The 57,671-nt window shown below is 29.6% G+C and carries 56 protein-coding genes (2 of these 56 only partly in view); 13 read left to right on the top strand and 43 right to left on the bottom strand.

Going from position 1 to position 57,671, the window contains the following annotated elements:
* The 25 genes from ABNT65_RS02655 to ABNT65_RS02535 form a co-directional block, all read right to left on the bottom strand.
* Window positions 1–136 carry the 5' portion of an aspartate aminotransferase family protein gene (locus tag ABNT65_RS02655; RefSeq protein WP_348747095.1) on the bottom strand. The gene continues 1,370 nt to the left of window position 1, outside the view, so 136 of the gene's 1,506 nt are visible here — the first part of the coding sequence; the start codon lies at window positions 134–136; its stop codon lies off the left edge, out of view.
* 205 nt (window positions 137–341) lie between these two features.
* Complete coding sequence (locus ABNT65_RS02650; protein ID WP_348747094.1) at window positions 342–1,631, bottom strand: deoxyribodipyrimidine photo-lyase; 1,290 nt, start codon at window positions 1,629–1,631, stop codon at window positions 342–344.
* Window positions 1,621–2,106 carry an SRPBCC family protein gene (locus tag ABNT65_RS02645; RefSeq protein ID WP_348736471.1) on the bottom strand — a complete coding sequence of 162 codons (486 nt, stop codon included), beginning with the start codon at window positions 2,104–2,106 and terminating at the stop codon, window positions 1,621–1,623. Before ABNT65_RS02645 ends, ABNT65_RS02650 begins: the two co-directional genes overlap by 11 nt.
* Before the next feature lie 3 nt (window positions 2,107–2,109).
* The gene (locus ABNT65_RS02640; protein ID WP_412766833.1) at window positions 2,110–2,652 is read right to left on the bottom strand and encodes a glutathione peroxidase; all 543 of its coding nucleotides are present in this window, start codon (window positions 2,650–2,652) and stop codon (window positions 2,110–2,112) included.
* A 21-nt stretch (window positions 2,653–2,673) separates the two neighbouring features.
* Entirely contained in the window at window positions 2,674–3,348 is a 675-nt protein-coding gene (locus tag ABNT65_RS02635) for an SDR family NAD(P)-dependent oxidoreductase (protein WP_348702028.1), read from the bottom strand.
* Between the two features lie 22 nt (window positions 3,349–3,370).
* A complete protein-coding gene (locus tag ABNT65_RS02630) occupies window positions 3,371–3,595 on the bottom strand; it encodes a hypothetical protein (RefSeq protein ID WP_348702030.1) in 225 nt (74 codons plus the stop codon).
* Window positions 3,592–4,293: a GTP cyclohydrolase I FolE gene (folE, locus tag ABNT65_RS02625; protein ID WP_348747093.1), complete on the bottom strand. Its 702-nt coding sequence runs from the start codon at window positions 4,291–4,293 to the stop codon at window positions 3,592–3,594. The genes ABNT65_RS02630 and folE overlap by 4 nt, the downstream gene beginning before the upstream one ends.
* Window positions 4,250–4,672 carry a 6-pyruvoyl trahydropterin synthase family protein gene (locus tag ABNT65_RS02620; protein ID WP_348702033.1) on the bottom strand — a complete coding sequence of 141 codons (423 nt, stop codon included), beginning with the start codon at window positions 4,670–4,672 and terminating at the stop codon, window positions 4,250–4,252. Before ABNT65_RS02620 ends, folE begins: the two co-directional genes overlap by 44 nt.
* On the bottom strand, window positions 4,673–4,957 hold the full coding sequence (locus tag ABNT65_RS02615; RefSeq protein WP_348702034.1) for a TIGR03643 family protein: 285 nt from the start codon (window positions 4,955–4,957) through the stop codon (window positions 4,673–4,675).
* Entirely contained in the window at window positions 4,935–5,360 is a 426-nt protein-coding gene (locus tag ABNT65_RS02610) for a hypothetical protein (RefSeq protein WP_348702036.1), read from the bottom strand. Before ABNT65_RS02610 ends, ABNT65_RS02615 begins: the two co-directional genes overlap by 23 nt.
* Window positions 5,357–6,820, bottom strand: a complete 1,464-nt coding sequence (locus ABNT65_RS02605; RefSeq protein ID WP_348736462.1) for a cryptochrome/deoxyribodipyrimidine photo-lyase family protein — start codon at window positions 6,818–6,820, stop codon at window positions 5,357–5,359. Before ABNT65_RS02605 ends, ABNT65_RS02610 begins: the two co-directional genes overlap by 4 nt.
* An 86-nt stretch (window positions 6,821–6,906) precedes the next feature.
* On the bottom strand, window positions 6,907–8,325 hold the full coding sequence (locus ABNT65_RS02600) for an SDR family oxidoreductase (protein WP_348747092.1): 1,419 nt from the start codon (window positions 8,323–8,325) through the stop codon (window positions 6,907–6,909).
* Window positions 8,326–8,426: 101 nt separating this feature from the next.
* Window positions 8,427–9,038 carry a flavin reductase family protein gene (locus ABNT65_RS02595; protein WP_348747091.1) on the bottom strand — a complete coding sequence of 204 codons (612 nt, stop codon included), beginning with the start codon at window positions 9,036–9,038 and terminating at the stop codon, window positions 8,427–8,429.
* On the bottom strand, window positions 9,039–10,349 hold the full coding sequence (locus tag ABNT65_RS02590; protein WP_348747090.1) for an ABC1 kinase family protein: 1,311 nt from the start codon (window positions 10,347–10,349) through the stop codon (window positions 9,039–9,041).
* A gap of 3 nt (window positions 10,350–10,352) precedes the next feature.
* Entirely contained in the window at window positions 10,353–11,003 is a 651-nt protein-coding gene (locus tag ABNT65_RS02585; protein WP_348747089.1) for a TetR family transcriptional regulator C-terminal domain-containing protein, read from the bottom strand.
* A gap of 11 nt (window positions 11,004–11,014) precedes the next feature.
* Window positions 11,015–11,488: a TspO/MBR family protein gene (locus tag ABNT65_RS02580; protein ID WP_348747088.1), complete on the bottom strand. Its 474-nt coding sequence runs from the start codon at window positions 11,486–11,488 to the stop codon at window positions 11,015–11,017.
* On the bottom strand, window positions 11,478–12,176 hold the full coding sequence (locus ABNT65_RS02575; RefSeq protein ID WP_348702045.1) for a lycopene cyclase domain-containing protein: 699 nt from the start codon (window positions 12,174–12,176) through the stop codon (window positions 11,478–11,480). Before ABNT65_RS02575 ends, ABNT65_RS02580 begins: the two co-directional genes overlap by 11 nt.
* The gene (locus tag ABNT65_RS02570; protein ID WP_348702046.1) at window positions 12,169–12,630 is read right to left on the bottom strand and encodes a beta-carotene hydroxylase; all 462 of its coding nucleotides are present in this window, start codon (window positions 12,628–12,630) and stop codon (window positions 12,169–12,171) included. The genes ABNT65_RS02575 and ABNT65_RS02570 overlap by 8 nt, the downstream gene beginning before the upstream one ends.
* Window positions 12,627–13,061, bottom strand: coding sequence for a hypothetical protein (locus tag ABNT65_RS02565; protein ID WP_348736448.1), 435 nt, complete (start codon window positions 13,059–13,061; stop codon window positions 12,627–12,629). Before ABNT65_RS02565 ends, ABNT65_RS02570 begins: the two co-directional genes overlap by 4 nt.
* Window positions 13,062–13,904, bottom strand: a complete 843-nt coding sequence (locus ABNT65_RS02560) for a phytoene/squalene synthase family protein (protein ID WP_348702048.1) — start codon at window positions 13,902–13,904, stop codon at window positions 13,062–13,064.
* A complete protein-coding gene (locus ABNT65_RS02555; RefSeq protein ID WP_348702049.1) occupies window positions 13,904–15,370 on the bottom strand; it encodes a phytoene desaturase family protein in 1,467 nt (488 codons plus the stop codon). Before ABNT65_RS02555 ends, ABNT65_RS02560 begins: the two co-directional genes overlap by 1 nt.
* A gap of 83 nt (window positions 15,371–15,453) precedes the next feature.
* The gene (locus tag ABNT65_RS02550; RefSeq protein ID WP_348702050.1) at window positions 15,454–16,347 is read right to left on the bottom strand and encodes a MerR family transcriptional regulator; all 894 of its coding nucleotides are present in this window, start codon (window positions 16,345–16,347) and stop codon (window positions 15,454–15,456) included.
* A gap of 34 nt (window positions 16,348–16,381) precedes the next feature.
* Window positions 16,382–18,964, bottom strand: a complete 2,583-nt coding sequence (locus ABNT65_RS02545; protein WP_348736444.1) for a TonB-dependent receptor domain-containing protein — start codon at window positions 18,962–18,964, stop codon at window positions 16,382–16,384.
* Window positions 18,965–19,879: a FecR family protein gene (locus ABNT65_RS02540; RefSeq protein ID WP_348747087.1), complete on the bottom strand. Its 915-nt coding sequence runs from the start codon at window positions 19,877–19,879 to the stop codon at window positions 18,965–18,967.
* A 50-nt stretch (window positions 19,880–19,929) separates the two neighbouring features.
* Entirely contained in the window at window positions 19,930–20,445 is a 516-nt protein-coding gene (locus tag ABNT65_RS02535) for an RNA polymerase sigma factor (protein ID WP_348702053.1), read from the bottom strand.
* 188 nt (window positions 20,446–20,633) lie between these two features.
* Between ABNT65_RS02535 and ABNT65_RS02530 the strand changes: the two genes are divergently transcribed.
* From ABNT65_RS02530 to ABNT65_RS02520, 3 genes are all read left to right on the top strand, one after another.
* A complete protein-coding gene (locus tag ABNT65_RS02530) occupies window positions 20,634–21,833 on the top strand; it encodes a multidrug effflux MFS transporter (protein WP_348747086.1) in 1,200 nt (399 codons plus the stop codon).
* Window positions 21,834–21,843: 10 nt separating this feature from the next.
* Window positions 21,844–22,542, top strand: a complete 699-nt coding sequence (locus ABNT65_RS02525) for a pseudouridine synthase (RefSeq protein WP_348747085.1) — start codon at window positions 21,844–21,846, stop codon at window positions 22,540–22,542.
* A gap of 255 nt (window positions 22,543–22,797) precedes the next feature.
* Complete coding sequence (locus tag ABNT65_RS02520; protein ID WP_348702056.1) at window positions 22,798–23,658, top strand: metalloprotease; 861 nt, start codon at window positions 22,798–22,800, stop codon at window positions 23,656–23,658.
* A gap of 88 nt (window positions 23,659–23,746) precedes the next feature.
* On the opposite strand, the gene ABNT65_RS02515 is transcribed toward ABNT65_RS02520, so the two are convergent.
* The 11 genes from ABNT65_RS02515 to ABNT65_RS02465 all read right to left on the bottom strand — a co-directional run bounded on the left by ABNT65_RS02515 (window position 23,747) and on the right by ABNT65_RS02465 (window position 35,735).
* Entirely contained in the window at window positions 23,747–24,226 is a 480-nt protein-coding gene (locus ABNT65_RS02515; protein WP_348702057.1) for an Lrp/AsnC family transcriptional regulator, read from the bottom strand.
* 80 nt (window positions 24,227–24,306) lie between these two features.
* Window positions 24,307–25,359, bottom strand: a complete 1,053-nt coding sequence (locus tag ABNT65_RS02510; RefSeq protein ID WP_348736437.1) for a M14 family zinc carboxypeptidase — start codon at window positions 25,357–25,359, stop codon at window positions 24,307–24,309.
* Window positions 25,360–25,368: 9 nt separating this feature from the next.
* Complete coding sequence (locus ABNT65_RS02505; RefSeq protein WP_348736435.1) at window positions 25,369–26,835, bottom strand: aminotransferase class V-fold PLP-dependent enzyme; 1,467 nt, start codon at window positions 26,833–26,835, stop codon at window positions 25,369–25,371.
* A gap of 89 nt (window positions 26,836–26,924) precedes the next feature.
* Complete coding sequence (glmM, locus tag ABNT65_RS02500; RefSeq protein WP_348747084.1) at window positions 26,925–28,316, bottom strand: phosphoglucosamine mutase; 1,392 nt, start codon at window positions 28,314–28,316, stop codon at window positions 26,925–26,927.
* 156 nt (window positions 28,317–28,472) lie between these two features.
* Window positions 28,473–29,876, bottom strand: a complete 1,404-nt coding sequence (locus ABNT65_RS02495; RefSeq protein WP_348736431.1) for a hypothetical protein — start codon at window positions 29,874–29,876, stop codon at window positions 28,473–28,475.
* Between the two features lie 323 nt (window positions 29,877–30,199).
* A complete protein-coding gene (gene rpsA, locus ABNT65_RS02490) occupies window positions 30,200–31,969 on the bottom strand; it encodes a 30S ribosomal protein S1 (RefSeq protein ID WP_348702063.1) in 1,770 nt (589 codons plus the stop codon).
* 180 nt (window positions 31,970–32,149) lie between these two features.
* Window positions 32,150–32,761, bottom strand: a complete 612-nt coding sequence (locus tag ABNT65_RS02485) for a YigZ family protein (RefSeq protein WP_348702064.1) — start codon at window positions 32,759–32,761, stop codon at window positions 32,150–32,152.
* Entirely contained in the window at window positions 32,761–33,621 is an 861-nt protein-coding gene (locus ABNT65_RS02480) for an EamA family transporter (RefSeq protein ID WP_348736429.1), read from the bottom strand. The genes ABNT65_RS02485 and ABNT65_RS02480 overlap by 1 nt, the downstream gene beginning before the upstream one ends.
* Window position 33,622: 1 nt before the next feature.
* Complete coding sequence (locus tag ABNT65_RS02475) at window positions 33,623–34,231, bottom strand: HAD-IA family hydrolase (protein WP_348736427.1); 609 nt, start codon at window positions 34,229–34,231, stop codon at window positions 33,623–33,625.
* Entirely contained in the window at window positions 34,224–35,270 is a 1,047-nt protein-coding gene (gene ribD, locus ABNT65_RS02470; RefSeq protein ID WP_348747083.1) for a bifunctional diaminohydroxyphosphoribosylaminopyrimidine deaminase/5-amino-6-(5-phosphoribosylamino)uracil reductase RibD, read from the bottom strand. The genes ABNT65_RS02475 and ribD overlap by 8 nt, the downstream gene beginning before the upstream one ends.
* Window positions 35,271–35,273: 3 nt before the next feature.
* The gene (locus tag ABNT65_RS02465; protein WP_348702068.1) at window positions 35,274–35,735 is read right to left on the bottom strand and encodes an LEA type 2 family protein; all 462 of its coding nucleotides are present in this window, start codon (window positions 35,733–35,735) and stop codon (window positions 35,274–35,276) included.
* A gap of 50 nt (window positions 35,736–35,785) precedes the next feature.
* On the opposite strand from ABNT65_RS02465, the gene ABNT65_RS02460 reads away from it, so the two are divergent.
* The 3 genes from ABNT65_RS02460 to lysA all read left to right on the top strand — a co-directional run bounded on the left by ABNT65_RS02460 (window position 35,786) and on the right by lysA (window position 38,471).
* Window positions 35,786–36,277, top strand: coding sequence for a GNAT family N-acetyltransferase (locus ABNT65_RS02460; protein WP_348702069.1), 492 nt, complete (start codon window positions 35,786–35,788; stop codon window positions 36,275–36,277).
* 28 nt (window positions 36,278–36,305) lie between these two features.
* The gene (gene prmC / locus ABNT65_RS02455) at window positions 36,306–37,148 is read left to right on the top strand and encodes a peptide chain release factor N(5)-glutamine methyltransferase (protein ID WP_348747082.1); all 843 of its coding nucleotides are present in this window, start codon (window positions 36,306–36,308) and stop codon (window positions 37,146–37,148) included.
* A gap of 117 nt (window positions 37,149–37,265) precedes the next feature.
* Window positions 37,266–38,471 (top strand): diaminopimelate decarboxylase, encoded by a 1,206-nt coding sequence (lysA, locus tag ABNT65_RS02450; protein WP_348747081.1) that lies wholly within the window; start codon window positions 37,266–37,268, stop codon window positions 38,469–38,471.
* A 462-nt stretch (window positions 38,472–38,933) separates the two neighbouring features.
* Here lysA and carB read toward each other — a convergent pair whose 3' ends face one another.
* On the bottom strand, window positions 38,934–41,786 hold the full coding sequence (gene carB / locus ABNT65_RS02445) for a carbamoyl-phosphate synthase large subunit (protein WP_348747080.1): 2,853 nt from the start codon (window positions 41,784–41,786) through the stop codon (window positions 38,934–38,936).
* 106 nt (window positions 41,787–41,892) lie between these two features.
* Window positions 41,893–42,054, bottom strand: a complete 162-nt coding sequence (rpmH, locus tag ABNT65_RS02440) for a 50S ribosomal protein L34 (RefSeq protein ID WP_348702075.1) — start codon at window positions 42,052–42,054, stop codon at window positions 41,893–41,895.
* Between the two features lie 220 nt (window positions 42,055–42,274).
* Here rpmH and ABNT65_RS02435 point away from each other — a divergent pair, with 220 nt between their 5' ends.
* Both ABNT65_RS02435 and yidC read left to right on the top strand, forming a co-directional pair.
* Window positions 42,275–43,888: a CTP synthase gene (locus tag ABNT65_RS02435; RefSeq protein ID WP_348702076.1), complete on the top strand. Its 1,614-nt coding sequence runs from the start codon at window positions 42,275–42,277 to the stop codon at window positions 43,886–43,888.
* A 188-nt stretch (window positions 43,889–44,076) separates the two neighbouring features.
* Entirely contained in the window at window positions 44,077–45,957 is a 1,881-nt protein-coding gene (gene yidC, locus ABNT65_RS02430; protein ID WP_348747079.1) for a membrane protein insertase YidC, read from the top strand.
* Window positions 45,958–46,063: 106 nt separating this feature from the next.
* Here the strand turns inward: yidC and ABNT65_RS02425 are convergent, their stop codons facing one another.
* The gene (locus ABNT65_RS02425; protein ID WP_348747078.1) at window positions 46,064–47,782 is read right to left on the bottom strand and encodes a T9SS type A sorting domain-containing protein; all 1,719 of its coding nucleotides are present in this window, start codon (window positions 47,780–47,782) and stop codon (window positions 46,064–46,066) included.
* Window positions 47,783–48,266: 484 nt separating this feature from the next.
* On the opposite strand from ABNT65_RS02425, the gene ABNT65_RS02420 reads away from it, so the two are divergent.
* The 3 genes from ABNT65_RS02420 (at window position 48,267) to ABNT65_RS02410 (ending at window position 51,732) form a co-directional block, all read left to right on the top strand.
* On the top strand, window positions 48,267–50,741 hold the full coding sequence (locus tag ABNT65_RS02420; protein ID WP_348747077.1) for an outer membrane beta-barrel family protein: 2,475 nt from the start codon (window positions 48,267–48,269) through the stop codon (window positions 50,739–50,741).
* Window positions 50,742–50,855: 114 nt separating this feature from the next.
* Window positions 50,856–51,308, top strand: coding sequence for a MarR family transcriptional regulator (locus ABNT65_RS02415; protein ID WP_348747076.1), 453 nt, complete (start codon window positions 50,856–50,858; stop codon window positions 51,306–51,308).
* A 64-nt stretch (window positions 51,309–51,372) separates the two neighbouring features.
* Window positions 51,373–51,732, top strand: a complete 360-nt coding sequence (locus ABNT65_RS02410) for a DoxX family protein (protein WP_348747075.1) — start codon at window positions 51,373–51,375, stop codon at window positions 51,730–51,732.
* 566 nt (window positions 51,733–52,298) lie between these two features.
* Here the strand turns inward: ABNT65_RS02410 and ABNT65_RS02405 are convergent.
* On the bottom strand, window positions 52,299–52,904 hold the full coding sequence (locus tag ABNT65_RS02405; RefSeq protein ID WP_348747074.1) for a DUF2306 domain-containing protein: 606 nt from the start codon (window positions 52,902–52,904) through the stop codon (window positions 52,299–52,301).
* 123 nt (window positions 52,905–53,027) lie between these two features.
* Window positions 53,028–53,201, bottom strand: a complete 174-nt coding sequence (locus tag ABNT65_RS02400) for a hypothetical protein (protein WP_348702082.1) — start codon at window positions 53,199–53,201, stop codon at window positions 53,028–53,030.
* Window positions 53,202–53,351: 150 nt separating this feature from the next.
* Here ABNT65_RS02400 and fumC point away from each other — a divergent pair, with 150 nt between their 5' ends.
* Entirely contained in the window at window positions 53,352–54,749 is a 1,398-nt protein-coding gene (gene fumC, locus ABNT65_RS02395) for a class II fumarate hydratase (protein WP_348702084.1), read from the top strand.
* An 84-nt stretch (window positions 54,750–54,833) separates the two neighbouring features.
* Here the strand turns inward: fumC and ABNT65_RS02390 are convergent, their stop codons facing one another.
* Window positions 54,834–55,901 (bottom strand): proline racemase family protein, encoded by a 1,068-nt coding sequence (locus ABNT65_RS02390; protein WP_348747073.1) that lies wholly within the window; start codon window positions 55,899–55,901, stop codon window positions 54,834–54,836.
* Window positions 55,894–56,853: an ornithine cyclodeaminase family protein gene (locus ABNT65_RS02385; RefSeq protein ID WP_348702087.1), complete on the bottom strand. Its 960-nt coding sequence runs from the start codon at window positions 56,851–56,853 to the stop codon at window positions 55,894–55,896. Before ABNT65_RS02385 ends, ABNT65_RS02390 begins: the two co-directional genes overlap by 8 nt.
* Window positions 56,854–56,995: 142 nt before the next feature.
* Here ABNT65_RS02385 and ABNT65_RS02380 point away from each other — a divergent pair, with 142 nt between their 5' ends.
* Window positions 56,996–57,671: the 5' portion of a S28 family serine protease gene (locus ABNT65_RS02380; RefSeq protein ID WP_348702089.1), read on the top strand. It continues 650 nt past the right edge of the window; 676 of the gene's 1,326 nt are visible here — the first part of the coding sequence; it begins with the start codon at window positions 56,996–56,998; the stop codon falls past the right edge of the window.

Genomic DNA, 57,671 nt, shown 5'->3' with positions numbered 1-57,671 from the left:
TTTTCGTTTGTAAAAATTCTTTTATAATAGTATTAGTAGCGGTTGTATATTCTTCTAGCTTTTCAAATGATTGTCCCAACAGTAGGTTTTCATGTATTGGGTTGCCAATCAGCGCTGGAATTTCGTCTAAAATCATTATTTTTATTTAGTCTTAATAGTTTTAGGTAACAAAACTAAGACCTAACTAATATCTAAAATGACGAATCTGTGATAAAAAATGACGTAATTATAAAACTTTAGAAAAACTTAAAATATACTTATCATAAGATTAACTTTCTTTAAGTATCTTAAGCTTGTTTTTTCTATAAAAAAAAGAGCTCTTTTTATTTATTTAACAATTATCAATCTATTTTTTTGAAGGTTTGCAAAGCTCTCTCTCTTGCATACTTATGCTCTACTATTGGTAATGGATAACTTAACTCCTCTAAATTTTTTACCCATTTTTTTGTGTAAAGTAAATTTTTATCAAACTTTCTTAACTGTTCCGTAGGGTTGAATATTCTAAAATAAGGTACTGCATCACAACCTGTACTTGCAGCCCATTGCCAATTTCCATTATTAGCAGCTAACTCATAATCTAATAATTTTCTTGCAAAATAAGCTTCTCCCCAACGCCAATCTATTAATAAGTGCTTACACAAAAAGCTAGCAGTAATCATTCTGACTCTATTGTGCATATATCCAGTTTCATTCAATTCTCGCATGCCGGCATCTACCAATGGATATCCAGTTTCTCCATTACACCATTTTTCAAATTCTATTTCATTATTTCTCCACTCTAGTGCATCGTACTTTTTTTTGAAATTCTGAGTAACTACCTGTGGAAAGTGATATAAAATTTGCATAAAAAACTCTCTCCAAATTAACTCACTTAAAAAAATAGCATTTGTTTTTAAAGCTATAGCTACCATTTGACGAATACTTACAGTGCCAAACCGTAAATGAGGAGATAAGTATGACGTTGTATTTTTACTTGGGTAATCTCTGGTTTCATCATAATTTGATAATAACGATAAATTGTAAGGCTTTACTTTAATAGCACTTTTAGTAAATCCTATTTCCTTCAAAGATGGATAATTACATCTATACTTGTAAAAATTGACAAACAAACGCTGATCATAATTCAATTTTGTATGAAGTTCTTTTTGAAATTTTAACAGCCATTTTTTCTTATACGGTGTATAAACTGTATAAGGGGTATCATCATTTTTTAAAATCTCTGACTCTTCAAAAATTACCTGATCTTTATAACTAAAAACTTCAATACCTCTTTCTTTTAATAAAGAGGTTATATCTTCATCTCTCTGTAACGCATAAGGTTCATAGTCTTTATTAAAAAATACTTTATTTATAGAAAACTCTGTCAATAAACTTTTCCATATTTCTTTTGGCTCCCCTATTTTTACTAATATACTAGTATTGTACGCTTGTAACTCTTCTTGAATGGATTGTAAGCAATCATAAATAAAATTAACTCTAGCATCATTTTTAGGTAGTTTGTCCAGAATATTTTCATCAAAAATAAAAACAGGTATTACTTTATTTCCTGAATTTAAAGCTTTAAATAAAGCCGTATTATCATACAAACGTAAATCTCTACGAAACCAAAATATAGATAATTTACTTTCCATTAAATAACTTTTCTAAGGTTTGATATCGATGTGTAAAAATAGCTTGTAGTTGTTTTTTAATAACTATTTTTTGTGCTAGATGTCCTAAAAACCCAAATGGAATTTTATACGATATTTTATCTTTCATTACTGTTTTTCCGACTTCTAATTCTTCAAACCAATGTTCATGATGCCACATAGCATAAGGTCCAAAACGCTGCTCATCAATAAAAAAAGCTTTTTCCTTTACTTGCGTAATTTCGGTTACCCAACTAGATTTTATGCCTGGTAAAATGCCAACTTTATAAGTAATTATCTGACCTGCATACGCTTTTTCATCAATTTTAGAGGTAATTTTAAACCCCATATGACTCGGAGTTATTTTCTCTAAGTTTTCTGGAGAGCTAAAAAAACTCCAAGCTTTTTCTAAAGATACCTCTAAAGTTTGCTTAGTTTCTAATGTATAGATTCCTGAATGTTTTTTAAAACTAATCAATGGTTATAAGAGTTTTGTAATTTTTGAACTTTGTGGTTTTGTTACTGAATAGAAATAATCTACAAATCTTCCTTTTTCATCTACTAAATACTTTTGAAAATTCCATTTTACTGTAGAGTTAGATTTACCATTCAAACTTTTTTCAGTTAACCATTTATATAATGGATGTTTATTCTTTCCTTTTACTTCTACTTTTTCTGTCATTAAAAAGCTAACACCATAGTTTACTTCACAAAATGACTGGATTTCTTCTAAAGTACCTGGTTCTTGTGCTCCAAACTGATTACAAGGCACACCAATGATCATTAGTTTATCTTGATTATTTTGATACAAAGCTTCTAAACCTTTATATTGTCCAGTAAAACCACATTTAGAAGCTACATTAACAACTAAAATTTTCTTTCCTCTAAATTCTTCTAAATTAATTTTCTTTCCTGAAATATCATTAATTTCAATATCATAAATAGGTGTTTTAGGTTCTAAAGTTTGTGCTTTTATTGATGTGGAAAAAATAGACATGATTACGATTAGTTTTAATAGTTTCATTCGTTTTTATTTATACTGCTTTTATAATTTTAAAGTTGTTATTCCTGCATCTATAGGAAATACTTGACCTGAAATAGCTTTTGAATCATCAGACAATAAATAGTTTGCTAAAGAAGCAACTTCTTCTGCTTCTAAATACATTTTTAATGGGTGACGTTCTGCCATACTTTCCTTTTGTTTTTCATTACGTAATAAACGAGATGCTAAAGATGTATTTGTAACTGTTGGTGCAATTGCATTGAATCTAATTTTAGTAGCATACTCTGCTGCTAAAGATTTTGTTAGTCCTTCAACTCCAGCTTTACTAACTGCTATACTTGCATGAAACGGCATTCCCATTTGGGTAGCTACTGTGCTAAACAAAACTACGCTTCCTTTTTTATTACTGAATGATTTTTGATATTTTTTTATGACTTTGACAGCTCCTAAAACATTTATTTCAAAATCTTTTTGAAAGTCTTCTAATGTTAAGCGAGTAAACGGTTTTAAGTTTATACTTCCTGGACAATAAACCAAACCATCTAAATTGTCTAGCACAGGTAATTCATCCTCTAATATATTTATTGGATAATGAATAATATCATCATTTTCAGAAGCAGAACGGCTAAACATAATTATATTATGAGAACTAATTAATTTATTAACTATAGCCTTACCAATACCTTTACTTCCACCAACTACCAATATTGTTTTCATTCATTCCCTGTTTTTATTAAAATTATAATCTTCCTTTTAATCTAATTTCTATTTTTCTTTTTATCACAGTAACTCTTTTCATAATATCCATTAATGCTTTATCTTTTGTTTTTTTATAAATGTTATTTAATGATAAAACTAATTCTTTTGCTTTTCTAGAAGCTAAAATTTTTTCATTCCTTGTTCTAAATTGCTTATGATTTCTTTCAAAATCAAGAGCTTCTTGTATTAAATCTACTGTACTCATTTTATATAATTTTGAAGTTCAACTATTTTTTCTGACTCATTAAACATACCTCCATAGAAGCAGGTTACTGTTGATGAAGAGTCATCTTTAACTCCTCTAGAAGAAACACATAAATGTTTTGCTTCTATAATAACAGCCACATCTTTTGTTTTTAAAATTTCTTGTAAATCAAAAGCTATTTGATTAGTCAGCCTTTCTTGAACCTGAGGTCTTTTTGCATAATACTGAACTATTCTATTAAGCTTTGATAAACCAATTACTCTTCCTGATGAAATATAAGCTACGTGAGCTTTTCCTATTATTGGAACAAAATGATGTTCACAATTAGAGTAAAATTGGATATCTTTTTCAATCAGCATTTGATTGTATTGATATTTATTTTCAAATAGTGCTATTTTGGGTTTATTTTTAGGGTCTAATCCTGAAAAAATTTCATCTATATACATTTTAGCAACTCTTTTGGGAGTTCCTTTTAGTGAATCATCCAATAAATCTAACCCCATTACATCCATTATTTGTGAAAATAATTCTGTAATTTTCTTTTTCTTTTCTTGATTAGACATTAAAAAAGCATCATCTTTTAACGGTGTTTCTATTCCAGTATATAAATGATCATCTCCTATTTCATCTACTGAAAAATCTTTTAAAGAATTTCTAGACATTGTAAGGGTATTCAACAAAGTTTCTTGGTGTTTCATATAACTTTACTTTTAATTCCAAATTATCCGGAATTTCATTGATTATTAAATGGTAAATTACCACTGCTATGTTCTCAACTGTTGGATTTAAATTTTTAAAGTGCTCAACCTCCAAATTCAAATTTTTATGATCAAAAGGTTCTAAAACTTTATTTTTAATGATGTTTGATAAAATTTTAGTATCAATAACATAACCTGTATCTTGATTTATCTCTCCTATAATTGTAACTTCTAATTCATAGTTATGTCCATGAAAATTAGGGTTATTACACTTCCCAAATATTTCTTTATTCTTTTTATCACTCCAATTTTTATTATGAAGCCTATGTGCTGCATTGAAATGTTCTTTTCTAGTTATTCCTATTTTATATTGATTCATTTACCTCTTAGATATACTATTATTGCTTATTGTTCTTTGCCTTGAACATTTAAATCTCTTTATTCCAGATACTCTCTTTAATTCATGTTTAGTTTTTCTTCCTTTTACTCTTTTTCTCCATAATTTAAAACTTGACAAGCTTATATTTTTTCTCATTAACCTTGTCACTTCTTTTTCGTTTAATTTGAATTGAATATTAATAGCTTCAAAAGTTGTTCTATCTTCCCAAGCCATTTCTATTATTCTATCTATCTCTCTTTGATTAAATGAATCTAAATTTCTCATATGAAATGCTTTTTAAACGCATCATTTTACTAATGAACTTTTTACTTATTTCATATCTATTATTTTTTACCATTTGAATAAAGTTTCCTTCAGAATGAATACTAAAATAGGTTACATTAAAAATTGATAATTTATAATACGGTATTACCCATGAATATCGCTTTAGTTGTTTAGTTATATGTACAATTATCCCTTTGGGTCTTAGTTCAATATTAGCATAATTAACATCAGATACTTTATTCAACAGCATTTGAAGATTTGTACTCACTCCATGTATTATAAGTCTTTTACTACCAATGCCTCCTAATTTTATTTTTTCTACTAATGAAAAAGGCTTTCCAACCAATGTTTCAATTTCTAATTGCTCTTCTCTATCTGTATAAGTTGTATTAAATAGAATCATTTTGTAACATGTTTTTTAAGTATTCGAATACTCTCCTCTATAACATCTTTATCTTTTCTCATTTGCCAAATAACATCTGATGCTTTTTTCCTTGTTTTAGGAACGTCTACTATTGGTTTAGGATAATCTATACCTAATGAAAAATTGTATAGTTTCTGTTCTAATTTTGTTAATTTATAAGGTTCATGTCTAAAAGCAACCGGTAATTTTTCCAATTCTGGGAGCCATTCAGTAATAAATTCTGCTTTTGGATCATGTTCTAGACCGTTTTTTACTGGACTATAAATTCTAATAGTATTAATTCCAGTTTCTCCTGCTTGCATCTGTAATTGTGGAAAATGAATTCCTGGTTCAAAGTCTAAAAATACTTTTGATAAATACTTAGATGCTTCTTGCCAAGGTTGCCAAAGATTATGTGTAAAAAATGATACAACCATGGCTCTCATTCTAAAGTTTAAGTAACCCGTGGCTTTTAAACATCGCATACATGCATCTACTATTGGAATTCCTGTATTACCTTCTTCCCATGCTTTTTTATATTTTTTGGAGACTTCTTTTTTTAACTTATGAAATCCTTTATTTATACTTTCAGTTTCCATAATACATTCCATTTCAAATTTTTGAATAAAATGTGCTTGCCATCTTAATCTTGAAGTAAATGCATCAATAGCTCTTGTATCAACCGTATTTTTCCTACATGCTTTTGCATATTGATATACTTCTCTTACAGACAAATTACCCCATGACAAATATGGAGACAACCTACTACAACTTTGTCTAGCTAATAATGGTTTAGAAATAAATTTAGCATAGTTTACATAACGTTCTTTAAAAAAAGATTCCATATACTTTAATGCAAAGCTCCTTCCTCCTTTTTGCATGAACTTATTATCTTCTACTTCTAACGATTCTAATGTTAAATGCTTTTCTATTTCAAAAATATTATCCCTGCTTAAGAATGTATTAGATTTGGGAGAAAATACTAATTGAGACTTATTCATATATGCTTCCCAATCTTCTTTCCAATGCTCTCTATCTTCTCTTCCTCTAAAAACTCCGTTGTTAATATTTTCTACCCAATCAATAGAATTATTTCTACAAAATCTTGTAAATTCTTTATCTCGTTTATATGTTTTTAAAATACCTGTCTCTTGATGTGAGAAAACTTTTACTACTCTTTTTTTAGATAATAAATAACTAAAAAATGGTTGAATTTCAGAGGTTATAGTTAATACTTTGGTTTGATACTTTATTAGGTTATAATTAATGGCTTTTATAGATTGCTTTATAAAAACCCAATGTCTTTCTGAATAATGTTCATCATTGTATAAACTGGGTTCAAAAACATAAAGCAATAATACTTTATAACCAGAACCTATAGCATTAAAAACTGCTTCATTATCATGTAAACGAAGATCTCTTTTCAACCAAACTACTGCTATTTTTTCTTTAGAATCCATTGATAAACCTACTCTTATTCAAAGATAATAATTTTGTTTAACCTTTCAAAGAAAAGAATAAACAAAACTATAACTAACAAAAAAAATTATTCCTTTATTAAAGCATTCAACATCCCTTTAAAAACAAAAGCATGAAATGGTAAAACGCTGTACCAATATAATCTTCCCAAAATACCTTTTGGCCTAAATACAGCTCTTTGATAAAGGGTTCCTTTTATAACTTTAAACTCTAACCACGCCTCACCTGGCAACTTCATTTCTGCAAATAACAATAATCTTTTTTCTTTTTTATCTGCTAATAAAACACGCCAAAAGTCTAATGCATCTCCAGCTATTAATTCTGTAGTATGTCTTCTTCCTCTTCTCAACCCCACTCCTCCAAATAGCTTATCGATATAGCCTCTAACTCTCCATAGTAAGTTAAAACGATACCAACCATTCTCACCTCCTATTTTCCATATTTTCTCTATCGTATAGGCTTCATCTATTATTTTTTCACTTCTTAAATCTTTAAAACATCCATAGTGAGGAATTTGAATGTGCATGGCTAATTGTTCATTAAAAACTCCACTTATCATAGCGTCTTTCCAGCTTGAGATAATAGAATTCTGCTCTATTTTTATAAAAGCTTTGCACACTGCTTCTTTATACGTTATAGGAACTACATTAATAATGGTATTTATTTCAGAATCTTTTCCTACTACTTCTACTTTCATACTATCTACCAAGGAAGTTGCTAACTTAAAAGACGTAGAGGTAACAAAAAACAACCAATAGGAAGATAATTTTGGCGTTAATACAGGTAACGTTATAATCAATCTTTTTAGGTTTCTTGCTTCTGCAAATTGTAACAACATTTGCTTGTAGGTTAACACTTCAGGTCCAAAGATATCAAATGACTTATTATATAATTCTTCTTTAAAAACTGCTTGAGTTAAATACGTTAAGACATCTCTTATAGCTATAGGTTGTGTTTTAGTATTTAACCATTTAGGTGCTACCATTACTGGTAGCTTCTCTACTAAATCTCTTATTATTTCAAATGAAGCACTTCCGCTTCCTACTATAATTCCTGCTCTAAAAGTGGTTAACGCATATTGTTTTGACTGTAGTGTTTGTTCAACCTTAAATCTAGATTGTAAGTGTTTTGACAATGAATTATCATTAACAATACCGCTTAAATAAATAACCTGTTTGCAATTGGTTTTTTCTACTAATGTTTTAAAGTTTTTAGCACATGTATATTCTAAGTTTTCAAAATTTGTACTGCTAGACGACATCGAATGAATTAGATAATAGGCTACTTCTATTTCTTTAGGAAATTGTTTTTCTTTAACATTTAAAAAATCAATTTCTAAAAAACCTATTGATTTATTCTCTTTTAAATCTTCAGGAATTCTAGACACATCTCGTACACAACATAATAACTCATGTCCTTCTTCCAAAAGTTTTGGTATTAACCTTTTTGCTATATATCCTGTTGTTCCTGTGATTACTATTTTCATCTAAAACATTTATATACTTTTACCATAGTGGTATCATTATTTTTATGGAAACCTTCCTACACTAGTGCAGGACAACCTTTGTATCATTAATTGTTTACTTATTATTTAGGTCTTTGGTATGAAAATCTTTTTCCTTTTTTAGGAATTAAATAAGCATCTAAACCATTAATAACTGCTGTTTTGGCTTCCGATAGATTAACAAAACCATCTTCTTTTACCAAACTATCTTCAATATACAAATCGACAATCTCACCTAAGATTAAAATAGTATCATTCGCTTTAATATGGTATTCTTCTGCATATTTTAAACCTATTTTCACCTTACATCCCTTTACAAAAGGCGCATAAAAATTATTTAAATGCTCTTCTTGCAAAGTTGTTTTATCAAACTCTGATATTTCAGCTGGATATTTTGCTGATGTGTGATGTGCTTCTTCAAGAATAGCATCATGTATATGGTTTATTGTAAAGTACCCTGTTTCTTTTATATTATCATAAGTATTTCGTCTAACCGTAGTAGGCCTAAGGACGAACCCTAGAATTGGCGGTGCTGAACCGTAATGCACTACAGAACTAAATACAGCAACATTAGATATACCTTCTTTGGATTGTGTAGCTATTAAGTTAGCAGATTTAAATCCTAAGATACTGTTTATTAAGTTTATTTTATAAAGGTGTTCTAAACTATCTATATGTTGTCTAGTAAAATACATTTACATATTTTTAAAATTATTAATCTTTACCTGTGTAGCTTTTAAATCGTGCATTAGGTTGTATAAACCAAAAAATGTTCTGTTAATGTAAATAAAGTGTTTAGAACCTCTATTTCCATTCATTTTTTTTAATTCAGTACTCTTGGCATATTTCTGGCCTAAGTCTGCTATTCTCCCAAAGAAAACAGCATCTGAAAAATCAAATTCTTCTTTATGAAAAGGTTGTGTAAACAATGAAAGCATTTCATGGAAAAGTGCTTTAAAAAATTGCTTTTCTTCAGCTGTATCATCCTTTCTTAAAATTTCAAGCTCATATAATTTTGCTTCAAAAAACTCAGGATTTTCTATATTTTCTTTTTTAGCTAACTCAAAATAAGGAATATAAAAACTGTTAGGAACTTCTTTCATACAACCAAAGTCAATAACAATTAACTCGTCTTTTTCTGATACTAAAAAATTACCTGGATGCGGATCTGCATGTACTTTTTTTAACACATGCATTTGATACATATAAAAATCCCATAAAGCTTGCCCTATCTTATTTAAACTTTCTTGTGAGTTTTCTTTGGCTACATATTCAGAAAGATGTACACCCATCATCCAATCCATCGTTAAAATTCGTTCAGAGGAATATTCTGGATAATAGTTTGGAAATTTTAAATTAGGAATTATACTACATTTTTCAGCTATTTCTTGACTTTGTTTTAGTTCAAGTGTATAATTAGTTTCTTCTAACAACTTATTTTCTACTTCTTTAAAATATTCATCTGAGCCTTCTCCCTTAATATTGAACATTTTAATAGCTATAGGTTTTACCATAGCTAAATCTGAAGATATACTATCTGCAACTCCTGGATACTGGATTTTAACAGCCAAGTTTTTATCAGCTAATGTTGCTTTATGCACTTGACCTATACTAGCAGCATTTACAGATTCTGAAGTAAAGGTATCAAACACCTCTGTTGGTGCTTTTTTAAAATATTTTTTAAATGTCTTAACAACTAATGGCGCAGATAAAGGTGGTACTGAAAATTGTGATAATGAAAATTTCTCAACATAAGCTCTAGGCAATATGTTCTTTTCCATACTTAGCATTTGAGCAACTTTTAACGCTGAACCTTTTAAAGTTTTTAAGCCATCATAAATATCAGCTGCATTTGCTTCATTTAAATTTTCTTTTGCTTCTTCTTCTGATTTTACAATTTTTTCTCCGTAATATTTTGCATAGTTCACCCCTATTTTTAAACCTGTTGTTACTAGTTTAGAGGCTCTCTGTATTTTTCCTGTTGGTATATTATCTATTGTTTTCATTCACTATACGGGCATTTTTTCTTTCCATAAAAACTTTGCAAAATCAAATACACTTTTTAAAGGTGTTATATCTTTTAAATCAAAACTTGCTTTTACTGCTTTTTCAATAAAAACATCAGTTTTTTCAAAGTTCTTTGATTCATCTTCTAACCAAAATTGCAAGGCAAATAATAACTGTATCCATGCAGTTTCTTCCATTCCTTTGTCTCTTACTTTATTTACTTTTTCATTCTTAAAATCGATTTTATCTGAATGGAACTCTTCTTTTATGTATCGTATATGAGCTTCTTTTAATTTAGATAACAACTTAACAGATTCCAACTTATTTTTATTTCCTTTAAGCTTTAAATGTACATAAGACCTATTTGCTGTTAATAATTCAAAAAACGTATAATAGAAGCTTAATAACTTACTTTTTTCATCGTAGGTTTTATATTCTTCATTGTTATGAAGTAATTCAATTGTTTTATCATGAAAAATTGCAAAAATTTCTTTTTCTAATGTTTCAAAACTGCTAAAATGCTGATAAAACTCATTTTCTTCAAACTCATGCTTCTTTGCAAAAGCGTAAATAGTTTTTGAAGTACCATCCATTAATACTTCATCCATATATAATTCTATAATTTTTTGTGCGGTAATTTGTTTTCTCGCCATAACTTTTAAGATTAATTATTAAAAACAATGTATGCATTTAAGCTAGTTGCTATTGTCATCCATATTAGATAGGGAACTATTAATAGTGTTACCCATTTTAACTCTTTTTTAAAGTTAAATGTAAAAAATCCGATAAGTAACCATAATGCTACGATTATTAACAATCCTACTTCTGTTAAATGCTGATTAAAAAATGCATAATTCCAATACACATTCAACATCCATTGAACTACATATAAAACAATTAACTTTTTATTTAAATACTGATAGTTGAAACTCAATTTAGTCATGTAAAATGAGAAACAAAACATAATAAACGACCATGCTGCACCAAACATCCAATTAGGCGGTGTCCAAGGTGCTTTATTTAATGATAAATACCAATCTGTTCTAGGACCATTATTCATTAACCATACGCCAATTGCTAAAGCAGAAAAATTAGCTATTAGAAAAATGATAAATCGTACATATTTATTATTCTCCATAGTTTTTACTTTTTAGGTAGTTAAAGATTAACTGTATTGAAAACAATAAATTAAAAGCATAAAATATATCTTCAAATGGTATTGTAAATAATCTAAAACCAAGGTTTTCATTGTTATTATACCAAACTACAGGTTCTTCTATAAAACTACCTGTTAAAATTCCATTTACTATAAAAAAAGGGATTAGGATTACTAAAAAACTTGGATAATAGGTTTGTAATGTTGTTATATGATATTTTAAAGCATATAAGATTAATATTAAGAAAAAAATAAAATTTACCGTTGTATACCATTTTCCAAAGTTTAGGAAAAGTAATATTGCTATTAAACTAATTATAATAAAACTTATAATTCTTACATTTTTTTCAGATACTTTGAAATTTGGTAAATAGTACTTTAATACCTCATGTGTAAATAAGCAAGCATAAGGAATACAAATAAAAAACATCCATTCTTCCATTGGCATTGCTGCCAGTTTCAATCCTAAAAAATAGGTTGAATTAAATCCCCAAAAACCATTATGAGTAAAATAAGCATCCCAAATTAGAAAAGGAATTGCCACTAAAACAATACTTATTAAGGCTATTTTAAAGTATTTAATAAAATGAAACTTTTTTTCAAAAATGCTGTAAAGTAAAGGAATACTTAAGCTACCTAAATTTAATATGAGGTATAAATAATTACTCATTCCACTTGGGCTTTTTAAAGTATTTAAAAGGAACATAAAGCATTCCAAAGCATTCTCCTTCTTCTTTTCCTAGATGTTTATGATGAATTTTATGAGCCTTTCGCAATCCTCTTAAATATCTATTTTTAGTGTTTTTAAACCAGTTAAATCGTCTATGTATTAAAACATCATGCACCAAAAAATAAGCTAACCCGTATAATAGAATTCCAAAACCTATAAAAAATAAATAATTTAGCTCTGGACGAATTCCAAAGTAAAAAAGTAAAATACTTGGTATAGCAAAAACAACAAAAAAGGCATCATTTTTTTCAAAAATATGTGGATATCCAGGCTGATGATGATCTTCATGTAAAAACCACCCAAAACCATGCATTACATACTTATGGGTACACCAAGTTATGCCTTCCATAATTATAAATGTAACTATTGTTGTTATTATAAATAATACAATCATAATGACGTGTTCTTTTTTATATAATAATCCAAATAATCAGAATTATCTACTTCTTCTAATTTTCTTTTTAAAAATTCTTTATCTTCAGTGATGCTTGATTTGTAATTTAATATAGCTGGTATATTTTCTTGTATTACTAACCTTACATATCTTAAATCAACATTTTCAGGATGCTCTTTAATCAATTGTTCTAACTCTTTTTTCCCTTTATTGAATACAGAAAGTTTTTTCCAAGGGAAAAATTTATACTTAGCTTGTTTCATTTTTAAAGAAACTACATACGCTTTTACACTGGTTTTATTAGAACGCTTATACTTAATTATAAATGCCTCTTCTTGCTCTTTTGTAGTAGCTTTATGAAAAGCTTCTAAATACTCTGGTGCTTTTACATTTATAAATAAAAGAGTTATTAATAAAGCAAGTAACTTCATTTATAATAGATTAAGTTTATACCTTGCATACCCTCTCATTAACAAACTTATTTTTAACGTATTTGAAATTCTAATACGAGTATCCATGATTTGAGAAGATGGCACTGATTTTAATTTTTTTAACAACCTCCTGTAATATCTGTAAGCAATATATACTCCAAACTTAGCTTCTACAGGTAGCTTTAGCACCCCATGTTTATATGCATACTCAAAATCAGCTTCAATTTCTTCTATGATTTGTTGTTTAGCTTGAGTATCTAGATTTTTAAGGTTTACATTTGGAAAATAAGACCTGTTCAGTAACTCAACATCATCTTTTAAATCACGTAAAAAATTTACTTTTTGAAAAGCGGAACCTAAACGCATAGCGGCATCTTTAAGCTCGTTATATTTTTTATCATCTCCTTTTACGAAAACTCGTAAACACATTAAACCAACTACATCTGCTGACCCATAAATATATTCATCATACTCTTCTTTTGTAGTATATACTGTTTTGTATAAGTCTGCTCTCATACTTTTTAAAAAAGCCTGTACTAATTCATCTTCTATATGATATTTATTTACTGTATGTATAAAAGAGTTTAAAATAGGATTAGTGCTAATTCCTTGCTGCTTCCCTAAGTAATAGTTTTTTTCAAATTGTAACAACAATGCTTCTTTATCATAATCATGAAAACTATCTACAATTTCATCTGCAAACCTTACAAATCCATAGATATTATATATTGCTGCTCTTATTTCTGGAGCTAACATTCGGGTTGCTAAAGAAAAAGATGTGCTATATTTTTGGGTTACTAGTTTACTACATGTATAGGAAACTTGATCAAATAATTGTTTCATTATTTATGTGTGGTTAAGATTAGTTCTGATGCTACTTTTCCCGAAATTAATGACGGTGGTACTCCCGGTCCTGGAACCGTTAATTGTCCTGTAAAGTATAAGTTTGTTACTTTACTACTTTTGATTTTAGGCCTTAAAAAAGCCGTTTGGGTTAATATATTAGCCAATCCATACGCATTTCCTTTATAAGAGTTATAATCTTTTATAAAGTTATTTACACAATAACTTTCTTTAGAAACAATATGGCTCTTTACTTTTTGATTGGTCAATTTTTCAAACCTATCAATTATCAAATCAAAGTACTTTTCTCTTATCTCTGGCGTATCTTCTATTCCAGGTGCTAACGGAATTAAAAAAGTTCCAGCTTCTTTTCCTTCTGGGGCAAAGGAATCATCGGTCATTGAAGGAAAGCTAGCATAAAACAATGGATCTTTTGGCCAACTAGGCGTATCATAAATTGTTTTAGCATGTACATCAAAATCCGTATCAAAAAACAACGTATGATGATTTACATTCTTCAATTTTTTATCAAAACCAATATAGAATAATAATGAAGACGGAGCAAATGTTTTTTTTGCCCAATATGAATCTGAATATTGTCTATAATTTTTTGGTAATAATGTTTCTGTATGATGATAATCTGCTCCACTGAGTACTAAATCAGTTTCTATAAATTTTCCATTTACACTTACTCCAGCTACTTTACTATCTTTAATAACTATTTCATTAACTGTAGTATTTGTTTTAAATTCTACCCCTAAATCTTTGGCTAATTTAACCATCCCTTCAATTACTTTATACATACCTCCTATAGGATGCCAAGTTCCTAAGGAAAAATCAGCATAGTTCATAAAGTTATAGAATGCTGGAGTATTACTAGGTTTAGCTCCAAGGAATAAAACAGGAAACTCTAATATTTGTATAAGTTTTTTGCTTTTTATTTTTTTACGAACTTGTTTTCGTATAGTAGAAAAAAATTGATTGACTCTAATAGCAGTTTGTGGTGTTATTAATTCTAAAGGAGATACTCCTGGCTTATATACCATACCTTTTACTGCTATGTTGTAGTTATTTTCAGCAGACTTAATAAATTTTCTTAAATGTTTTGAACTTCCTTTTTCTTCTTGTTCAAAAACTGCACAAATATCTTCAAAGTTATCTGGTATTGTAACAAAATCTTCTTTTCCAAAATACACTTGATATGCTGGAGAAAGTTTTTCAAGTTGATAATAATCAGAAGGTTTTTTACCGAAGTCTGCAAAAAACTTTTCAAAAACATCAGGCATCCAATACCAAGTAGGCCCTATATCAAATGTAAATCCTTTATTTAAATACTGCCTTGCTCTTCCGCCAAGTGTATTGTTTTTTTCGTAAATTACTACCTCATATCCATACTTTGCCAAATAGCAAGCTGCAGATAAAGAAGAAAACCCCGAACCAATGAGTGTTATTTTTTGTTTAACCATACTCAAACAAAGTTAAACAAAATATTAATAGATTGCATTTTTTTACTACTATTTTTTGTTAAACAAATCATAATTTGATTTAATTAAATAGTCTCTAAAAAATTTACTACTGAAGGAAAAACTTTTATATTCGAATTAAATTTTTCTTTTTCTACTAAAGCTGCTTTACAGCCTAAACCTATAAACTCGTGGTTAGTACCCTTTAACACTTCTTCTATCTCTTTAAAATACCCCAACACTCTATCCTCATAAGGTTTTACTGTCATTGATGAAACAAAACTAATTGCTGTTTCACTGTTGAAAAAGTAATTTAAATTATCTAGAGGTAAACTTTGCCCAAGATAAATAGTTGGAAACCCTCTTAAAACTAATTCATAGTTTAAGTACAACAACCCTATTTCATGGATCTCACCATCTGGAAGAAACAAAACATAAGTACGACTATTGTTATTAACCGAATACTCTAACTTCTCTGTATTAATTTGAATCTTTTGAATTATTAAGTTAGAAATAAAATGTTCATGAGCAGGCAACAAAGTATCTGTTTGCCATAACATTCCAATATTATTTAAAAAAGGAATAAAAACTTCTTTAAAAATTTGTCTAAAAGTTTTTTTATGTAACAGTTTATTATACGTATTATTAAAAAGGACTTTATCAAACTGAAACATAGAAACTTTAAAAGCATTAATAGCTTCATCATCCACAGCAAATTTAAAAGCCAACTCTCTCGCAGTAACCTTGATTTGTTCTTCAGACATTTCGGCTATCTTCGAAATCTTATACCTATGCTTATTTAGCAATACTACATTTAAAAGTTTTTGTAAACTTTCTGAAGAATAATACCTTATGTTAGTATCTGTTCTTTTAGGCTGAAGTAAATTATACCTTTTTTCCCATATTCTAATAGTATGAGCTTTTATACCTGAAATATTTTCAAGGTCTTTTATCGTAAAAATCGTCTTTATATTGTTCAACTAATCAGATATTTAGTTAAACAAAGATAACTAATTATTTTATAAAAACCCTAAAAACAAAATTTGGAGTTATACCTAGTGAAATATCTTCTACTGTATTAATTCGATGTTTATCATCAGTTATAAGCACTTCATTACGTCTACTTAAAACATTCACCTTATCATAAACATTTAACAATGAAACTCCCAATTTACCTCTCCATTTCCCTTTTTTATCTATATTAAACGAATATCCAGAGGAAAAGTCAAGTTTATGGTATGATGGTAAACGTTTAGAGTTTATTTCTCCAAAAGTAGCTTTGTTGGTTTCATTATTTAAAGAAACAGGAGTAAAAGGTGTTCCTGTTTTTAATACCCATGACAAAGAAAAATCGAAATTACCTAATTTCAAATTGTGAACCCATAAAAAATTATTTCTTACGTCAAAATCACTAGGAAAAGAATTTCCATTATTCACTTCATCAAACCTAAAATCTGTTTTACTATAACTATAATTAATCCAAGTATTATAATTATTAAATCTTTTTCTTATTAAAAAATCAACACCTACCACATCTCCTTTACCAGAATAAAAACCACTTAATGTATTTTCCGTACCTGCAGTAAAAGATGTTAACCCATCACTTGTTTTCCTATAAAACTCAACATCTATTAAAAAGTTATTTTCCTTATATAATGCTCCTATTGTATATTGATTACTTTTTAAAATTGGAAAAACATCATTATCAGCCAAAAGCCATATTTGATTACCTAAACCAAAATCTTGTGTATGTGTCTCTAAAAATTGCACAATATTTTGTTGCTTAAACTCTAAAGATGATTTAAGAGAAAATTTAGGCCAAATTTGTTGCTCTACGTAAACTCTAGGAGCAAAAAAAGTTCTATTAGTATGAGAGAAGTAATTTGTTCTAGCACCAATATTTAAAATTGTTTTATCTTCTTTATTATACCCATAATCAACAAACAAAGCATGAGTATCATTATAATCATAACCATAAACATACGTTTTATTTGTTATTCTTGAATCTTTTCTACTGATCTTAAAATCCACTCCATTCTTTACAAACTCATAACCTAATGAAAGTAATGTGTTTTTATTTAACTCACTTTCAAAAACCGTCTTTCCTCCATAATCTTTAATCATATTTTTCTTAAAAGCAGATTGTGTAAATGGATTCCCAAAATCAAACTTCCCATCATAACCATAATCTAAATCATAATTAGAATAATAAACACTTGTACGCTGTGATACTTTTTCACTCCATTCATGATTCCATTTTAACCTATACCCTGTATTTCTTATTTGTAAATGATCTTTAGTATTATAAGAACTATTGTTTTTTGAACTAAACTCATAATCTAACCTATTTCTCACCCATAAATAATTAAATGTTAACACATCTTTGTCTGATAAGTTATATGTTATTTTAGAGTTTATATCGAAAAAATAAAAGTCATTAGTATTTTGATATTGCTCAGTTCCAACCTCTTCATTGCTATCTATAACAGAATTTTGAAATACTTTTTTAGATAGTTTTGTAAATGTTGGAGTATCAAAAAAATCTGTAAAAGATCTTCTTACCGAAGCTGCAATACCTAAATTCTTGGTTACCGGAACACTTACAAATACATCAAAATGAGTCATATTAGCTCCAAAGCCTCCTTTAATAGCTTCTCCTACTTTATTATTTGTTTCTATATCAATTACTCCAGATGAGTGATTTCCATATTCAGCTTTAGCTGCACTTTTAAACACTTTAACTTTGTCAACTATATAAGGATTAAAAGCTGATATTGTTCCAAAAAAATGAGAAGAGTTGTACATTTTAATGCCGTCATACAGTACTAAATTCTGATCAGGAGCTCCTCCTCTAATATACAAACCTGAAGCTGTCTCGTTTGGACTATTAACGCCAGGAAGTAATTGTATGCTTTGCAAAACATCTGGTTCTGTTAATCCAGAAACCACCCCTAACTTTTGCGGTGATATCACAATTGAACCATCAATATCTTTATCAATTCCTCCAACCATATAATCAGAAACAATTACTTCTTCTAAAAGCATACTATGATGCTTTAAATCAACTTTTGAACATTTGGTACCTAATCTATCTTTTACAGGTATTATTTGAGTTTCATATCCTACAAAAGACACCTTGATACTATCTAACTCTGAAAGATTTTTTAAATTAAAAAAACCATTCTTTGCTGAAACTGTACCTTTAGAGTTATGAAGTGAAAAAATAGTTGCTCCTTGGATAGGTTTATTAAGTTTACCATCCATTATAAAACCACAAATACTATTCTCTTTATTAATATTTATATCTGTAATAGTAATATAACGTTTAGTAACTCTTTCGAAACTTAAATTTGTTTTAGAAATAAGTTCACTAAGAATATCTTCAATACTGTAATTTTCAGAAAAATCTAAGTAGAGTTGTTTTTCTTTTACTAAGGAATCCTTGTAAGAAAATTTTACATTGTATTTTTTTTCAACCAAAATAAGGACTTCTTTTAAAGAAGTCCTTTTATTTTTTGTTATTTTTTGTGCAGATACATGCTGAAAGCAGCTTAAGAACACAAAAATTATAAATACATAATTCCTTGTTTTAATCATTTATTGCTTAACTAATCTCACTGTTTTTGAGTCTGTAAATATAACTCCTATTTTCATAGGTTCAAAAACAGTTTTTAAAGCAACTTCTAAATTAGCATGAGTAAAACTTCCTGTAAACTTTTGTTTTAAGTCTAAATTTGTAGATTTTATTTCAATTCCATATTGATTTTCTATAGACCTTATTACATATTTTAAAGGTATACTTTTAAACGAGGTTTCTCCGTTTTTCCATGAAGGTTCAGATTGTAATATTTCCCACTCTTCAGGTTTATCCATATTTCTAAACGCACGACCTTTAGTTAAAATACTTTCTACTTCCTCTGAAACCACCTTTACTTTACCTTCAAAACAATGCACTTCAATAAACTTGTTACTTGCGTTTACATTAAATTGAGTTCCTAACACATTAACCTCTCCATACTCAGTTAAAACACTAAATTTCTGCCCTTTCTCTACTTTAAAAAAAGCTTCTCCACTCAAGTTAATTTTTCTTTGAGCATCCCATTTATTCTCATCATATTCAATTGATGACTTGGAATTTAAAATAACCTCAGAACCATCAGGTAATGTAACTGCCATTTGCTCTCCATACCCTGTTTTATAACAAACAGGTTGGTTTACATAATAGAATAAACTAAAAAGAAGTAATACCGAAGCAGCAGCACCATAAACCCAGTTCATCTTTATAACCTTTGACTTCTTTTCTTTAATATTAGTAGTAGCCAACTTAGCTTTAATACCTCCTAAAACTTTTTCTTTTTCAAATTCTGGAGCTTCAAATTCAGCTGATACTTTAGCTATCTTATCATACAAAGAGTAATCTGAAGACTCCTTAAAGCCTGCAAGCTCCTCTTCTGTAAGCTCTTGATTTAGCCATCGGGCTAAAAAAACATCATCATTTTTATTATTTTTCATTATTTTCTGTCTATCTATCTACTATTATAACAGGTAATTTAAAAATTACCCTACTTAAAATTACTCCCTATTTTTTCTCTCAATACTTTTAATGCTAAAGACATTCTTTTTTCAACTGCTTTAACAGATATTCCAAGCATTTCAGATATTTCTTTATACTTCTTTTTATCTATTCTATTTAGCAAAAATACCTCTCTTTGCTTTTCTGGTAAATCGGCTATTGCCTTTTTAAGCTTTTGTAAAAATTCTTGTTCTTCAATTAAAAACTCAGGAGTTTCATTAGTATAATCTTTTTTATGTTCTGAAGAATGTTTTAAAACTATCTTATTATGTGCTACATGATTTAAAAATAAGTTATTAGCAACTGTAAACAAAAAAGATTTTGCTTTTTCTATGAGTACTTTTGAACAATTACCCCACAACTTAACATAAGAGTCTTGTACAAAGTCCTCTGCTAAACTTTTATCACCACATTTGTAGTACATAAAGTTGTATAAGGTTTTTGAATGCTCTTCATAAACCTCATTGAATACTTTGGGTTCGCAAATTGATTTTTTTACTTTCATTGCAACAAACTTACTATTTTTTTAAAAAATTGGTAGGGTAAAATCATTTTTAATTGTTTTAAATACAAATTAATTAGATAGAGGTGCTATTAGTCTTACCCTACCCTTCAATCTTGCTAATAGCACCAATTTAATAAAAACTTAATAATTTACATAAAATTTTATACGAAGTACATTAATTTTGCCCAATGCAAAAATCTAAAGATTCCTCTGGTTTAGAGTTTATTTTTTTAATGGCTTCTTTAATGTCTCTTGTTGCTCTAGCAATTGATGCCCTCTTGCCCGCTTTATCACAAATAGGCACCTCTATTAAAGCTACTAATAGTGAAGATAAACAACTTTTAATTACTATGATATTTTTAGGCTTAGGTTTTGGCCAACTAATTTCTGGTCCTTTATCTGATAGTCTGGGAAGAAAACCTATTATCTATCTTGGCTTTTTAATCTTTACCATTGCTAGTTTTATATGCATTACAGCTAATTCTTTAGAAACTATGATCTTTGGAAGAATACTACAAGGTATTGGTTTATCAGCTCCAAGAACTATAAGTATAGCTATGGTTAGAGATAGTTTTAGTGGAAATTACATGGCCAGAATTATGTCTTTTATTGTTGTCATTTTTATATTAGTACCAGTAGTAGCGCCATCTATAGGTAAGGTATTTTTAGATTTTTGGGGATGGAAATCAATATTTACTAGCCAACTTATTTTTGGATTTATAGTAATGATTTGGCTATGGAAAAGACAACCCGAAACTTTAAATGAGAACTTTAAATCTAAACTTTCTTTATCTTTATTTTACAGTGGATTTAAAGAGTTTATTAAATTTAAACAAGCTGTTGTTTTTACACTTATTTCTGGTTTTATTACAGGGTCTTTTATGGTTTATTTAAGTGCTTCCCAGCATATATTTGAAGTACAATATAACCTAATTGAAGAATTTCCTTTTATTTTTGCCTGTTTAGCTATTTCTGTCGGGTTAGCTACCTTTTTAAACGGTAAATTTGTTATGAAATATGGAATGTTTAAACTTGTTTATTTTTTCACAATTATTTTCATAATTATTCCTATAATTTATATTTTCCTTTTTTCTGGAAATGCTAATCCTAGCATCTCTATTTTATTATTATTTTTCGGCTGTCAATTTTTTGCTATTGGTTTTTTATTTGGAAATTTAAGAGCTTTAGCCATGGAACCTATTGGACACATAGCAGGAGTTGGTGCTGCTTTTAATGGATTTATATCAACTATTATGGCTGTTCCTATTGCTACTTATATTGGTAAATATATTACTATAAATGTTGTTCCTTTATTTACAGGCTTTCTTGTTTGCGGGGTAATTAGTTTTGTTTTATTAGTCAGTGTAAAAAATAAGTTTAATCATTAATTTTTGTATTTTGAAAGTTGAAATAATTTATCAAGATGAATATTTTATTTGTGTAACAAAACCCAATAACGTTGTTGTTCATCATGCACATCATTCTAGAAATGTTGCTGATGAAAAATCTCTTTTGCAATTACTTTTAGATCAAACTGGAAATAAACTCTACCCTATTCATAGACTAGATAGAAAAACTTCTGGTATTATTCTTTTGTGTAAAGACAAAAAATTTGTTTCCAAATTTCAGCAACTTTTTACTCAAAATCAAATCGAAAAAGCTTATTTAGGCGTTGTAAGAGGTCATGCTCCAGATAAACTCATTATGGACTCTCCTGTAAAAGGTAGAGATGCAAAGATACACAAGGAAGCGGAAACAGAGTTAAATACTCTTCAAACTATTACCTTAAATATTCCTGTAAAACCTTACGATACCTCTAGATATAGTCTAGTTAAATTAACTCCAAAAACTGGTAGATTACATCAATTACGAATACACACCAATAAAATTAGTCATCCATTAATTGGTGATCCTAAATATGGTGACAAGAACCATAATCTAATGTTTATTAAAGAGTTTAGTTATGAAAACTTATTTCTCCATGCTTATAAACTAATCTTTAAGCATCCTTTTACTAACGAAGAGCTAGTTCTCAAATCATCTTTACCTGAAGACTGGAATGATTTATTAAAAAAGTTTGATTGGGAAGTGTACTAAGTTATTTTTAGCATTATAAATTATTTTATCTAATTCACTAACCTCGTCCTTACGAAAAATACTTTATTACCGTAATTACTCCAACCAAAACAAAAAAGTAGTTAAAATATAGCTACGCTCTTATTAAATGTTTATAATAAAACAAATAACTCTCATTTGTTTTATTTTAAACACGTTGCAATTTTTATACTTTATTCCCTATATATAGTATAATATTATCAATTAATTAACTTTTTATAAACCCAATTTAATTAAATGAAAAATTTTAAACCCTTCACACTAATATTCGTTGCTTCTATATTATTTAATAGTTGTAACAATAACGAATCTACTCCAGTAGAATCACCTTCTTCTATTGAACTAAACAGTAAACATTCTCACAAAGAGTGTAGCTTTATTGATCAATACTGGGGGCAAAATGCCTATATCGGTTCTACTATTGTGAATCAATCAGAGACTAACTTTTTAAAAAATCAAAACAATAAAATTGCTAGTGTTTTCAACATTAATCCAATTCCTTTATATTTTGCAAAAGGAGATGGTACGGCTAATGCCATTTCATATGGACGTGGTTATATTATTTTTGGTGAGCAATTATATAATTTAGCCCTAAACAGAGGCGGAAGAATTTCTTGTGCTATGGTTCAAGCTCATGAGGTAGGCCATCAATTACAATTTAGAAATAATTTTCCTTCAAGAAGAGAAAACACTGCTAGAGCTGGAGAGTTAGAAGCTGATGCTTTTGCTGGTTATTATATAAGAAAACCTAATGGTTACAATGCTACATGGACACAAGCTGCTCCTGCTTATAATTTTGCTGGTTCAATTGGAGACAATAACATAAATAGTCCAAACCATCATGGAACTGCAGCTCAGCGTCGCTCAGCTTTTCGTTTAGGTTATTTGTTAGGTCAATATAATTTATCAGTTGGTGATTTCGACTACAATTTCTTCTACTACTATGATAATTATGTTTTACCTGGTAATTTACGTAAAGGCTTAAAAAAACCTAAAGATATTAGATCAGATATACATAATTTTATACTCTCTAAAATACAAGAGTTACGTAAAATTCGCTCTGGAGAAATTTCTAAAGAAGAATATGAAAAACTATAATCCTAGGTTAATCAATTAAAACTAAAATAAAAAAGTTAATTAATAAAAAAAAGGGCTGCAAAATTTGCAACCCTTTTATTTTTAATACTTAAATTTCTTTAAAAATTGCGTGCATTAGACGCTTTTTATCATTTATACTTTCTTCTAATGATATCATAGTTTCTGTTCTGTTAACCCCATGAATATCATCCACCCTATAAATAATATCCTTCGCATCATTTGTGCTTCTTGCTCTTACTTTACAGAAAATATTATACTTTCCAGCAGTTACATAAGCCACTGTTACATTAGGAATAAGTCTTAAGTTATCCAAAACATGTTGTGTCATTGATGTTTTTTCAAGAAAAACACCTACATGAGCTATAAAAGAATACCCCATTTTTTCGTAATTAAGGGTTAAGGTAGAACCTTCTATAATCCCTTCATCTTCCATCTTCTTAACACGAACATGAATAGTCCCTGCTGATACAAGTAATTTTTTGGCTATATCTGTAAATGGTGTCCGAGCATTCTCTATTAAAATGTCTAAGATTTGATGATCTATTTCATCTAATACAAATTTCTTCATCTTATTTTTATTCAAATAATATTGCTAAAATATGTTTTTTTTTTAATAATTAAATGATTTGTTTGAAAGAAAGACAATTATCATTCATTTATATTGAATTCTTTGTGAGATAAATATGATGATAAGTCACCTTCCTTCTCTTTAACTAAATCGAGTGCAAATTTATTACTTTCTATCTTTTCTACGTACTGATATGCTATATCTTTTTTATTATTTTTTGACCTATAAATTACATCAAAAAAGTTCTTTACATTATTAGGTATTGAAAAGTATTTTTCATATATTTTAAAGTCTTCTGTAATTGATATATGATATACTCCTTGAAGGATGGCATAAAAATTAAACTTTCTTACCAACTCTCTTTCATAGTCATTTGGATAATGACCTGCTTCAATTAAAATTGTGTTATGACCTAGTTTTTGAAAATTATCTCCTGTTGCGGTAGGATAAAACTCATCTGTGTATCTTCCTACATGATTAGGTATCACTTTTTGCAACAATTCATTCATAACTACTATTACATTCATAGTCTCTTTTCTTCCATCAGTTATTTTTCTACTCTCTTCTTCTGATGGAGCCAAGAAAGAAATTGTTGCTGGGTTTTTAGTTCCTTCTACTCCAAATATTGTTCTTTGATCATGTAAATTAAAACAAAACTCAGGATTTATTTTATCCAAAATCTTCCTTAGTAATTTACTTTCTTTTGCTTGTAAAGCAACAGCGTCTCTATTTAAATCTACTCCAAATGAGTTAACTCTTGTATAAGCTTGAGCTCCATCTGGGTTTAACATTGGAATAATATGTATTTCTGTATTTGAAAGAATCGTTTTTACTATTTCAGTTGTTGACTCATATTTAAGGAAGTTTAAAAAATCAAACACTGCTTTAGTTCCAGTACTTTCATTACCGTGCATCTGACTCCACATTAAAATCTTCTTACTTCCATTTCCTAGTTTAAGTTTATAAATAGGTACTTCTCGCTCTGACTCTCCTATTAATTCATACTCTATAAAACTTGGTAAAGAAGCAAACAATTCTTTGATTTCATTGAATGTTATCCACCTTCCTTGAAGGGTATTTTCTTTTATCCTTAAGTAGTTTTCTTCTAAAAAACTTATATCTAATATTTTCATTCTTTTCATCTAAATAGCAAACCAATCAGAAACAAGTTTCTTTTCTACTGGTTCAACAGTATTATGTACATAATCATCTTTTGACAAGTCATAATGATAGTCTTTAGACCAGTTTTCTATATTCTCTGCTAATTCTTTTAACGAATCACATATATAACTAACTTCTTCATTAGTTATTGTTGGATGCATTGATAAACGAATCCAACCTGGCTTATCCATACTACAACCTTCTATAATTTGATCTTGAATTTTATGAGAAGAATATTGATCTACATTTAATAAATAATGCCCATAAGTACCTGCACATGAACATCCTCCTCTAGTTTGAATTCCAAATCGATCGTTCAATAGTTTCACTACCAAATTAAAATGATACTCTTGAAAATAAAAGGAAAAAATACTTAGTCTTTGCTTGTGTAAAGGAGCCAATATTGTAACTCCTGATAAATTTTCTAAACACTCAAACATAACAGCGTTAATTTCTTCTTCTCTTTTCTCCATATTATCCGTTCCCATCTGCTCTTTCAGTTGCATTGATAATGCAATACGAATTGTTTGTAAAAAAGCAGGTGTACCACCATCTTCTCTAGTTTCTACATCATCTATATAGTCATGCTCTCCCCAAGGGTTAGTGTAAGTAACAGTTCCACCACCTGGATTATCAGGAATCGTATTTTTATACAGTTTTTTATTAAACAATAATACACCTGAGCTTCCTGGTCCACCTAAAAATTTGTGTGGCGAAAAGAATATTCCATCTAAATATTCATCTTCTTTTTCAGGATGCATATTAATATCTACATAGGGTGCAGAACATGCAAAATCAACAAAACAAAGTCCGTTGTACTTATGTATTAAAGCAGCAACCTTATGATAATCAGTTTTTATACCTGTAACATTTGACGCTGCTATTATTGAAGCTATTTTTATGGGTCTATCTTGATATTTTTTTATACTCTCTTCAAACTTATCCAAACAAACCAAACCAGCACTATTACAAGGTACAATTTCTACATCTGCGATTGTCTCATACCATGAAGTTTGATTAGAATGATGCTCCATATGACTTATAAATACAACAGGTCTTTTTTCATCTGGTATTTGAGTGTATTCTTTTAAGCTTTCCGAAACTTTAAGTCCTAAAATTCTCTGAAATTTATTGATAACACCAGTCATTCCAGAACCTTCAGTAATTAATACATCATCTTCATTTGCATTTACATGTCTTTTGATAATATTTCTAGCTTTATGATATGCTAATGTCATGGCAGCTCCAGACGTAGAGGTTTCTGTATGTGTATTAGCTACAAAAGGGCCAAATTTATACAACAACTTTTCTTCTATTTCTTTATACAACCTACCACTCGCAGTCCAATCTGTATATATTAACCTTTTTTCTCCATAAGGTGTTTTAAAGGTTTGATTAACACCTACAATATTATTTCTAAACGAATTAAAATAAACTTCTAAACTCATACTCAAACTTTGTTTTTATGATACTACTTATTTATAAACACCTCTCCTTTATTTATAAAAAAGTTTAATAAACAATCAACTTTCCATATTTAATCAATAATAGCTTGAATTTCTTTTATAAATCTTTCTGCTAAATTATCTGCCTGTTCTTGAGACTTAGATTCTGTATAGATTCTAATTATTGGTTCTGTGTTAGATTTTCTTAAATGAATCCATTCTTCAGTAAAGTCAATTTTTACTCCATCAATTGTATTCACTTCTTCATTTTTATACTTTTCAGCCATCTGAACTAATAATTCATCCACATTTATCTTGGGAGTTAACTGAATTTTATTTTTACTCATAAAATAGCTTGGATAACTATCTCTTAACTCTTTACAGGAAACTTTCTTTTTAGCTAAATGCGATAAAAATAAAGCTATACCAACTAATGAATCTCTACCATAGTGAGAATCAGGATAAATAATACCTCCATTTCCTTCTCCTCCTATAACTGTACCCGTTTCTTTCATTTTTTTCACGACATTAACTTCACCTACTGCACTAGCTGTATAAACACCCCCATGCTTTTCGGTAACATCTCTTAATGCCCTTGAAGAAGATAAATTTGATACTGTATTTCCGCCACCTAGCTTCCCTAAAACATAGTCAGCACAAGCAACTAATGTATATTCTTCTCCAAACATAGAACCATCTTCCGATATTAAAGCTAAACGATCAACATCTGGGTCTACAACAATTCCGAAATCCGCTTTCTTTTTTACTACCAATTCAGATATATCTGTTAAATGCTCTTTTAGTGGTTCTGGATTATGAGGAAACTCTCCATTAGGCTCACAATATAATTTAATACATTTTACTCCTAATTCTTCCAACAACATTGGTACCGCAATCCCCCCTGTAGAATTAACACCATCAACTACTACTTTAAACTTAGCTTTTTTAATAGCTTTTTTATCTACTAAATCTAACTTTAGAACTTCTTTTATATGCTTTTTAATGTAATTCTTTTTCTTTTTATAGATTCCTAAACCATCAACCTCAGCAAACTGTAAATCAGCACTATCAGCTAACCTTAAAACTTCTGCTCCATCTTCACCATCAATAAACTCTCCTTTTTCATTTAATAGTTTTAAGGCATTCCATTGTTTAGGATTATGTGAAGCTGTTAAAATTATTCCTCCATCTGCTTTTTCTATAGGAACAGCTACTTCAACCGTAGGAGTTGTAGACAATCCTAAATCTAGTACATCTATACCTAGGCCTACTAATGTATTTGCCACTAAACTAGTAATCATTTTACCTGAAATTCGAGCATCTCTTCCGATAACTATTTTTACTTTTTTCTTTCCTTTATTTTTATTTAAAATAAAAGTTCCATAAGCTGCAGCAAACTTAACTGCATCAATTGGAGTTAAATTATTTCCAATTCTTCCACCAATTGTCCCTCGAATTCCTGATATAGATTTGATTAATGTCATATTAACTTCTTAAAATTTATAACAAATATAATAGTATTCTAAGAATCTGGAATCACAATTTGTTTAATATGATGTAACTTTTGTTACATTATAACAGATATAAAAAAAACGTTGGAAGTACAACGTTTTTTTTTATAAATGACTTTGTTTAAACTATTAATTATCTAGTTTATACACTAACTTTTTTTCTTCTTTACCTTCAATACAAACAGTTTTTACTAGGTTGAACCCTTTAGGGAGGTTTTTCATAATCATTGTTGGGTTATACAGTTCAACTTCACTTAAATCTTTTAACTTATAATGATTAGAAATTGTAGCACCAAAACTCAACACGACTCCTGAAACATATTTTTTATTCTCTGGAAAATTACAGTTATATGCTTTTTCTTTTGATAATTGCAATATTTTTACAGCTGTATAATATGGATGATTCTGAACTAACTCTTTAGATGAATAGGACTCAAAAATCGTATTATAATCATTACAATCTACAAACTGATAGTCAAATCCTTTTTGATACTTTAAAGTATTCCCCTTTATACTCATAAAAGTCTGATTTTTTCGCTTATTATATGGTTCATAAAGACTTTCAACTGTCCCTAAAACTCTATTATAGTCTGTCTGCATTCTTTCTTTTATTATTTTTCTCATTCTATCACCTTGACCTTTTGTAAACATCGCATTCTTAAGAGATCTACAAGGCAAAATATTTGCACTCATAAAATTATTGGTTGGTAAATACGAATAATCAATTCCGCATTTAGTTTTTGATTTATTCCCTGTATATGTTATACAATCACTTCCTATTTCAGCAGCTTTGTATATTAGAGAAGGCCTTGTGTCATCTACCAAATCATTCTGAACAACCAAATCACAATTTTCACTTGTTGACCTATAATGTGTATGATGTAATAGAAAATTATGAGCAACCTCATGAGGTAAACTAGAAGTTAATAAGTATTCATCTTCTATAACTGAGTTGGTACCTGGTTTATCTGCAATCCCAACAAGAGGTGAATCATCATATTGGCTATAACGGATAGTTGAAGCTATGAAGATGTTTAAACTATTCTCCTTATAAACATTAAGACTTTTGGCATAATCTACTAATTGACCAAAAGTTCTTCTTCCTCTTAAGTACACTACAGAACGCCATGTGCTATCTATATTTCCATGTCCTTGATATTTAAAAAATATCTTGAACGGATTAAATGTTTTATTCAAAATAGCAACAGCTTCTTGAATATCATCTTCTGAAATTGGAAATGACCTAGAGCCTCCGTTTTCATTTAAAATGTGAAAATAAATGTTAAAAACGTAAATTTCACCATTATCAATAGGTATATGACTTTGATTAAGTCCTAGCCCTTTTCCATTGTCAATATAATTTTTAGATTCAATACACCTAGGTAAGGAAATAAAATTTTTACTGACATAATCTTCTACTTCATTTAATTTTAGCTTTTCTTCTTCTAACAACTGTTGAATTTCTCCTTGGGGGAAAATCTGGATACTGCACAAAATTAACAGTATCACAAATAAATTTCTTGCTCTTTTCATTAGATATAAGTTTTTAAGTTAAACTGGGGGGATGGGGGGATGAAACTTTTAAACTTTATATTTTCAGACAAGATAAACGAGTAAAATTCTAACTAGTATTTTTCGTTATTGTTTATTTTTCATTAAGTCAAAACTGGTTAAAAATTAATACAAGGATTCTTTTCAGCATAATATTCCAAAGATATTGGTTAGCAGCTACTTATAAATTTAATCATTTTTTTTATAAAAAAACAGAAATCGCTAATGTTTTTTGAAAACTTTTCAAAACAACAAAAAACCCGTTGTAAAACAACGGGTTTTTTTATAGATTGTAAAATGGATTTTTATTTTCCTTCCATCTTTTTCTTTAACTCTGCTAAGCCTCCAATATCTCCTAAAGTAGTTTTTTCTACCTCTTGAGCTTTTTTAGCCGCAGCTTTAACATTTCTTTGCTCTTCTTCTCTAAAGATAGACGAGTGAGAAACAACAATTCTACGGTATTCCTTGCTAAATTCTACTACTTGGAATTTAACAGTTTCACCTTTTCCTAACTTTCCACCTTCTTCTTTATCTAAATAACGAGACGGTGCAAAAGCCTCTACTCCATCAGCAAAAGCAACTGTAGCTCCTTTATCATTCTTCTCTTTTACAGTACCTTCATGAACAGATCCGATAGCATAAGTTGTTTCATGAGCATCCCATGGATTATCTTGAGTTTGCTTATGACCTAAGTTTAACTTACGGTTTTCAACATCTAGTTCTAATACTTGAACCTCTAACTTATCACCAACTGTTACAAAATCAGATGGGTGCTTAATTTTCTTAGTCCAAGATAAATCAGAAATATATACTAATCCATCAATTCCTTCTTCTAATTCAATAAATACACCAAAATTAGTATAATTACGAACTGTTCCTGAATGCTTAGAACCAACTGGGTATTTAGTTGTAATATCAGTCCAAGGATCTGGGTGTAATTGCTTCATACCTAAAGACATTTTACGCTCCTCGCGATCTAATGTTAAGATTTGAGCCTCTACTTCATCTCCAACTGTTACAAAATCTTGAGCTGAACGTAAGTGCGTAGACCAAGACATTTCAGATACGTGGATTAAACCTTCTACTCCATCTTCAACTTCTACAAATGCTCCATAATCAGCTAAAACAACTACTTTACCTTTAACAGTATCTCCAACTTTTAATTCTGGATTTAATGCTTCCCATGGGTGAGCAGATAATTGCTTTAATCCTAATTGAATTCTTGACTTGTTATCATCAAAGTCTAAAATTACAACGTTTAATTTTTGATCTAACTCAACAACTTCATTTGGATGGTTGATACGAGACCAAGATAAATCAGTAATATGAATTAATCCGTCAACACCACCTAAGTCAACAAATACACCATAAGAAGTTACATTCTTAACAACTCCTTCTAATACTTGTCCTTTTTCTAATTGACCGATAATTTCACGTTTTTGATCTTCTAAATCAGCTTCAATTAACGCTTTATGAGATACAACTACGTTCTTAAATTCATGGTTAATCTTAACAACCTTGAATTCCATAGTTTTTTCAACATATTGATCGTAATCACGGATAGGCTTCACGTCGATTTGAGAACCTGGTAAGAAAGCTTCAATACCAAATACATCTACAATCATACCTCCACGTGTTCTACACTTAACAAAACCATTAACGATTTCTCCAGTTTCGTGTGCATTATTAACACGATCCCAAGCTTTGATTACACGCGCTTTTTTGTGAGATAATACTAATTGACCAGAAGAATCTTCTCTTTTATCAACTAATACTTCTACTTTATCTCCAACAGCTAAATTTGGGTTGTAACGGAACTCATTTAAAGAAATTACACCTTCTGACTTAGAGTTGATATCAATAATAGCATCACGATCAGTAATACGAACTACTAATCCTTCAATTACATCACGCTCATTTACAAAACCTACTGTACCTTCTAAGGCCTTTTCAAATTCTTTTAATTTAGACTCATCAACTTCATCAATACCTTCTTCGTATTTATGCCAGTTAAAAGTTGCTAAAAATTCTGCTGGATTTACAGCTTCTGCTGTTTTTTTTGTTTCTTCAGACATGTCTGAATAAAATTTTGTATCTTTTTGTTAGCCAGATTTTTAACGACACTAACGCTAAGAGAAATTAAACTTATTATAATTCTTTTTACCTTTTTTTAATCTGTTCTCGCAAAAAGGCGTGCAAATGTACGGATTATTAGTCATTTATCCTAACATTAACTCAATAAGTAATTAGGTAAGCTATACTTTCTTTATTTCAACTTTAAAAAGAGAATCAAAAACATTAAAAATTACTTCAGCCTCTTTTTTTCTAACAGAAATTATATACTCACAATCTAACTCTAATTTTTGATTAATAATACTTAAGCTTCTTTCCTTAATAATTCTCTGAACTTTATTCATCATATCGTATCCAAACAATAATTTGAAATGAACATCAATTGTCTTTTCTACAATTTCAGAAGCTTCAATAGCCAATTTAGCTGAGGATCTATATGCATTTATCAAACCTCCAACCCCAAGTTTAGTCCCTCCAAAATAACGTACTGAAACAATTAACACATTTGTTAAATCAAATGCTTGGATTTGTCCATAAATAGGTTGTCCTGCTGAATTACTTGGCTCTCCATCATCATTTGCTCTAAATCTTATACTTTCCGTTCCTATTTGCCATGCATAGCAATGATGTCTTGCTGTATGATGTAACTTTCTAAGCTCCTCTAATCGTTGTTTTACATCATCTTCTGAAAAAACTGGGAAAGCATACCCAAAAAACTTACTGTTCCTATCTTTAAATAACGTTTCTTTAGATGGATTTGTAATTGTTTTATATGTGTCTTTTATATCACTCATTAAGCAATGGTTACTAGTATAATTCCCAGAATAGCTAAACCTACTCCTATCTTATTCTTTGTACTAAAATTTTCTCTAAATAATAAAAGTCCAACTACTGTGGAAAATATTACAACCCCTACATTATTAATAGTAAATAATGTAGAGCTTTCAAAGTTTTTATTTTGAAGTGCTTTTATTAAAAATACTATAGAATAGTAATTCGGAACCCCTAATACAAGCCCAGCTAAAACACTTTTAACTTCAAGTTTTTCTTTAACGACAAACTGTTTCCCTAACAGAATTACTATTCCAAAAAAAGCTGCAAAACCAAATAAACTACCTGAAAAAAAATCAACACCATCCTCTGGAACAAAATTAGTTTCAACATATTTTATTGTAGTATCAATTATCCCTGACCCTAGAAACAAAAGTATTGGTAAAACAATTCCTGCTTTTGTATTTGACCTTTCTTCTTTTACAGAAGATAAGTATACTGCTATTAAAGCTATTAATATTCCTAAAACTTTAAGTATGGTAATACTTTCATTGTATAATACTATTCCAAAAACAATAGGAACTACTACCGACATTTTCCCTGCTATGGAAGCTACTGAGACCCCATTATTTTGTGCTGTTTTTGCCATTACAAAAAATATAGTCACGAATAGAAAACCTAAAACGACTGCTCCGTACATCCAAGGTTGAGCATTAATTGTTGCTAATTTTGTATATGCACCTGCAGAAAATATCCCTAAAACAAATGCCACGATATAGTTGACAACTATTGCTTGTAATGTATTTACCTTAAAAACATTGAAATACTTAAATATTACAAATAATGAAGTTGAAAAAACTATACTTAATATTAAGTATATCATATTATAAAAACTCTTTTCTATCTAATAATTTAGTCACATCTTCTTCACCAGGAATGATATTCCATATTTTTATCCCTAAATCTTTAGCAGCTAACGTATTTTCTTCTGTATCATCTATAAAAAAAGTCTCTTCTGCTTTTAATTCATTTTCTTCTAAAACAAATTCATAAATATCCTGATTAGGTTTTCTTAAATGAATTTCATGTGACAAATAAAATTTTTCAAAACAGTTTTTAAACTCATTATATAGTTTTTGTCCCCAATCATTTTGTATCCAAGTAATATGTAAATCATTTGTATTACTTAATAAAAACAAACGGTATTGTTTGTTTTCTGCTAACTCTTTTAAAAACTCAAGTCTATGTAAAGGAAAATCTAAAAGAATAGCATTCCATGCATTAACCAAACTTTGCTTATCCAAATTGAATTTATCATGAAAAAAAGTTACAAACTCATCAGTAGATAGTAATCCCATTTCATACTTATAATAAACCTGCATCATTTCATCTGATACTTCCGTAACCCCAAGTTTCTCTAATTCTTTATAGGTAGCCTGTTTATCAAGATTGATAAACACGTCTCCAAAATCGAAAATGATATTTTTAATCATTCTTATATATTCTTAATATGTCGTTATCTATTTTTTTCTCTTCTATTTGTAAAGCTGAAATATTAGGCTTCTCAACTCCTTTTTTTAGTTTACTATTTCCAATAAAAACGTAAGCTTCATCCCATAAATTAGCATCTATAAAAGTTTGAATAGTTTGCCTTCCTCCTTCAATAATCACAGATTGTATTTTATATTTTTGTAAAACTTCACATATTTGATTAGACAATTCTTGTGCAAAATCAATAGATTCAACAATTATCTTTTCTGACAAACTTAAATTATTCTCTTTATCAATCTGCTTTAAAACAATTGTCTTTATACTAGCATCAAAAACATTACTGTTTTTAGGGATTTTTAACTCTCTATCTAGAATAATTCGCACAGGATTATTACCATACCAACTACGCACATTCAACTTAGGGTTATCATCTAAAACTGTATTTGTTCCCACTAATATTGCATGTTCTTCAGCTCTAAATTTATGTACTAATTGCTGAGAATAAGAATTAGATATCCAAACCGGATTTCTACTATCTTTGGTTTCAGGCGCTATAAATCCATCTTTAGATTCTGCCCATTTTAAAATTATATATGGTCTCTGCTTATTTTGAACGGCAAAAAACCTTTTATGTTGGTTGAAACACTCTTCTTCTAAAACACCTACAACAACATTACACCCTGCTTTCTTCAATCGTTCAATTCCTTTTCCTGCCACTAATGAATTTGTATCCAAACAGCCTATAACTACTTTAGGAATTTTTTTTTCTATAATTAAATCTGCACAAGGTGGTGTTTTTCCATGATGTGAGCATGGCTCAAGTGTTACATAAATTGTTGATTTTTTTAGTAAGTCTTGGTTCTTAACCGAATTTATTGCATTGACTTCCGCATGCGGTCCTCCATAGGGACTTGTATATCCTTCTCCTATTATTTTATTATCATAAACAATAACAGCTCCTACTGATGGATTTGGCCTAGTAGTTCCAATACCATTTTTAGCTAACTGTAAACACCTTTGGATATATTTTTCGTGATTCAAGCTTTACAATTTAATTTTTAATTCCTCTGTTTTATCAATAGTATACGTATGAGAAAAGCCTAAAACTTTGTACTTTAAATCTCCTTTCAATTGAATTTTTAAACGCTGACTTAACAAAGAAGAAATAATCCCTCCTAAAACTCCATTCTTGTTATTTTCAAAAACTTTTTTAGTAGGAATTACTACCTTTAAAGGTAGAGCAAACTCTTTTTTTGCAGGTACTTTAAACTCTTCTGAAAATACTTCTGCAACTTCTACTCCATCAACAATTACCTTTATTCCATCTGTTGCTATCTTCCCTCCAATATCATTAGGGTTTCCAAAATAAGCGTTTGCACCTATTTTTAAGGTATCTGCTCTCATTGATAAAAACTCAACATCATCTACTTTTAAAAAAATAGGCTTTTCTTTCACTGTACAACTCACTAAGAATATAACGGATAAAAAACAGATAACATTTTTCATTTGTATAATTGTTTTTTGGTAATTTGCTCTCGCAAAAATACTATATTCCTATGACTCCTTCTGATTTTATTATTAGAGATATTAAACCAGGTGATAATAAACAAATAGCTACCGTTATTCGTTCTGTTCTCATTGAATTTGGTGTACCTAAAGTAGGAACTGCTTATGAGGATGAAGCTACCGACGCTATGTTTGAAGCTTATCAAGAAAAAAACACTAATTATTATGTTGTAGAATACAATAATAAAATAGTTGGCGGAGCTGGTTATGCTAAGCTTGATAATTTTGATGGTAATGTTTGTGAGCTTCAAAAAATGTACTTTTTACCAATTACAAGAGGAAAAGGGCTCGGCTCAAAATTAATAGAACATTGTTTACTAAATGCTAAGAAAAATGGTTATGAAAAATGCTATTTAGAAACTATGCCGTATATGGAAGCGGCACGAAACTTATATAAAAAGAATGGTTTTTTAAATATTGATAAACCCATGGGAAATACTGGACATTACTCTTGTAATGTTTGGATGTTAAAAGATTTGTAAACTGTTTTAAATTAATATAAACTGAAGCATGAGATTAAAGGAATACAGAATATCTTTTAACAATCAACTAATATCTATATATCCACAAACAGAAATAGATACTTTTTTCTTTTATTTAATTGAGGAATACTTAGGATTACATCGTATTGACTACTCCTTACAACCTAACTTTGAAATACCTGAGAATAAACAAATTTTATTCAACACAGCTATTGAACGTCTCTTAAAAGAGGAACCTATTCAATATATACTTGGCAAAACAGAGTTTTATGGCCTCACTTTTAAAGTTACAACTGATACTTTGATTCCACGTCCAGAAACCGAAGAACTAGTTGAATGGATTTTAAAAGACACAATTGAAAACGCAAATATGCTTGACATAGGTACTGGTACTGGCTGTATTCCTATTAGCCTAAAAAAACATTTACCCAAAGCAACTGTTAGTGCCATTGATATTTCTTATAAAGCATTAGAAGTAGCGAAACAAAATGCAAAAATTAATAATACTTCTATCCAGTTTATAGAATCTGATATTTTAAAAATTAATAATTTACCAAATACATTTGATGTAATTGTTTCCAATCCTCCTTATGTAAGAAACTTGGAAAAAACTGAGATTAAAAATAATGTTCTAAACAATGAACCTCATTTGGCTTTGTTTGTTGAGGATAAAAACCCTTTAATTTTTTATAAGAAAATTGCAGATTTAGCTACTAAACATCTCAAAAAAGGTGGTTTTTTGTTTTTTGAAATAAATCAATATCTAGGAAAAGAAACAGTTGAAATGCTAGCTATTAAAGGTTTTAAGCATATTGAATTAAAGAAAGATCTATTTGGAAATGATAGAATGATAAAAGCTTCCTTAATATAATACAGAAATAAGTCTTTAATTTATTTTTACAAAAAAACAGATTGTGTTTATTTCTTTTAATTAATTTGAGCTAACACAACCCTTTTCTACATTTGACACCGTAAAACAGTTTATAAAATGAATAGAAAAGACTTATTAAAGTTGGCAGACACTTATGGGTGTCCTTTGTATGTTTATGATACAGATGTGATTATTAATCAATATAAGAAAATCACCAATGCTTTTTCTAAGGTTAAAAATGTAAAAATTAATTACGCTACCAAAGCATTATCTAACATTAACATCTTAAAGGTTTTTAATTCTCTTAAAAGTGGATTAGATACCGTTTCTATTCAAGAAGTCAAACTTGGCTTACTTGCTGGATTTGAGCCAAAGAATATTATTTATACCCCAAACGGTGTTTCTTTGCAAGAGATTGAAGAAGTAGCTAAATTAGGTGTTCAAATTAACATTGATAATTTATCTATACTTGAACTATTTGGACAAAAGCACCCAGAAATCCCTGTTTGTATCCGTATCAATCCACATGTTATGGCTGGAGGCAACAGTAAAATATCTGTTGGACATATAGATTCTAAATTTGGTATTTCAATACACCAAGTACCACATATTAAAAGAGTTGTTGAAAATACTGGTATGCGAATTAATGGAATACATATGCATACAGGCTCAGATATTTTAGATATAGATACTTTTTTGCGTGCCACCGAAATATTATTTGAAGTAGCTAAGCAATTTAAAAATATTGATTTTATAGATTTTGGAAGCGGCTTTAAAGTTCCTTATAAAAAAGATGATATTTCAACTAATATTGATGAACTTGGTAAAAAACTATCTACCAGATTTAATGAATTCTGTAAAAATTACGGTAAAGACGTTACGCTAATGTTTGAACCCGGTAAATTTTTAGTTAGTCAGTCTGGTTATTTCTTAGCAAAAGTAAACGTTATCAAGCAAACCACCTCAACTGTCTTTGCTGGTATTGATAGTGGTTTAAATCACTTAATTAGACCAATGTTTTACAACTCTTACCATGAAATTGAAAACATTTCTAATCCAAAAGGAAGAGAACGTTTTTATAGTGTAGTAGGGTATATTTGTGAAACTGACACTTTTGGTTCTAATAGAAGAATTTCAGAAATAGCTGAAGGTGATATTTTATGTTTTCACAATGCTGGCGCTTATTGTTACTCTATGGCTTCCAACTACAATTCAAGGTTTAAACCTGCAGAAGTTATGCTTTACAAAGGTAAAGACTACTTAATTAGAAAAAGAGAAACGTTTGACGATATTTTAAGGAACCAAGAACAAGTTACAATCTAATAAAAAAATTCCAATCTTTTCTCTCGAAGATTGGAATTCCTATACGTTTCATCCCCTTATTTGAAACATATCATACGCTATGCAAAATACCCCTAATTATTTTGCTTAGATCTCAAATATAGTTTATTTTTTTAATTTTAACAAAAAAACATGTTAATAAAATACCATTTTACAATAAAAAAGTATCTATTTTTAAAGATATTACTAACCATACCAGATTAAAAAGCTTATTAAATTTACTGTTATTATTTCTTTACTTTAACTGTAAAGCATATAAAAATAGCTATAAAAATTCAAGCTTTTTTACTTTGAAAACGCCGCTTACCCATAATTTGTTATTTTCTTTAACATAAACAGAAATTATATTAGTAATTATTTGAAATTACAGATGGAAGAAAATACAAACAAAAAAGAGGTTGTTTAAAAGTAAAACAACCTCTTTTTTAATATATTAAAATACTTTTATTTACTTAAGTACATTTTTCGTCTTGAATATAAATCATAAAACTGATCGTCTCGTAAATTATCTATAAACAAAATACTCTCACCAGTACTCTTCATTTCTGGCCCAAGCTTCTTATTTACATTAGGAAATTTATTGAAAGAGAAAACAGGTTGCTTGATTGCAAAACCTTCTAACTGTGGATTGAAATTAAAGTCTGTAACTTTCTTTTCTCTCAACATCACTTTAGTTGCATAATTTACATAAGGCTCCTTATAAGCTTTTGCTATAAAAGGTACTGTCCTTGACGCCCTTGGATTGGCTTCAATTATGTACACCTTATCATCTTTAATAGCGAACTGAATATTTATTAAACCTACAGTATCCAATGCTAATGCAATTGTTTTAGTATATTCTCTAATTTGCTCTAAAACTAACTCTCCTAAATTAAACGCTGGCAAGGTTGCATTTGAGTCTCCTGAGTGAATTCCACAAGGTTCAATATGCTCCATAATACCTATAATATATACATTCTCCCCATCACAAATAGCATCAGCCTCTGCTTCTATAGCTCCTTCTAAATAATGATCTAATAAAAGTTTATTATTAGGTATTTTACGTAATAAATCTACTACATGCTCTAAAAGCTCTTCTTTATTGATTACAATCTTCATTCCTTGTCCTCCTAATACATAAGATGGACGTACTAAAATTGGAAAATCTAATTCATCTGCTAAAGCTAAAGCCTCATCAGCATTCTCAGCAACACCAAATCTTGGGTAAGGTATGTTATTATCTTTTAATAAAGTTGAGAAACTACCTCTATCTTCAGCCAAATCTAATGCTTTGTAGCTAGTTCCAATAATTGGAATACCATAACGATCTAGTTTTTCAGCTAATTTTAATGCTGTTTGACCTCCTAACTGTACGATAACACCTTCTGGCTTCTCATGCTTAATAATATCATAAATATGTTCCCAAAATACTGGTTCAAAGTATAATTTATCCGCTGTATCAAAATCAGTAGAAACAGTTTCAGGGTTACAATTAATCATAATTGTTTCATAACCGCACTCTTTAGCTGCATAAACTCCATGTACACAACAATAATCAAACTCAATACCCTGTCCTATTCTATTTGGTCCTGACCCTAATACAATTATTTTCTTTTTATCAGAAACAACACTCTCATTCGCAGGCTTTTTATCACCATTAGCACTCTCCATTTCATTTTCAAATGTAGAATAATAGTAAGGTGTTTTCGCAGTAAACTCAGCAGCACAAGTATCAACTAATTTATAAACACGTTTAATACTTAATTCTTCACGCTTCTTGTATACTTGACTTTCTAAACAACCTAACATATGTGCTATCTGACGATCACCATATCCTTTTTGCTTCGCTTCTAATAATAGTTCTCTATCTAAATTTTCAATAGAATATTTTGAAATTTCTTGCTCTAATTCATAAAGCTCTTCATACTGCTTTAAGAACCACATATCAATTCTTGTTATTTCATGAATCTTACTTAGAGGCATTCCTATCTGAATAGCATCATAGATAGCAAAAACACGATCCCAAGAAGCAAATTTCAATTTCTCTTTTATCTTATTATAGTCTGTATAACTCTTACCATCTGCACCAATACCATTACGTTTAATCTCTAAAGATTGTGTAGCCTTATGCAATGCTTCCTGGAAAGAACGTCCAATCCCCATTACTTCACCTACTGCTTTCATTTGTAAACCTAAAGTTCTATCCGAACCTTCAAACTTATCAAAATTCCAACGTGGAATTTTCACAATTACATAATCCAAAGTAGGCTCAAACAACGCTGATGTTGATTTCGTAATTTGATTATCTAGCTCATCTAATGTATATCCCATTGCTAATTTCGCAGCTATCTTTGCAATTGGATACCCAGTTGCTTTTGAAGCCAATGCTGATGAACGTGATACACGTGGATTAATTTCAATAGCAATAATCTCTTCTTTTTCATCTGGCGATACAGCAAACTGAACATTACAGCCTCCTGCAAACTCACCAATAGATCGCATCATTTTTATAGCCATATCTCTCATTTTCTGATACGTTTTATCAGAAAGTGTCATAGCTGGCGCAACCGTAATAGAATCTCCTGTATGGATTCCCATTGGATCCATATTTTCAATAGAACAGATAATAACTACATTATCATTATCATCACGAAGTAATTCTAACTCAAACTCCTTCCATCCCATCATTGCTTTATCAATCATTACCTCATGGATTGGAGAGATTTCCAACCCTCTAGTTAATGATTTTTCAAACTCCTCTTCATTATAAACAATTGAAGCTCCTGCTCCTCCTAAGGTAAATGAAGCTCTAATACATAATGGAAAACCAAATTCTTGAGCTATTTCCTTACCTTTCAAATAAGATGTCGCTGTAGCCTGAGGCGCCATAGGAATACCTATCTGCGTCATTAACTCTCTAAACTTCTCCCTGTCCTCTGTAATGTTTATCGCATCAATATCTACTCCTATAATCTCAACTCCAAAATCTTCCCATATTCCTTTTTCATCTGCCTCGATACATAAATTTAATGCAGTTTGCCCTCCCATAGTAGGTAATACTGCATCAATTTGAGGATGATCTTTTAATATTTGAATTAATGATTTGGTAGTTAAAGGCAAAAGATAAACATGATCCGCCATAGATGGATCTGTCATAATAGTTGCTGGGTTAGAATTGATTAAAATAGTTTCAATTCCATCCTCGCGTAAAGAACGCAAGGCCTGAGATCCAGAATAATCAAATTCACATGCTTGACCAATTACAATTGGTCCTGATCCGATAATTAAAATTGACTTAAGGTCTTGTCTTTTTGGCATTACTTAATTTTCTTGTATAGTTGTGTGTAAAAAAATTTTGTTATGGTATAAAAAAAAGGTGCTACTAATAAAAAGTAACACCTCTATATGAATGATAGTAATATCATTATTTCTTAGGTCTTGCCTCAGATGAAACAGTTAATTTCTTTCTTCCTTTTGCTCTTCTTCTAGCTAGTACTTTTCTACCGTTAGCAGAAGCCATTCTTTCTCTGAAACCGTGTTTGTTTCTTCTCTTACGTTTTGATGGTTGATACGTTCTTTTACTCATTACAGTATATCTTTAAAATCTTCTTTAAAAAAATGTTTTGCTTTTGTGAAATTCCGTCTGCTAAAAGCGTGGGCAAATATACAACAGTTTTTTTGTTCCGCAAATCCAAATTCATTTTTTTTTGATAATTATTTTTTAACTTCAAAAATACATCTTTTTTCATTTTTTTTGTTTGCTGAATTTATTAGACTTCTTACTTTTGCGCAAACCTAACAACACCATGAACAATACTAAATATGTTTTTGTTACAGGAGGTGTAACTTCATCTCTTGGTAAAGGAATAATTGCAGCTTCTTTAGCTAAACTATTACAAGAAAGAGGATATTCTGTAACCATACAAAAACTTGACCCATACATTAACATTGATCCAGGAACTTTAAATCCTTACGAACATGGAGAGTGTTATGTAACCGATGACGGAGCCGAAACTGACTTAGATTTAGGTCATTACGAACGATTCTTAAACATTCCTACTTCTCAAGCTAACAATGTAACTACAGGAAGAATATATCAGTCTGTAATAAATAAAGAACGCAAAGGTGAATTTTTAGGTAAAACCGTTCAAGTAATCCCTCATATTACAGACGAAATAAAACATCGTATCCAAATTTTAGGGAATACCGGTGACTATGATATTGTTATTACTGAAATAGGCGGAACTATTGGTGATATTGAATCTTTACCTTATGTTGAAGCTGTTAGACAAATGCAATGGGAATTAGGTGAAGAAAATGCTATTGTTATTCACTTAACCTTAATTCCTTATTTATCTGCTGCTGGTGAATTAAAAACTAAACCTACGCAACATTCTGTTAAAATGTTAATGCAAAGTGGTATAAGCCCTAATATCCTTGTATGCCGTTCTGAACATGAAATTAATGATACTATTAAACGTAAATTGGCTTTATTTTGTAATGTAAAGCAGCAAGACGTTATTCAATCATTAGACGCTGAGACTATTTATGATGTTCCTAATTTAATGTTCCAAGAAGGTTTAGATTATGTTGTTTTAGATAAATTACGTTTATCTACAAGAAAACAACCTAAATTAAAAAATTGGAATAAGTTTTTAGACAAGCATAAAAACCCTACGTCTACTATTGAAATTGGATTGGTTGGTAAATATGTAGAATTACACGACTCATATAAATCTATTACAGAAGCATTTATTCATGCTGGAGCTGCTAACAAAACAAAAGTAAATGTACGTTGGATACATTCAGAAGAATTAACTCCTGAAAATGCCGTTAGTATGCTTTCTGGACTTAATGGTGTATTAGTTGCACCTGGCTTTGGAGATAGAGGTATTGAAGGAAAAATAGCAGCAGTTCAATATGTTAGAGAAAACAATATTCCTTTTTTAGGTATTTGCTTAGGAATGCAGATGGCTGTTATAGAATTTGCTAGAAATATTTTAGGTTTTCAAGATGCCAACTCTACAGAAATGAATTCAAAAGTTAAGTATCCTGTAATTAATTTAATGGAAGAACAAAAGGAGGTTACTGAAAAAGGAGGAACTATGCGTTTAGGTGCTTGGGACTGTCAATTAACTCAAGATTCTAAAGTTTTTGAAGCATACAAAGATGAGTTAATTAGTGAACGTCACCGCCATAGATATGAGTTTAACAACAAGTTTAAAAAACAAATTGAAGAAGCTGGTATGAAGGCTACAGGAATAAACCCTAAAACTGGGTTAGTTGAAATTGTAGAAATACCTTCTCACCCATGGTTTGTTGGAGTTCAATACCATCCAGAATATAAAAGTACCGTTTTAAATCCGCATCCTTTATTTGTAAACTTTATAAAGGCAGCCTTAAAACAGTCTAAAAAATAAATTTCAAAATCCTGCATATGAATTGCAGGATTTTTTTTGTGTTTTGGAATAGCCTTTGAGCTACTAACCATAATAAAATTAATCAGAAGAAAACTAAGTAAAATAATGCTAGTTTTACTACATTTGTCGGGTTTTTCAAATATTAAAGAACAGATAACCTGACAGGTTGACATTTATAAAATAAATCAATGGAACAAAAAAAATTCGATTTTAATTCCTTTATAGGAATGTTATTATTAGGGGGAATTTTACTTTGGTGGATGAATACTCAAAAACCAGAAGAGAATACAGAAACTTCAACTGAAACTACTACAGAACAAGTTACCTCACCTACTACAATTTCAGAAAATACAACTGCTACTGTATCAAATGACTCATTGAAACAAATTGCTTTACAAAACAAACTAGGTGCTTTTGCATATAGTGCCTTAACAGCAAAGCAAGGAACTTCTATTATTGAAAATGAATTATTAAAACTAACTATAGATAATAAAGGTGGGCAAATTTCTGAAGCTTTAATTAAAAACTTTAAAAGCCACGATTCTTTACCATTATATTTAATCAAAGACAAGAATGCTTCTTTTAACATAAACTTTGGTACCACTGATAACCGAATTTTAAATACTTCAGATTTATTATTTATACCTACATTATCAAAAATTGGTGATACGCAGGTGTTATCAATGAAATTAAAGGTAGCCGAAGATAAGTTTTTAGAATATCGTTACGAAATTAAACCTAATGACTATAGAGTTGGTTTTGCTGTTCGTTCTCAAGGTTTAAGTAATACTATTAATAGCTCGCAACAAATCAACTTAAACTGGAAATTAAATGCGTTTCGTCAAGAAAAGAGTATGAAAACTGAAAATACAATGTATTCTTGGTACTATTACAAAGCTGATGATGAAGTGGATTATTTAAGACCTGGAAATTCAGAAGTTGTTAATGAAGTAAACTGGGTTTCCTATAAACAACACTTTTTCTCATCTGTTTTACTTTCTGACACTCCATTTAACAATGCTACCTTAACCTCTACTGATTTAGTTAAAGACAAAGAAAATGATGTTGTATTTACTAAAGCTTATGAGTTAAAAACTCCTCTAGCACTTAGCAATGGTGAATTAAATTATAACATGCAATGGTTTTATGGGCCTACTGACTATAATTTATTAAAAACATACAAAGGAACAGATTTAGATGAAACTGCCGATTTAGGTTGGGGTATCTTTGGAACACTTAACCGTGTTATATTTTACCCTGTATTTAACATGTTAAAAGGTTTTATTGGGAACTATGGATTAATCATTATTTTAATGACTATTGTAGTTCGTATTATCATGTCACCAGTGCTTTATAAATCGTATTTATCTAGTGCTAAAATGAAAGTTATTCGTCCAGAAATGGAAGAAATTAACAAAAAATATCCTGGTAATGAAAATGCTATGAAACGCCAGCAAGAAATTATGGCTGTACAACGAAAAGCAGGAGTTAGTATGATGTCTGGTTGTATTCCTGCTTTATTACAAATGCCAGTATTCTTTGCTTTATTTAAGTTTTTCCCTACTAACATAGACTTTAGACAAAAAAGTTTCTTATGGGCTAATGATTTATCATCATATGATATTATCTTCAAGTTACCATTTGAAATTCCATGGTATGGTGATCATGTAAGTTTATTCCCAATACTAGCTTCTATTGCTATTTTCTTTTACATGAAAATGAACCAAAGTCAACAAGCAAACATGCAAGCTCCTCCTCAAGAAGGAATGCCTGATATGAGCAAAATGATGAAGTATATGATATACTTCTCTCCTATTATGATGTTATTCTTCTTTAACAACTACGCAAGTGGATTAAGTTTATACTACTTTATTTCAAACTTATTAACCATTGCTATTATGTTTGTTATTAAAAACTTTGTTATTGATGAAGCTAAAATTCACGCACAGATAGAAGAAAACAAGAAGAAACCTGTTAAAAAGAGTAAGTTCCGTGAACGCTTAGACGCCGCAATGAAACAAGCTCAAGAACAACAAGCAGCTCAACAAAGAGCTAAAAATAAAAAATAGCATTATAGTTTTTAAACTATAAAAGTTAAATAAATAAGGCCAGAAGAAAATAAATTCTTCTGGCCTTTGATTTATAAAAAAACTATATTGGGTTATTTTCTGAAATCTATTCTATTAACAGTTTATCATAGAAAGTCTCTTTTAATGTTCTAACAGTAACTATATACACTCCTGACTTTAGAGTATTTATTTTAATAGAAGTATCTTTACTCCAAATACCATGGTAAATTACTTCCCCATATTTATCAGCTATTTCTATTTTTGCTCCTTTTAAGCTAATATTACTTTTTACAAATACTTCCTCTACAGATGGATTAGGGTAAAGTTTTATGTAATTCACTTCATTAATTTCATTTTTCATGTTTTTTATTTGGCTCATATTTTTTTCATGATTAATTTTTGAAACAAAATATTGCTTTTCAGAAACTAATTTATAGCTAAATTTACTTTCTTTCTTACTTAACATCTCTTCATTCATAAACACATAAAATACTTTATCTGTATAACTAATTTGAGAGCAATTTGTTCTTGATATATGCCTTACTAAATAGAACATTCCATTTTGTACATTAGGCACATTATAAGCATGAGTTGGGGTATTAGAACTTACCCAAGTATGTAAACTCCATGTAGTAAGACTAGGGTAAGTATTTACTGTATTTTTAAAAACAATCCAATTACTAACTACATTAGTGTGTACTGCAGCATTTACATCAATAGTTAAGCTTCCATTTGATGACGAATTAATATAACCATTAAAACCTGAATCCACCATTTGGTTAAAAGAATAAGGAATTTGTATTACTTTTCTTTGCTCTTTCCAGGTACAAATCGATGTCCATACTCCATGCTTAATCATGTAATATTTTCCTGCAATTTTAGGAACGTTATATGTACCAGATGCTGCATACACATATCCTACTACACTTACAACATCCGCATCTGCTATGCTTAAACTATTCATTTCTGATATTTCATACATATGTGCCGTACCATTTGGATTAGTTCCTGTATTATTAACATTAATAGAAACAGTATTGGATTTCTCATTACATGTTAAATTATTAGTGAAAGCTGCATTTAAATTACACACTACTTTAGAAATGCTAACATCATCTACTAAAATAGCTCTAGCATTATTATTCCCCATTTTTTCAATAGGCCACATTTTTAGTCTTATTTCTACCTTATCATAAATATTGGCTTCAGATTGAGAAATACTAAAAACAGTACTATATTTCTGCCATTGAAAATTAGTAATGCTTGGTGAGGTATAAATGATTTTACTCTGTATACAAGAATTACCTTTACGTAATACAACCTCCACATTATAATAGTTAACAGGATCTAATTGTGGATTAGATAATGCATAAAAGTTTTTTGCTCTAGCCAAATAAAGAGACAAATCATATCCTCCAGCTTGTAAAACATTTTTTAAAGTTCCTCTAATTCGTTCTTCGCTAGCTGGACTAGGTGGATATATAGCTGTGTATATTCCTGCATATCTATTTTTCCCTGTTCTTTCTGCTAATCCTGCTGACGTTGTAAACTTATTATTTGGAACACCTATCTGAGCAGAAGAACTATTTTTGTCAAATAAATCTGAGCTTGGAAATGTACTTTGAATATTTGGGTTATAAGCAATACATTCTCCTTTATAATGTGTCCAATATGTAGCTCTATGTAGCTCTCCTTGATTATTTGGGGGAGTTCCCTGTTCAAAACTTGGGTTTTCAACTAAATTTTGTGATAAACAAAATTGAATAAGAAATAAGCTCATCAATAAGCTTATAATTGTTGTTTTTTGATTGACTTGGTTCTTCATCTTTTAAAGATTGTTTTTTATTTAAAAATCATATAATACCTACTCTTTTAATAAGGATTTTCAGTTTCCTCCTTTAACATTTACAATACATGTAACACCTAAACCGAAGTATTAATTTATACATACAGTTTAGTTTCAACTTAGTAATGTTTCCGAAAAAATAGCCTTTGAAAATGAAGGTAAAATAGTTGTTATTACACTCTTTAAATTAATCTTAGAAAACAACAATAGCCACTAACTTACTCTACCTAAAAAATTTAAATAATTCTTCAAATGTAAAAACTATACAAAATCAAAAAATATTTTTATTTCCTAACTAAACGTTTTTATTTCCTAATGAAAAATAATAAGCTATATAATTAATAAAACGGATACTTTTTTATTAAGTCAAACTAGATAATAAACTTAATTTAACATAGCTTTAACAAGACGTTTTTAAACCAATAAAGAACTTAGCAGTCAAAGAGGTTTATAAACTAATTTCATGAAGAACATAACACTACTTTTTTTATTCCTTAGTGCTTCCTTATTTGCACAAAGACCCAATTTTAAAGGAAATATACCTAAAGTGAAGTTGACAGGAAAAATAATTGAAACCCAAACCCAACAACCTTTGGAATATGCAACTATTATTTTAACACACTTGAAAAGAAAAAAAGTTACTGGTGGAGTTACCGATAATAATGGTAATTTTGAAATAGAAATTCCAAAAGGAATCTATGCCGTTAAAGTTGAATTTATTGGTTTTAAATCTAAAAGCCTTCCTAACCAAAAATTATTTACTGACACCAATTTAGGTACTATAACATTAAGTGAAGATGCAGAAACTTTAGAAGAAGTTGAAATTATAGCGGAAAAATCTACTGTTGAAATCCGATTGGATAAAAAAATATATAACGTTGGTAAAGATATGACAGTAAAAGGAGGAAATGCAAGTGATGTGCTCGATAATGTTCCTTCTGTAAATGTTGATGCCGAAGGAGCCGTAAGTTTACGTGGAAATGAAAATGTACGTATTTTAATTGATGGTAAACCTTCTGCTTTGGTTGGACTTAATGGTACGGATGCTTTACGCAACTTACCTGCTGAAGCTATTGAAAAGGTTGAAGTGATTACTTCTCCATCTGCTAGGTATGACGCTGAAGGAACCGCAGGTATTTTAAATATTATTTTAAGAAAAGGTAAAATTACTGGTTTTAATGGTTCTATAAATACCACTGTAGGAATCCCTACTCAATTTAGCTTTTCACCCAACCTTAATTACAGAACTAAAAAGTTTAACTTATTTTCAAATCTAGGTTATTCTTATAGGAAAGGACCTGGTAATTCTTTTTCTGAGTTTTCTTATATTAATAGAAACACTAGAACTATTGATAGTACACAGGTAGAGGACCGTGTATTTGATAGAAAAAACAACAATTTTAATGCCTCTTTAGGTTTAGAGTATTATTTAACAAAAAATAGTTCTATTACTGGTTCTTTCTTCTATCGTAACTCTAAAGGCGATGATGTTGCAACGAATTTAACAGATAGATACTTATTTACAGACACTTCTCTAAATCTATTTAAAGAAACTCGTATTGAAACAGAAGAAGAAGATGGAACTGATACACAATACGCCCTAAATTATACAAATAATTTTGATGGAAAGGGTAAAAAATTAATTATTGACTTGCAATATAGTAATAGTGAAGAACAAGAAAATTCCCCTGTAGTAGTTAACAATGTTTTGTCTGAACAAAACTCACAAATAACAAATTCTCAGGATTATTTAATTCAAATAGATTACGTGCATCCTATTGGAGAAAATAGTCAAATAGAATTAGGGCACAAATCCACTTTACAAGATTTATTCTCTGATTTTAAAGTACGAGATCAATTGGGAAATCCTTTTCAGTATGACCCTTCTAATGCTATTGAGTTTAAACAAAATATTTATGCTTTTTATGCACAATACGGTAATAAAATAAACAAATTCTCTTATTTATTAGGACTGCGTACAGAAATTACTGATATTGACTTGAGAGTACTTACCGATAACTCTTTCTCCGACAAAAATTATACAGAATGGTTCCCAACTGTGAATTTAGGTTATGAATTAAATGACACTGATAATTTAACCCTTGGCTATAGTAGAAGACTTAGAAGACCTCGTTACTGGTTTATTAATCCTTTTGAGTCTCGTAGTTCTGCCACCAATATTTTTAAAGGTAACCCAGATATTGACCCTACTTTCACCAGTTCTTTTGACTTAGGTTATACTACAAAAATTAAAAAGCTTACGTTAAATTCTTCTATCTATTATCAGTATTCAACAGATATTATGCAAGGAATTTCTTTTAGAGAAGAAAGAATTGTAAACGGAAAAGAGCAAACTGTTTTTGTTAGAACCCCTGTTAATTTAGGTACCGAAAACAGGTACGGTTTTGAATTTACTAGTAATTATTCGCCTGCAAGATGGGCACGTTTATCAGCAACTTTTAACTATTTTAAGTTTAACACAGAAGCTTTTACTTATAATTATACAGATATACAAGGAGCTAATCAATCTGTTATATTAAACGAAGTTAATGAAAGTAGTTGGTTTGCTCGTTTTAATTCTAGAATTACCTTACCAGGAAAAATACAATGGCAAACTCGTTTAATGTACCGTGGACCAAGATCAGATGCTCAAAGTGACCGAAAAGGAATGTTTGTTACAAACTTAGCTTTTAGCAAAGACTTATTTAAAGACAAAGCTTCTCTTGTATTAAACGTAAGTGATTTATTTAATACTCGTAAAAGAGAAAACACAACTTATTTTGGAGGAAGAGAAATGCCTACTTCCATTTCTGAAGGTGCTTTTCAATGGAGAGAAAGACAAATTTCTTTAAGTTTTACGTACCGATTTAATCAGAAGAAAAAACGTGAACGCCCTAGTAGACAATATGATGGTGGCGGTGAAGAATTTGGTGGGTAATCGTGAAGAATTTTTATAATAAAAGCCAATGTATTTATACTTACTACATTGGTTTTTTATTTTTACACTTGTAAATATTTTACATGTAAAATAAATTAACTACCTTTGCCTTGCATGGCAAAAATAGATGACGACATAAAAACTAATTTTGAAAACAGTAGACACCGTTTAATAGCCAATATTATACATACTGGAAATTGGTTTAGAAACACCTATTCTAATTTTCTTAAACCATTTGGAATATCTATGCAACAATTTAATATTCTCAGAATTTTAAAAGGATCTAATGACTGGAGAAACATGAATGATGTTAAATCTTTAATGATAGATAAAACTCCTAATACTACACGATTATCTGACAAATTATTAGAGAAAGAATTAATAGAAAGAAAACGATCTGATACAGATAGACGAGTTGTTTATGTTCGTATTACCGATAAAGGGCTTTTGTTATTAGAAAATATTGATAAAAAAAGTGATGAAATAGGTTTAATGGATTTTTTAAACAATATTTCTGTTGAAGAAGCCCAATTCAGCAGTGACATATTAGACAAATTGAAGGAATAAAAAATTTATCCAAATATTTTACATGTAAAATATAAACACTTAAAATAAATTAAAATTAAATATTATGACTAAAAAAATGATCATCACGAGAAAAGTAGTAAAAATAGTATTCACCCTATTAGTATTGGTGGGAGCCTTGCAATACTTTTTTAATCATGAAATGGTAAAAGGAATGTTTACACAAATTAATTACCCTACCTATTTAATTTACCCAATGGGTATTGTTAAAATTTTAGGCTTAATTGCTATTTGGTTTCGAGTTCCACAAACAGTAAAAGAATGGGCATATGCTGGTTTTTTCTTTAATTTTTTATTAGCAATTTCAGCACATATAGCAGTAAATGATAATGAATTTTATCCTGCAACTGTTGCCTTACTATTTTTAATAACTACTTATGTTTTAGATAGAAAAGTAAATAGATAATTCAGAAGAAAATAAACCATTATGGACTGAAAGTGCCAAAGTTTTTGTTACAACTAAAAGTCATTCTAATATAAAGTTTGAACCGTCATCATATGGTTTTCTATGATGCTCTTAATATTCATTTACCATTTTATCTGTAATATTGCCTGTACTCCAAACTATATGTACTGTTAAACGACTTACTGAATGGCTATTTCTTCTTTGACTAACTGATATTATATAAATATAACGAAAGTTTTTAGAAGCTAAAGCCAGATGCACTAAAGTGCATAGTTTTAACTTTTTTTGAGACCAATAAAAGCTTATTCTACATCGAATAAGCTTTTATTCAATTTGTTATGTTATTTTTGATTTATGAAAAAAGCTGTGATTATCTTAAAACTGAATTTTTAGAAACGAGAAAAGTTTCTCTCTTTATGAAAAGAATTACCGAAATACTACTATCCATCCTAATTCTTATCATTAGCCCTGTTATCACTATAATAGATGCTTTAAAAGTTTTTTGGGAAAATAAGAGTGGGGGATATTAATATTTTAAGTTCTTTTTGCAGACAACTATTATCCTTTCAAAAAGCATTACTTTTTCTAGTTATCCAATATGCTACCAATATATTTGGAACCCAAGAAAGCCATGCTACTATTTTATAAGCTACCGTAAAACCACCTAAACCTGCTATTAATAATGGCAGCCAAATTCTTAAAGTTACCGCTGCAAAACATGCTGCATAACTATAAATCATAAACTTTTTATGTAACTCAACTTTTCCTTTTTTAATAGCATTAAAACCAAAAATGGTTGTGGTTAACCAAACTATACCTAATAAAAAAAAACCAGTTCCACTAATAATACCTCCTGTAGCAAATAAGGCAATATATAAACCTCCTAATCCACTAATTAAAACGGCAATGGTATAAATTTTTCCAATTAACCTATGTAATTTAATATTTCTTTTTCTTAACTTTTTATTAAACTGTAACCAACCTATTAATAATGCCAACCCTCCAAGTATAATATGAGCATAGAAAGCTATATTCCATACGTTATCACTTAAAAGCTCTGTCGATTTTGAAGCTAATAATCCAAACTTTCTATCAATTAAAAAATAAGTAATAGGATATAAACCTATCAACGAACATAATATCCCAAATAAAATCCAAAGTAGTTTTTTCATCGTAGTTATTTTTACACTACTAAATAGCCCCCTAAAACTTTAAAGTGTTACAGTTCGCATTAACTTGAAAAAAAGCCCGCTCAAAAATGAACGGGCTTAAAAATATTTTATAAATAACTACTCTTATTTACCTTGAGCAGCTTTCTTAGCTTCTTTCTTTAATTTGATGTTTTCCCAGATAGTTCCACCAATCCAGTAAGGAACTACAAATGTCAATAAGAAAATTAACAACCAAAATCCAGCTGTAAATATAAACATGAATAAAACTAAACCTGAGAATTCTGAAAAATCTAACATTTGTCTATTATTATAAATTGTTATCGGGATACAAAATTATAATTATTTTTTGTATCCGACAATAAAATATAGTAAAAATCAATAAGTAAAACTATTAGAATTTGTAATTTTGGACATCAATAATTAAAGCATATTAAAATCACTATACAAATGAAATACAGAATCGAAAAAGATACTATGGGACAAGTAGAAGTTCCTGCTGATAAATATTGGGGAGCACAAACAGAACGTTCTCGTAATAACTTTAAAATCGGTGCTCCTGCTTCTATGCCTTTAGAGGTTGTTTACGGATTTGCTTATCTAAAAAAAGCAGCTGCTTTTACTAACTGTGAGTTAGGTGTTTTAGCAGAAGAAAAACGCGATTTAATTGGACAGGTTTGTGATGAGATTTTAGCTGGTAAACATGATGATCAATTTCCTTTAGTAATTTGGCAAACAGGTTCTGGAACACAATCAAACATGAATGTAAATGAGGTTGTTGCTAACCGTGCTCATGAGATTGCTGGAAAAGTGATTGGTGAAGGTGAAAAAACAATTCAACCAAATGATGATGTAAACAAATCGCAGTCATCAAACGATACTTTCCCGACTGGAATGCATATTGCTGCCTATAAAAAGATTGTGGAAGTTACTATTCCTGGTATTGAACAATTACGCGATACTTTACAAGCAAAATCTGAAGCTTTTAATGATGTAGTAAAAATTGGACGTACGCATTTAATGGATGCTACTCCCCTAACCTTAGGTCAAGAATTTTCAGGATATGTAGCCCAATTAAACTTTGGATTAAAAGCCTTAAAAAACTCTTTAGTTCATTTAGCTCAATTAGCATTAGGTGGAACTGCGGTAGGTACAGGTTTAAATACACCTAAAGGCTATGATGTTCTTGTAGCTAAATACATTGCTGAATTTACTGGATTACCATTTGTTACTGCTGAAAATAAATTTGAAGCTTTAGCTGCTCATGATGCATTGGTAGAAACACATGGTGCTTTAAAACAATTAGCCGTTTCTTTAAATAAAATTGCTAACGATATTCGCTTAATGGCATCCGGACCTCGTTCAGGTATTGGTGAAATTATTATTCCTGCCAATGAGCCTGGTTCTTCAATTATGCCAGGTAAAGTAAACCCAACTCAAGCAGAAGCTATTACCATGGTGTGCGCGCAAGTTATGGGGAATGATGTAGCAGTAACTGTTGGAGGTACTCAAGGTCATTATGAATTAAATGTATTTAAACCAATGATGGCTGCTAATGTTTTACAATCTGCCCAATTAATTGGAGATGCGTGTGTATCTTTTGATGTAAATTGTGCTGCTGGTATAATGCCTAATCATACAAGAATTAATGAACTTGTAAATAACTCATTAATGTTAGTTACAGCATTAAACACTAAAATAGGATACTATAAAGCTGCTGAAATAGCTAATACTGCGCACGCTAATGGTACAACTTTAAAAGAAGAGGCAATTAACTTAGGTTATGTTACTGCTGAGGAATATGACCAATGGGTAAAACCTGAAGATATGACTGGGAGTTTAAAATAATTATAACTTCCGTTATTTTATATAACTAAAGGCTGTCTTTTCTGACAGCCTTTTTCTTTTTATATGTATTTTGATATTGAAAAATTATCTTAATATAAAACCATCTTTCATTGGATCATTTGGATCAATCACAAAAGTATGTTTACCAGTAATATAAGCAGTTCCTTCTACTTGTGGAATCACAGCTTTAAAAGTACCATAATCTTCTTCTGCCACTACTGATCCTGTAAATACTGATCCTGTAATACTCTCAATGGTCATAGTTTCTTCACAACCAATTTCTTTTCTTGCTTTATGAATTGCCATACGTCCAGATACTCCCGAACCTGTTGGGCAACGATCAACTTCTCCTTCTGCAAAAATACATACATTTCTACTATCAACTCCTGATGCTTGTTTAGTATTATCAACAAAAATGGTTCCGTATAAAAAGCTTAAATCTTTTTCAAAAGGATGTTCTATCTCATTGTCCGAATTCATTACAGCATGTTTTATCTGCATACCAGTAGAAATTAACTTTCTGTAATTATTGGTAGTTAAGTCAAAATCGAAATTGTTTTTTGCCATATCTACATAGGCATAAAAAGCACCTCCATAAGCCAAATCATAAGTTACTTTACCTATTCCTTTCACATCTACTACCCTATCTAAACCTACTACAAAACTAGGTACACAATGAAAACGAACTCCAGTTACTTTACCTTCTTTAACACTAGTATAAGACACTATTCTTCCACAAGGCGCATCAATTTTTAATACATTATCTCCTTCTTTAACATTTACCCAATTCATTTCTATAGCTAATGTTGAAATGGCTATAATTGCATGTCCGCACATAGTTGAATACCCTTCATTATGCAAAAAGATAATTCCAAAATCACCTTCATCGTCATTAGGAGGTAATAAAATACAACCATACATATCTGCATGACCTCTAGGTTCAAACATCAGGGCTTTTCTTAAAGTATCATAATTTTCTTTACAATACCTTCTATAATCTAATACACAACTCCCTTTTAATTCAGGAAAACCATCTACAACTATACGTAAAGGCTCACCTCCAGTATGCATATCAATGGTTTTTATTTGTAACCAATCTTTGGGTGTTTGAAAATCAGTTTGTTTTAAAATATTTTGATATACTTTACTCATTCGTGAATTTTTTATAGTAATAGTTAGCCGCTGTTAAATCTTCCAAAGCATGTCCTACAGATTTAAAGAATGTAATTTCATTATCAGATTTTCTTCCTGACTTTTTACCCGAACATAATTCAAATAAATCTGCTTGTACCTCATCTTCTTTTAATACTCCGGTTTTTAAAGGAATTACAATATCTCCTCCTTCTTTTAATCCTCCTTGATAAGTATCAATATATACTGATGATTTTTGAACTGCTTCATCATCAGCCTCTCTAGTATCTTTTCTGTAAGCTCCAACTAAATCTAAATGTTGTCCTTCTTTTAAATACTTTCCAAATACTAATGGCGTTGGTGATAAAGTTGCACTAGAAATAATATCTACTTCTGATATTTTATCTTCTATTTTTTCTATGGGAATTATCGTAAACGATTCTTCTTTTAAAACTTCACATATGACTTTAGCTTTGTCTAAATTACGTCCCCAAACAAACACTTCTTTTATAGGTCTTACCGAAGCATGTGCTTTGATTAGGTTTGTTGATAACGCTCCTGTACCAATCATTAACAAACTACTTGCATCTTTTCTTGACAAAAAAGAAGAAGCCAATGCAGATGCAGCAGCAGTTCTTTTTGCTGTTAAACTTTTAGCTTCTAAAATAGCTTTAATAGTTCCCTTTACGGCATCTAAATATAAATAGGTTCCATTAATTGATGGCAAATCAAACTGAGCGTTTTCTGGGCTCACTGTTACTATTTTAACCCCTGCACTTTTACTTGGACTCCATGCTGGCATTAGTAATAAAGTAGAATCTGCATTTACTTCTGGGTTAGGAAAATCATGATGATGACGCATAGGCACTATTACATCGTTAGCGGAAAATGTAGTGTGTAGTTCGTTAATTAATTCTAAAAACACTGTGTTTTCCTCAATAAACGTATCGGATATCTGGCTAATTTTATTCATAGGGTTAAAAATAACTATTTCCTATAAATCACATTCAATATTACCTTTTAACACACAAATATAATATAAGATATAGATAATATTATATTACTTCTTCTTATCTTAGAGCTTGTATATTTACCTTTTCTAATAACTTACTTTAATGAAATATTTATCAAATACGCTAGCATTTTTTCTTCTAGTAGCGGTTAGTTTTTCTTGTAAAACTTCCAAAGAAGAAAAAAAGCCTCAAAGTTTTAAAACACAGTTGCAAGCTCTGTTTCCAGACGCAACTATTGACTCTATAAAAACTAAAGATCATTTTACTGAAGCTTATAAAGTTGTTTTAAATCAACATTTAAATCCTAAAAACCCTGCTGAAGGTACTTTTAAGCATCATATGTATGTATCACATACAGACTACACTAAACCAACTGTATTAATTACTGATGGATATGGATCTTACAACAGAACTACTGAATTAAGTAAGATTTTTAAAGGAAATCAAGTAATTGTAGAATATAGAATGTATGGTAAGTCTAGACCCGATTCTATTCCTTGGAAATATTTAACTAATGATAATGCTATTGAAGATTATCATGGTATTGTTACTAAGTTAAAAACATTATACAAAGGAAAATGGCTTTCTTCAGGAATTAGTAAAGGAGGAGAAACTACTTTAATTTATAAATCTAAATATCCAAATGATGTAGATGTAGCAGTTCCTTATGTAGCTCCATTGATTAACGGAACCGAAGATCAACGAACTACAGACTTGATTAATTCTGTTGGAACTAAAGAGTGTAGAGATTTAATCAAAACTTTACAAAGAAGAGTTT

It is taken from the genome of Tenacibaculum sp. 190524A02b (assembly GCF_964036645.1).
GTDB classification, from domain to species: domain Bacteria; phylum Bacteroidota; class Bacteroidia; order Flavobacteriales; family Flavobacteriaceae; genus Polaribacter; species Polaribacter vairaonense.
The sequence above is the reverse complement of the archived record's forward strand: the minus strand, read 5'-3'. Positions and strand labels throughout refer to the sequence as shown.

What these genes read in the sequence shown, in the direction of transcription:
- ABNT65_RS02400 (WP_348702082.1), bottom strand. Translation starts at nt 53,201, where the DNA reads ATGTTAGATTTTTCAGAATTCTCAGGTTTAGTTTTATTCATGTTTATA.
- ABNT65_RS02480 (WP_348736429.1), bottom strand. Translation starts at nt 33,621, where the DNA reads ATGATATACTTAATATTAAGTATAGTTTTTTCAACTTCATTATTTGTA.
- prmC (WP_348747082.1), top strand. Translation starts at nt 36,306, where the DNA reads ATGAGATTAAAGGAATACAGAATATCTTTTAACAATCAACTAATATCT.
- folE (WP_348747093.1), bottom strand. Translation starts at nt 4,293, where the DNA reads ATGAAACACCAAGAAACTTTGTTGAATACCCTTACAATGTCTAGAAAT.
- ABNT65_RS02555 (WP_348702049.1), bottom strand. Translation starts at nt 15,370, where the DNA reads ATGGTTAAACAAAAAATAACACTCATTGGTTCGGGGTTTTCTTCTTTA.
- ABNT65_RS02620 (WP_348702033.1), bottom strand. Translation starts at nt 4,672, where the DNA reads ATGAATCAATATAAAATAGGAATAACTAGAAAAGAACATTTCAATGCA.
- ABNT65_RS02615 (WP_348702034.1), bottom strand. Translation starts at nt 4,957, where the DNA reads ATGAGAAATTTAGATTCATTTAATCAAAGAGAGATAGATAGAATAATA.
- ABNT65_RS02570 (WP_348702046.1), bottom strand. Translation starts at nt 12,630, where the DNA reads ATGATTGTATTATTTATAATAACAACAATAGTTACATTTATAATTATG.
- ABNT65_RS02635 (WP_348702028.1), bottom strand. Translation starts at nt 3,348, where the DNA reads ATGAAAACAATATTGGTAGTTGGTGGAAGTAAAGGTATTGGTAAGGCT.
- ABNT65_RS02600 (WP_348747092.1), bottom strand. Translation starts at nt 8,325, where the DNA reads ATGAAAATAGTAATCACAGGAACAACAGGATATATAGCAAAAAGGTTA.
- ABNT65_RS02405 (WP_348747074.1), bottom strand. Translation starts at nt 52,904, where the DNA reads ATGAAAAAACTACTTTGGATTTTATTTGGGATATTATGTTCGTTGATA.
- glmM (WP_348747084.1), bottom strand. Translation starts at nt 28,316, where the DNA reads ATGACATTAATCAAATCTATATCAGGAATTCGAGGGACAATTGGTGGA.
- yidC (WP_348747079.1), top strand. Translation starts at nt 44,077, where the DNA reads ATGGAACAAAAAAAATTCGATTTTAATTCCTTTATAGGAATGTTATTA.
- ABNT65_RS02420 (WP_348747077.1), top strand. Translation starts at nt 48,267, where the DNA reads ATGAAGAACATAACACTACTTTTTTTATTCCTTAGTGCTTCCTTATTT.
- ABNT65_RS02565 (WP_348736448.1), bottom strand. Translation starts at nt 13,061, where the DNA reads ATGAAGTTACTTGCTTTATTAATAACTCTTTTATTTATAAATGTAAAA.
- ABNT65_RS02585 (WP_348747089.1), bottom strand. Translation starts at nt 11,003, where the DNA reads ATGGCGAGAAAACAAATTACCGCACAAAAAATTATAGAATTATATATG.
- ABNT65_RS02465 (WP_348702068.1), bottom strand. Translation starts at nt 35,735, where the DNA reads ATGAAAAATGTTATCTGTTTTTTATCCGTTATATTCTTAGTGAGTTGT.
- ABNT65_RS02495 (WP_348736431.1), bottom strand. Translation starts at nt 29,876, where the DNA reads ATGAAAAGAGCAAGAAATTTATTTGTGATACTGTTAATTTTGTGCAGT.
- ABNT65_RS02545 (WP_348736444.1), bottom strand. Translation starts at nt 18,964, where the DNA reads ATGATTAAAACAAGGAATTATGTATTTATAATTTTTGTGTTCTTAAGC.
- rpsA (WP_348702063.1), bottom strand. Translation starts at nt 31,969, where the DNA reads ATGTCTGAAGAAACAAAAAAAACAGCAGAAGCTGTAAATCCAGCAGAA.
- ABNT65_RS02415 (WP_348747076.1), top strand. Translation starts at nt 50,856, where the DNA reads ATGGCAAAAATAGATGACGACATAAAAACTAATTTTGAAAACAGTAGA.
- ABNT65_RS02530 (WP_348747086.1), top strand. Translation starts at nt 20,634, where the DNA reads ATGCAAAAATCTAAAGATTCCTCTGGTTTAGAGTTTATTTTTTTAATG.
- ABNT65_RS02515 (WP_348702057.1), bottom strand. Translation starts at nt 24,226, where the DNA reads ATGAAGAAATTTGTATTAGATGAAATAGATCATCAAATCTTAGACATT.
- ABNT65_RS02425 (WP_348747078.1), bottom strand. Translation starts at nt 47,782, where the DNA reads ATGAAGAACCAAGTCAATCAAAAAACAACAATTATAAGCTTATTGATG.
- ABNT65_RS02590 (WP_348747090.1), bottom strand. Translation starts at nt 10,349, where the DNA reads ATGAAAACAATAGATAATATACCAACAGGAAAAATACAGAGAGCCTCT.
- rpmH (WP_348702075.1), bottom strand. Translation starts at nt 42,054, where the DNA reads ATGAGTAAAAGAACGTATCAACCATCAAAACGTAAGAGAAGAAACAAA.
- ABNT65_RS02560 (WP_348702048.1), bottom strand. Translation starts at nt 13,904, where the DNA reads ATGAAACAATTATTTGATCAAGTTTCCTATACATGTAGTAAACTAGTA.
- ABNT65_RS02510 (WP_348736437.1), bottom strand. Translation starts at nt 25,359, where the DNA reads ATGAAAATATTAGATATAAGTTTTTTAGAAGAAAACTACTTAAGGATA.
- ABNT65_RS02610 (WP_348702036.1), bottom strand. Translation starts at nt 5,360, where the DNA reads ATGATTCTATTTAATACAACTTATACAGATAGAGAAGAGCAATTAGAA.
- lysA (WP_348747081.1), top strand. Translation starts at nt 37,266, where the DNA reads ATGAATAGAAAAGACTTATTAAAGTTGGCAGACACTTATGGGTGTCCT.
- ABNT65_RS02485 (WP_348702064.1), bottom strand. Translation starts at nt 32,761, where the DNA reads ATGAGTGATATAAAAGACACATATAAAACAATTACAAATCCATCTAAA.
- ABNT65_RS02640 (WP_412766833.1), bottom strand. Translation starts at nt 2,652, where the DNA reads ATGAAACTATTAAAACTAATCGTAATCATGTCTATTTTTTCCACATCA.
- ABNT65_RS02605 (WP_348736462.1), bottom strand. Translation starts at nt 6,820, where the DNA reads ATGGATTCTAAAGAAAAAATAGCAGTAGTTTGGTTGAAAAGAGATCTT.
- ABNT65_RS02475 (WP_348736427.1), bottom strand. Translation starts at nt 34,231, where the DNA reads ATGATTAAAAATATCATTTTCGATTTTGGAGACGTGTTTATCAATCTT.
- ABNT65_RS02540 (WP_348747087.1), bottom strand. Translation starts at nt 19,879, where the DNA reads ATGAAAAATAATAAAAATGATGATGTTTTTTTAGCCCGATGGCTAAAT.
- ABNT65_RS02595 (WP_348747091.1), bottom strand. Translation starts at nt 9,038, where the DNA reads ATGTATTTTACTAGACAACATATAGATAGTTTAGAACACCTTTATAAA.
- ABNT65_RS02630 (WP_348702030.1), bottom strand. Translation starts at nt 3,595, where the DNA reads ATGAGTACAGTAGATTTAATACAAGAAGCTCTTGATTTTGAAAGAAAT.
- ABNT65_RS02505 (WP_348736435.1), bottom strand. Translation starts at nt 26,835, where the DNA reads ATGAGTTTAGAAGTTTATTTTAATTCGTTTAGAAATAATATTGTAGGT.
- ABNT65_RS02580 (WP_348747088.1), bottom strand. Translation starts at nt 11,488, where the DNA reads ATGGAGAATAATAAATATGTACGATTTATCATTTTTCTAATAGCTAAT.
- ABNT65_RS02385 (WP_348702087.1), bottom strand. Translation starts at nt 56,853, where the DNA reads ATGAATAAAATTAGCCAGATATCCGATACGTTTATTGAGGAAAACACA.
- ABNT65_RS02390 (WP_348747073.1), bottom strand. Translation starts at nt 55,901, where the DNA reads ATGAGTAAAGTATATCAAAATATTTTAAAACAAACTGATTTTCAAACA.
- ABNT65_RS02410 (WP_348747075.1), top strand. Translation starts at nt 51,373, where the DNA reads ATGACTAAAAAAATGATCATCACGAGAAAAGTAGTAAAAATAGTATTC.
- ABNT65_RS02535 (WP_348702053.1), bottom strand. Translation starts at nt 20,445, where the DNA reads ATGAAAGTAAAAAAATCAATTTGCGAACCCAAAGTATTCAATGAGGTT.
- fumC (WP_348702084.1), top strand. Translation starts at nt 53,352, where the DNA reads ATGAAATACAGAATCGAAAAAGATACTATGGGACAAGTAGAAGTTCCT.
- ABNT65_RS02520 (WP_348702056.1), top strand. Translation starts at nt 22,798, where the DNA reads ATGAAAAATTTTAAACCCTTCACACTAATATTCGTTGCTTCTATATTA.
- ABNT65_RS02435 (WP_348702076.1), top strand. Translation starts at nt 42,275, where the DNA reads ATGAACAATACTAAATATGTTTTTGTTACAGGAGGTGTAACTTCATCT.
- ABNT65_RS02650 (WP_348747094.1), bottom strand. Translation starts at nt 1,631, where the DNA reads ATGGAAAGTAAATTATCTATATTTTGGTTTCGTAGAGATTTACGTTTG.
- ABNT65_RS02575 (WP_348702045.1), bottom strand. Translation starts at nt 12,176, where the DNA reads ATGAGTAATTATTTATACCTCATATTAAATTTAGGTAGCTTAAGTATT.
- ABNT65_RS02460 (WP_348702069.1), top strand. Translation starts at nt 35,786, where the DNA reads ATGACTCCTTCTGATTTTATTATTAGAGATATTAAACCAGGTGATAAT.
- carB (WP_348747080.1), bottom strand. Translation starts at nt 41,786, where the DNA reads ATGCCAAAAAGACAAGACCTTAAGTCAATTTTAATTATCGGATCAGGA.